Below are 57,671 nucleotides of genomic sequence, written 5' to 3'. Positions count from 1 at the left end.
ATCAGGCTTTTTCCATTTGCTGGTCTTCAGGGGCTGCCTCCGGCGCAACCTCTTCACTTTCCGCGTCCGCAGTCGCTTCGTCCCCCTTTTCGGCAGTCTCAACCGGAGCGGCCTCGGCCTGGAAGCGCCGACGGGTGGACGCAGAAATGTGGTTGAGTGCTTTTACCGATACCATTTCCAGGCTGTCGACAATTTCTCCTGTCAGAGAGTTGAGAAAGGCGTGCACAATCAGCAGAGGAATACCGGTCATCAATCCAAAGGCCGTGGTATTCATCGCCACCGAAATACTGGCCGACAACAAATCCGCCTTCTCGGCCGGATTGGCGTTGGCAACCGCGGTAAATGCTTCGATCAACCCCATGATGGTTCCCAGCAGGCCGAGCAGGGTGGCAATGTTGGAGAAGAGCGCTACATAGGGGGTGCGCTTTTCCAGCTGAGGAATAATTTCCATCATGCTCTCTTCCATCGCGATCTCGATATCTTCGCGACGACGCACCGTACCCTGGCGAGCCAGCCCCATGGCAAGTACCTTGCTCACACTGGAATCATCCTGCTTAACCAGATTGCGTGCGCGGTCGAAATCGCCGGAAGCCAGAACCGGTTGCAGCTTGTCCCACATGGCGCGATTGGTATGGCGCTCATAGACAAGACGGATATAGCGCTCTGTCGCCACCGCGACCCCCAGAGCCGCCACCACCAGGATGGGGTACATGAAAGTTCCCCCTGTCTGGAAAAAGGCGATTACGCTGTTAAAAAAGTCCATTACAAACCCTCTTTATAAAGACCGCAGTAGTTTTTGTTGATGACCAAGTAACCTTTAAGTTATCCACAGGGCGCATTCGCCAGTGAGACGACTTATCCAAAAGCGCTCGAGAACGCTCCTTTCACTGTGCGGGACTCCGCTCTGTATATGATGCTTTAGAAATGTTCAGCCCATTATCCGCGCTTCTTACCCGGTGCAGAGTTGCGTGTGCCTAAAACGGCAAAGTGAGCAAACGCTCACTGATTACCGACCCGGGTCAAGCGTCGGCTTCAGTCTTCCGTCAGGCTAAGCTCGTAGAATTCCAGCTCGCGCGTAAAGACTTCCTTGTCCAAAGGCTTGAGCTTGTCATCCATAAGACTGGACACCAACTCGCTCTCCACGCCCACCTCGGAATTTTTCCAGGGCACTATGTAGAGCGACTTCGGTGCTTCTTTGTTGCCAATAATTGAGATTCCGGATAGCTCCTTGACCTCTGTATCCACCTTTTTTTCTTCCGCGCAGAGAAAAGCAGGGAAGCACAAAAGCGCAATCAGCAGCCTTTTCACGGCCTTACCTCACAGTTTCCGGTCTCTGGCACGCGTTTATTTTTTCGCCCGCCGTTTTAAATCCGCCACCCAGATAGCCACTTCTTTGTCTTCCGGCGACAGACTCAGGTACTTTTCGAATTGTGCCAGAGCACACTGGATATCTTGCTGATAGAGATCACACAAAATGCCCAGATTTTTAATCAGAGGAAGATAATCCGGGTTTTCCGCCAGTGCGTCGGTATAAATTTTCCGCGCTTCGGTGAACCGGCCTTGCTTGCGATAGAGAACCGCAAGCTCATTTGCAGTCACAGGATGGGTCGAGTCCAGATCACGCGCCTGTAGCAAAGCCTCTTCTGCATGTTTTTCATCGCCATTTTTGTAGTAAGCAATAGCGAGATTAATGTAAGGGGCCGGCAGGCGCTTTTCGCGCTCGATTACAGACTGGAGCAGTTCAATCGCGGCCGCGTAGTTCTCCTCCCGCAGGTACTCTAAAGAGCGTTCAAAATCGCGGTTGACACTGCCCGAAACCCGCACTGTTGAATAATCAGACACCTTCCCGCCTGCCGTGGGCGTGCCGGCACAGGAAGCGAGTAAAAGCGTGATCATCAAGCTCGCCAGGGCCAGTAATGTTTTGTCACCTAGAAACATAAACGCTCTTTTCTCTACCGCGAATCTCCGCCGGATAGAGTATTTCCTTTTCATTTTGTCACCAGTTGAGGCGCATCGGGCAATTCATCTCCACGGACCAAGCGCAAGGGTCGGCAAAGCAATTCGCGCCCCCCTAACCTTCTCTTCCGGAATCCGCCATATCTGCACTGGCCTGTTCTTGCGCCGGAGGAAGAGGGACTATGCTTTCCATGTATTGCCCAGCTTCCTCCGCGCGCGCGTAGCGCGCCGGGACGAGAGAAGCGAGCTTGCCGATACTCTTATCAATCCAGCGGTTGTAGATACCAGCACCAAGCAACTCAACATTTTTCTCGTGCACCGAAATCGCTTTTTCCTCGAAGGGGAATATCTGTTCCTCCAGTGCCAGTTCGTACTCCTCCAGCTCCAGCGCACTCAGATTGGTCGGACGTTCGGATTCCTTGAGGGCCTGACTAAAGTGGAAATAGATCTCTGCCAAGTAGTAGGTCGCCGCAGCAGTTACATCCGCCACCCGGTAGTCAATCAGATCCGTATAGGCGCTAACCGCGGCTTTCATGCGCTGGCGTTTTTCCTTCATGTTGCGCTCCAAAGGAGATACCAGCTTAATTTGCGTAAAGGCTTCGAACTTCGGTTGTGCGAGCTGCAGAGCCGCGTTTCCTGCCAGAAAACGGGTGCGGTCGTTGCGTTCATCGCCACCGCGCAGCTCAATTCGCACAATTTCCCGCAGCTCATCCATATAACGCTTCTGGCTGTCAGTGGCTTTATAGATGTCCGCGATCTTTTGTCGCGTTTCCAGAGCCGGCTCCATGGGGCTTGGGAAGAGTTTGACGTAACGGCGCAGCACGGTGAGGGCTTTGTCATTTGCCTCGGCGGCGCTGTAGAGATCCGCCGCTTGCGTCAGCGCCTCGCGGCGAACATCATCGTCCTCGGACTCCCTTTCTATGCGCTCAAACTCCTCCGCTGCCAGCAGCAGCTCACCGCTTTCCTGGTACACCACGGCGAGCTTCTTGGTCACCTCCTTAGCGAGCTCATGTTCGGGGAAGTTGCGGCGGAAGCTGTTTAACACCGTCGCGGCCTGAGTCCAGTCTTGCAGCACGATAAGAGACGCTGCCGCATCGTATTCCGCTGTGGCCAGCAGGCTGGCAGTCGGCGCCGCCTCGCGGATACGCAAGAAGTGCTGTGCCGCCGCGGCGTGATCTTCCTGTTTCCTAGCCAAATCACCCTGCTGGTAAATTGAAGCGGCCAAATTGTCCACCAGACCAGCCCGATCATCGGCATCCTCCGCGGTTAGAGCCAGCGCTTGGCCATAGGCGTCTTCAGCCTCTACATAAGCTTCGGTATCAAAGCTCGCGTGGGCGACCATCATCCAGGCAGAACGCCGTATATCCTGCTCTGCAGTCGGGAATTTTTCCAATAACAGGCGACCATTTTCGATCGTCTTTGAAAAATCCTTTAAGCCATACAGTTCTTCCACGGCGCCTACCATAATCCTCGGTGCCTTTTCATGCTCCGGGAAGGTATCCGCGAATGTCAACGATGAACGGATAATTTCTCGCAACAGCGGCGCCCGCTGCTCATTTGGGGCATCCTTAAAGTTATTGGAAAGGTGTTCGCGGTAAGCGTAAACGGCCGCGTAGCCGGCTTCACTGGAATCCTTGTGTGCCGGATATTGGTAAGCGGTACGCTCATACTCCAGTGCGGCGGCGTGAAAATCGCGATTTTCCAGCATCAAACCGGCGAGCTGATAGTTGATCTCTGGTGCGCGCGGTTTATCACTGAAGGACTTCAGGTAACTGCGGTACCAGTGTATCGCCTCCTGATAATTCTCCCCTTTCTTGTCCTTCAATTTTTTATTTTGATAGGCAGCGTGATAATGGCTGGCTAGATCAATCAGGTTGCTTTGCAGGAATTCAACCACCGGGCCGTATTCATTAATATCAAATACAGTCCAGTACTGCGCGTCCAGTGCATAGGTTGTAGCGAACTCTTTCTTGGCTTCCAATACCAGCTTGGGAAAGCCGCCTTTCTTATAGATTTCGATTACGCGGATAGAGAAGTCCGCTGAGACTTTATGCAGCGGATTGCGCTCAACAAATACATTGTAAGATTTGGCAGCATCCTGGTAGCGCCGTTTGTCCAGATAATACTCACCCAGACCACTGTATATCAGCGGTTCATACTCCCGAGTCCCCTTGCGGGAGAAATAGTCCACTACCGAATCGGGGCCGCCCAGGTAGGAAAAACTCAGGCTGATAACGCGAAATGTGTCTTCGACATGTTTGCGCTCGACCTCGTTGGTCTGCTGCTCAAAATCGTAGCCCTGGGACACCTTATAGTCGAGCATGGCAATGTAGTCATTCAATGCCATCTCGTACATTTCCTGTTTAAACAATGCCCAACCGCGCTTGTACAGGGCCAGTTCGTAAAAACTGGAAGTCTCCCCTATACCGATGACTTTGCCGTAAGCATCCTCGGCGTCCAGGTATTTTTTTCGGGTGAAATAGTACTCTCCCAAGCGGAACCATGACTCATCGATATGGCGGGAATTCGGATACGTGGCTACGAGCTTGCGCAAGACTTCCACCGCAGCCTCAATCTGCCCAGTTTCCTCATAGGCACGAGATAACTGGTACATAACCTGGTCGTTGCGTTCATAAAAGGGGTACTTGACCAGCAGCTCACGGTAAATATCGATAGCCTCGCGGGCATTGGCGGAAAGCAAAGCATCGCTGCTTGAACCCGGCAAATCCGCAACACTGGAATGCGCAGCAATATTCACTCCGGCAGTGGCACGCGCTTCGAACTCCGCATCCGATTCCCGATCAACGCGCGTCGTATCGGATTCTGGGGCCGCGGCCACAGCCTCAACGGGTTTACCCGCTGCCGGCGCATCCAGTCGCACCTCAGAGGCCCGGGAGTCCGCACCAGAGGCCACTGCAGTATCACTGCCCGCAGCTCTGTCCACTAACGCATCTTCAGCGCGGTGCGCCTGTTTGATTTTCAGGTCGGCAATACGCCGCATCGCTTCTGGAGTCAGACTGGTTTCGGGCGTTTCCTGCAGATACCGCTGGTAGGCGGCCAGCGCCTTTTCCAGGCTACCGTCGATATATTCCTCTTTTATTTCGATATCGACATCGTGCAGGCTGCCGATGGTTTTGCCGCTGTTTACAGCACAGGCATTTAGCAGCAGTGCCGCGGAAGCTACTGTGGTCACCTGTACAAGACGGCGATAACCATAAAAACGTTTATGGAAAATCACTGATCGCCTCCTTCACTCGCAGGTGCCTGTAATTCCTGCGGTGTATCCTGGGGTATCAGCTCCGCTTGTTTTGCGCGGTATTGCTCAATCTTGCGCTGATCAGCACGCTGCTCCTGCAATTCATTGGCGCGGTCATAGCTATCCGCCAGCGCAAACCGGGCCTTGATCTGATAGCCCTCCAATTGTGAGCGACGGCGTTCCAATTCGTTGACTGCCAGTGATTCGAGCATTTTCCCCTGACGGGCCATCAGAGTTTCCAGCCGGCTCTGGGCGTTTAGAAGTTGTTCCCGCAAAGTGTGAATTTTGCCGTTATAACCGGTATAACTTTGAGTGGCGGCCTGCCGGCTGCGCACATAGGACTGGTACACCGTCTGCAGTTTCGCTATCTCCACATTCAGCTCCTGCAGGTGCTTGTAGGCGTCGGTCAGCCTGTCATCGTACTCTGTAGCGAGGCGCCAGTTGAGAACCCCCTCAAGCCGAGCAATACGCGCTTCAACTTCCTCACTATAGTGACGAGGGCCTGCGGCCAGCAATTCGCGCATACTCTGCAACCGCAAGCGCGCGTACTGCTCGTCGGCATTGGCTAAGTATTCCGGGCGGCGGGTAACCAACATCTGATCAATTCGGCGTTGGAACTTATCTCTCTGTTCCATGCGCAGGTGGATTCGCGCATCCAGCTCGCGAAACTTCCGATCAAGATCCGGCAAAAGCGGTTCGTAATAAGCACGGCGCAACTCGATAATATCTTCGTAGGCGCTGAGACTTTTTAGCCATTCCTTGTTGCGCTCAAACAGGTCATTCAGGTCCCGGTAGTTGCGCAGAAAATTCTGGTAGTCGTTGGAAGCCATCAGGTCGAGCAGATAGTGAGTCTCCGGCGCATCTGGCAGTTGCCGCAAAGCCACTACCCAATTCTTTACCTGCGTGGCCTCCTTGCGGCGCAAAGCCTCGAGAAATTTACCCGCGCGGACGCTGTCAATGGAGGCGCTCAGAGTATCGATTTCATTACCAAAGACCTCCAGAGCGCGGCCGTAGTTGATTGCCGCTGTACTGTGAACATCCAATTTGCCGTAGGCATAGGGCACAGCGAGCATAGCTTCCTGTACCGCTTCATCGGTGACTCTACGCTCCTGTAGCAATTTCCAAGGGACCAGTGCACGGTCATAGCGGCCGGCCCGCGCCTCCACCCAACCCGCACCGAGCAGGGCGCGGTTGGAGAATGGACCTTCCAGATTCACTCGATCAAAATAAGTTCTCGCTAGAGCGAGCTGATCGGCCTCCACCAGATACGTGCCGAGAAGTAAATTGGTTTTGTCGTAAAGCGCTTGTTTTTCCGGGTCCGAACTTCTATTTTTACCCAGCGCCGCCAACTCCAAAACGCCGCGCTCTTCCTCACCGGATTTAAGTAACGCAATTCCCAGGTTGTACTGCACAAATCCATCCAGCGATTTTTCGCCTTTCAGATCGCGCAACAGCTCCACCGCATCCTCAAAACGGCCGAGTTCCATATACACGCGCGCGCGCAAAAACTGCTCGTCGGCACGCACTCGCTCCGGCACTCGGCCATCGATCATCTCAAGGGCGTGCAACGCATTCAGCGGCTGCTGTTTGTGGTAGTGGATTTTTGCCAGCCGGTAGGCAGCTTCATTGCGTACGGGCTGCGGCACATCACCTTTCAACACGGCCTCGATGGCACGGCCCGCCTCGAGGTGCATGCGATAAGAAAGTTCGAGGTCGCCCACCGAAAACTCCGCCTGCCCCAAGTGCGCGGTAAAGGGGTCTAATTCTGGCTCGTCCAGCTGGCGGTACTGGTCGAGTTCCGTATCCAGGCCAACAATCGCATCAAAGTAATTCCCCTGATAGGCCTGAAACATGGCCGCACCGAAGAAGAGATCTTTGAGCTCCTCTCTCTCACTCTCCGCAGCAGCACTACCGCACAGCAGGACGGCCACAACCGCCCGCAGCGCCATCATGGCCCAGCATGGAAAAGATGCCTGTCGGGGAAACATGATTTACCAGTCCTTGAAGTTAATCGCGGACTCGTTGCCGGCAATCCTGATCTCGACAAATTTCGGCCCCACTTCCTTATCTACCTGATAACTGGCACTGGCCTTCACTTCCTTGCCCGACTGAACTTTGCCGATAAAAGTTACCTCCAACGGGTAACTACCTGTCTGCACATTGCCGGTGTAGATTTTCTGTACACCACCTTTTTGCAACGCTTCAATTTCGCGAAAAGTATAGAGATGATGGGCAACTATCTCGTTATTAAGCTTTAACTCAACAGCCTCTAAGTCAAAAGGCTGAAGGTCTGCCAGGGAAACAAAAAACGAGACCTGCGTATTGGATGGAAAGAGAAGCTTTTCTTCCAATTGTGTCAGTTCGGCAGTCAAATCTATTACATCTTTTTTGACGCCTTGAATCTGCTCATCAAGCCCGCGAATATCCTCGCGACTCACATCCTGTGCATTTGCTGCACACACAAGCAGCAATATTGTTAACTGTAGAATTCTAATCATATTGCCCACCTTTGATTCTACCTCTAACAATGAGCACCGGTGAGACCGCTAGCGGCCGCCTTTGGACACCTGAAATAGGGAGGTTTCAATGGGCAGGATTGTATTGCAACCAAGCACAGCCAGATGTGAGACAGGTCAAATCTCAGGCATCCAGACACAGCGGTTTCCAAATGGAGAGGATATATGCACAGGCAGCGCGTGATACACTACAGATCCTGGTCCCGTGTACACCTACCACCCCTTAAAAGCGATTGGGAGCACTGTGTCTTCGCAGCGAAGCCGAAACCTCTCTTCGCCCCAAAACGCGCCCTTTAACCAGGGTCACACTTCGATTGTGCACTGCACTAAAACCAGAAGCATCGCGAAATCAAATGTGCCTTTTTAACTCTTTTGCACACAGGAAGGCGCCAAATACTGTAGGCGAACTCGATACTTCCGGCAATGAAAGATCATGTATTTATCTTGGCAGGTCTAAAATATGAACAATATCATAAAGGTGCCCCAAAACCATGCAACCACCCTTTTTTCAGCGCGCCCCCAGCCTCTCTAGGGGCTGTGAGCCGCTCTGTCATCCTGAGTGTTGGAAATCTCTGTTAATTCGAATGAATACTGCAGTTGATTCCAGGGCGCCCTAGCTTTGCTTAAAGATCACGTAAAGGAGCCAGAATCTCTATTACTTTGTCTTCGTTAATTCGTTTGAATTTGATATTACTACCCAGAGTAATTTCTTTGATGCTGGCATAAAATTTAACCGGATCCAGCTTCGCTATCGCATCCTCCATACTCAGACCGACTCCCCCAAGGACAGCAACCCAGGGATCTTCATCTCCCCTCAGGGTCAACAAAATCTGCTGCCGATCAAAAGGATCCAGTGCCGGCGGCATATTTAAAAGATAATAATGTGCAGCACTGCCGGCCCCCACAGCCAGGTCCAGCTTCCCCTTACGATTAAAAATAACGCAGCACGGACTTTCCACTCTTCCGTTGTCGAGCGTAAATTTAAACTGATTCGCCGCAAACTGAATAGGCTCTTTGCCGAGGTGGTTATCCACAACTACCACTGCCCCCCCTCTAACACCAATTCCCACGATAAGATTTACGCCATCTTTGCTGTAAGCCCAATACTCTTTAGCAGCAGCACTCGCGGACACAAAGAAAAGCACCCCAATAAGGATCAAATTGCGCATAGTAACCTTTCCTTATAATCAGTAATTACGGTTTTATTTTCACCTGTCATTAGCCCCCCAAGACTAAAGATAAGCAGCTTTTTACCAGACTTACCCAGCCTCTTGGGAAAAGTAAATTGCCGAATATCCCTGGCAATCAATAGCCCCACTCTCAGTACACAGCCTCTTCTTCAGAAACAACGATACAATCCAGCCTACTACAAACACTCTGCCACAAAACAACGCCCCAAAATCACATTTGCTGCTTGTTGCACAAACACAATATCGCTTATACAGCCTACCTTCTGCATTGACAGAATATCTGCAAGTATCGCGGACATACATTAGAGCCCCTAAGATGATCGCATTGATATCCGCAACATTCTTAGCATTTCGAGACAAAAGGGAGCCAGGTCAGCAAGCATTGCTTCTCTGACAGCTGACTTCTAGAGAGCCTCTGATTAATTCATTTCCTGGTGGCAGAAGCTCTTCGGCGGCGGATGTGAAGCCCAGGCAATAGAAACCACCGGATACAAGGCGGTATCCGGCGGAGCTACAGGGAAGCTCTTGTGCGTTTTCGAAATATCCGTCCTGCTGCCTGAGCGCCTCGGAACCTACCATTGTGTTCACACGAATTAACCAGAGGCTCCCTAGGTTACCTCCAACTAACTCATATTAGCGCTACAGCTGTCTCCGTGGTGCCCGCCCCCTGGACCTGCAACAACCAGAAAACAATAGTCTAATGGGCAGAATGAAATAGCGAGCCCCAGATACGCGAAAGCCCCGCAAAGCGGGGCCTTCAGAGTGTTGCCGAAATTAACCGGCACTTTGTGATGGTGCCCAGGGCGGGACTTGAACCCGCACGACCATAGGCCACTACCCCCTCAAGATAGCGTGTCTACCAATTCCACCACCTGGGCAAAAACTGAAATTCTGTTACTGCTGTTCCTCACTCTCGGCCGGAACCTTCTCGGATTCCACTTCCGGCACTTCTGGAAGCTCATCGGCCTCCGGCTGCGCGTCCAGCTGCGGAATATCACTGGGGATATCACTCTCAAGCTCCGGCAACTCACCCGGCTGCTCAATAGCCTGAGGCACCTGAGGCAGGTCCGCGTCTATATTCGCTTCAGCACTCTGCTTGGCCAGTACCGCCAAGCCGAGGCTGGTGACAAAAAATATCGTAGCCATAATGGCGGTAAGACGGGAGAAGAAATTACCGCTACCCTGGCTGCCGAAAACCGTTGCCGAAGCGCCAGCACCGAAAGAAGCGCCGGCCTCCGCACCCTTGCCCTGCTGCAGCAGAATCAGGCCGATAATGCTGAGCGCGGTCAGGATGTGTACAACTAAAACCAATTTTTCCATTGTATGGAAACTCTCTGTCTGGGTTCCGCAAACCCGCCATTCAGTGTCTTAGGTTCCGCCGGCCAGGTCAATCCGCCGCGCGGCAAATTTTGGCAAATTCTTCCGCCTTCAACGAGGCTCCGCCCACCAGAGCTCCGTCGATGTCCACCTGGGTGAACAGTGACTCGGCATTATCCGCCTTCACACTGCCGCCATACAAAATTCGCACCGTGGCACCGGCATCGCCCAGGCGCCCGCGAATAAAACGGTGCACTTCCTGGGCCTGTTCCGGCGTGGCTGTCACGCCGGTACCTATGGCCCACACCGGCTCATAGGCGATGACCGAGCACTTCCAGCCGTCGCTACCGGCTACTTCCGCAACCGCCTGTAACTGCCTACCGATCACCTCCAGCGTGCGCCCTTCTTCCCGCTCTTGCCGGGATTCACCCACGCAGAGAATCGGTGTCAGGCCGGCAGTTTGTGCGGCAACAAACTTGCGTGCTACCTGTTCGCTGCTTTCACCATAGAGGCTGCGGCGTTCCGAGTGCCCCACTATCGCGTAGCGGACACCCCAGTCCAGTAACATGGAAGCCGATACTTCGCCGGTAAAAGCCCCGGAGACTTCTTCGCTGAGGTTCTGCGCCCCCAGCGCCACCATTTCCCCGGCTTTTTCCGCCACCAGGGGCAGATAGGGGAAGGGTGGGCAGACCACCACTTCGCAACTTGCGCCGTCGAGGTTGAGCGCCGAGAAAAACTGCTCGGCAAACTCGCGGCTGCCATTCATTTTCCAGTTAGCTGCTACCAGCGGTATGCGCATGTGTGCTCCTTCAAGGGGCGCAAATCTTAGCGATATTGCCGGGGAATGTAAATGCGAAATGATGGATATTGATAAATCCAACCGCACCTACTGTCAGCGAGGGTATGGCAGGCTTCGCCAGTCAAGGCCTAGCACCAGCCAACCGCGCCCTAAACACGTATCTTACGCGTTCCCCACTCGCTCCACCACAGTGGAAATTTTCTTTGCCAGCTGCTCTACCTGTGCGGCATCCTGCCCTTCAACCATCACCCGGATCAACGGCTCTGTGCCGGAGGGACGCAGCAACACGCGGCCAGTGTTCGCCAATTGGCGTTCCGCTTCGCCGACTGCAGCCCGTACGTCAGCGTGATCCAAAACGCCGTCTCGATGGGCCAGGCGCACGTTGATCATATGCTGGGGCAGCATTTTCATGCGCTGCTTGAGTTTTTGCAGCGGCTCGCCAAAGTCACTCACCGCGCGCAATACCTGCAACGCGGACACTATACCGTCACCCGTGGTAGTCGCGTCAGCGCAGATGATATGGCCGGAGGATTCGCCGCCCAGCGACCATCCGTTGGCTTGCATTTTCTCCAACACATAGCGGTCACCCACTTTGGCGCGCTCGAAGGGGATATTGCGTTCGCGCAGAGCCAGTTCAAAACCGTAGTTGCTCATCAAAGTACCGACCACACCGTTACAGCCACCGAGATATTGCTGCCGGTGCAGAGCAATAATAAACAGCAACTGATCGCCGTCGATCAGTTCGCCGTCGCGGTCGACGAACAGTACCCGATCGCCGTCGCCGTCGAAGGCGATACCCAGGTCTGCCCCCATTTCCAGTACGGCTTTTTGCAGCTGCCGAGGGTTGGTAGAGCCACATTCCAGATTAATGTTGAGTCCATCGGGGCTGACACCGATAGCCGACACCTCGGCGCCCAGTTCCCGGAACACCTTGGGCGCAATGTGGTAAGTGGCACCATTGGCGCAGTCCAGTACGATTTTCAATCCGTCTAGCGCAAACCCCCAAGGGGTGGACGCTTTACAGAATTCGATATAGCGGGCGGCAGCATCGTCAATACGCCAGGCTTTGCCAAGGTTGGGGGCAGTGATGATCGGCTGCTCCAGTGCAGCTTCTATATCCTGCTCCACCTGATCCGGTAACTTGCTACCGTCGGCGTTGAAAAACTTGATGCCGTTGTCCTGATAGGGATTGTGCGAGGCGCTGATTACAATACCCGCGCGCGCGTGAAAGGTACGCGTCAAATAGGCGATTGCCGGCGTGGGCATGGGCCCCAAGAGGCCGACGTCGACACCGGCGTTGATTAAACCGGCCTCCAGGGCCGCCTCGAACATATAGCCGGACACACGGGTGTCCTTGCCGATCAGGATGCTGGCGCGCCCAGAACGCTTGTCTCCGGCCATTTTCCCCAGCACCTTGCCAGCGGCATAGCCGAGGCGCAGCATAAAGTCCGGAGTGATGACTCCCTCACCTACACGGCCGCGTATGCCGTCGGTACCAAAATATTGTCTCGTCATTTATTTTCCTTAAAACCAGCCCCAAAAAGGTGGGGCGGTCTATACAAGTTCGGATTCAAAGCGCCCCCGGCCACCGCGGAAACTCTGCCGGGGGCACGAGATCACTGCAGCGGGCGCACCGCATTCAGGAAGAAAGTGCCCCACCTTCGACAATCGCCCACATCCGCAGAACGTCCACCGTTGCGGCGACATCATGCACGCGCAGTATCTTCGCTCCGCGCTCCGCGGCGAGCATGGCCAGGGCCAGGCTCCCGGGCAAGCGTTCGTGAAGCTCCCGGTTCAACAACCGGCCGATCATCGACTTGCGCGACACCCCCACCAACAGCGGGACATCCGGCGGCGCCAGGGCCGCGAGATTGCGCATCAGCGCCAAGTGATGATTGTCGTCTTTGCCAAAACCAAAGCCCGGGTCGAGAATCACGCGCTCGCGGGGAATACCCGCCGCCTCACAGGCCCGCATTCGCGCACTGAAGTAAGTACCCACCTCACGCACTACATCTTCGTAATGCGGCGCCAGTTGCATATCTCCCGGTTGTCCCTGCATATGCATCAGACATACAGGCAGACCGCTTGCGGCAGCAGCCTCGAGTGCACCGGGACGCTCTAGTGCGCGCACATCATTGATTAATCCGGCACCGGCGGCAGCCGCTGCCGTCATTACCGAGGGCGTGCTGGTGTCTACGGATATCACCACGTCAAATCTGTTGTTGATGGCCTCAACCACCGGCAACACCCGATCCAATTCTTCTTGCTCGCCGACAGGGAGCGCCCCCGGGCGGGTGGACTCACCGCCGACATCGATAATGGCCGCGCCTTCTCGCAACATTTGCTCCGCACGCCGCAGCGCAAGATCCAAGTCCAGTGAACCGGCGGAGTAGCAGTTACCACCATCGGAAAAAGAATCGGGCGTGGTATTGAGAATGCCCATGACGACCGGGTTGGTCAGATCCAGGGTATGTTTGCCACAGACTAATTGCATGGGGAGTTATTATCGGTGTGTATTGGGGAAATAACGACTCAGCCCCTCCACCGTCACCGGAAGAGGGGCTGTTACTCAAAACTCTGGAAGCCAGGGTGTAATCAGTGCCCGGACACCGGCCCGCCGATGGGTTTTTCTGCCTCATCGCTACCGGCTTCACCGCTGGGCTTGCCACCACCGGAGCCGAAATCGCTGTCGTGCCAATCGTGGGGCGGACGCACTTTGCGCCGTGCCATCAAGTCGTCCACTTGCTCCGCATCCAGCGTTTCGTATTCCATCAGAGCATCTTTCATCGCCTCAAGAATATCTCGGTTCTCCTCCAGGATTTTCTTGGCACGGCTGTAGCAGTCGTCGATGATACGGCGCACTTCCGCATCTATCTCGGCGGAGGTTTTGCCGGATACGGGATTGCCCTGCCCTGGCTGACCGCTCTCATCCTCGCCGTAGTGCAGCGGGCCCAGTTTTTCTGACAGCCCCCACTTGGTCACCATATTGCGTGCCAGCTGAGTGGCCCTCTCAATATCGTTGGAGGCACCAGTGGTAATCCCCTCGGCCCCAAGCGTCATTTCCTCGGCAATGCGGCCGCCAAACAGAGAACAGATCTGGCTGACAATGGCCCTCCGTGACAGGCTGTACTTATCCTCCTCCGGCAGGAACTGGGTTACGCCAAGGGCGCGGCCACGGGGGATAATGGTGACTTTGTGCACCGGATCGTGCTCCGGCATCAGCCGGCCAACAATTGCGTGCCCCGCCTCGTGATAGGCGGTATTCACCTTCTCCTTCTCGTTCATCACCATGGATTTGCGCTCGGCACCCATCATGATCTTGTCGCGGGCGCGCTCGAAATCATCCATGGTCACCACACGCTTGTTGGCGCGGGCGGCGAAGAGAGCCGCCTCATTGACCAGGTTGGCCAGGTCCGCACCGGAAAAACCCGGGGTGCCGCGTGCGATCGTCTGGGGATTTACCTTGTCATCCAGCGGCACTTTGCGCATATGCACCTTGAGAATCTGCTCGCGGCCGCGAATATCCGGCAGGCCGACGAACACCTGGCGGTCGAAGCGCCCCGGGCGCAGCAGCGCGTTGTCGAGCACATCCGGACGGTTGGTGGCGGCGATAACGATGACACCCTCATTGCCCTCAAAACCGTCCATTTCCACCAGCAATTGGTTCAAGGTTTGCTCGCGCTCGTCGTGTCCTCCGCCAACACCGGCTCCCCGGTGGCGACCCACAGCATCGATTTCGTCAATAAAGATGATGCAAGGAGCTTGCTTCTTGGCTTGCTCGAACATGTCGCGGACACGGGAAGCACCCACGCCGACAAACATTTCCACAAAATCGGAACCGGAAATGGAGAAGAAGGGCACTTTGGCCTCACCGGCAATCGCTTTGGCGAGCAATGTCTTACCGGTACCGGGCGGTCCACACATCAGCACACCGCGGGGAATATTGCCGCCCAGGCGCTGGAATTTGGATGGATCGCGCAGAAACTCCACCAGCTCCTGAACTTCTTCCTTGGCCTCATCCACACCCGCCACATCGGCAAAGGTGGTTTTGATCTGATCCTCGCCCAGTAGGCGCGCCTTGCTTTTACCGAAAGCCATAGGGCCGGAACGACCACCGGCACCGCCCTGCATCTGGCGCATGAAAAACATAAAGACCGCGATAATGATCAAAATCGGGAAGCTGGCCACCAGCAGCTGCTGCCAGATGCTGGGAGATTCCGGCTCCCGTCCGACAAACTGCACATTGCTGCGCACCAGCTCGTTGGTCAGTTCATCATCAATGATCTGCGGCTGTATGGTCTTGAAGCGGCTGCCATCGGCCTTTTCACCGGTAATGACCAGACCGTCCACAACCACGCTCTTCACCTGGCCCGACTGCACATCCTGGACAAAGTCGGAATAGCTGAGGGCCTCGTCCCGTGACTGCGGTTTAAAGTTCTGGAACACCATCAGCAGTACCGCCGCGATGATTAACCACAGTACAAGGTTTTTTGCCATGTCATTCAAAGGGATAGCCCTCTCGCTTTCGCTCTCAAAATCCGTTCACACCAGTCTAGCCTGGAATCCCCGCGACCCGGCACAGATGCCGCGGCGCGGATCATGCTTATACCATATCAGGGGCATTGGTCAGAAATGACCCGGATACCACACTGGCGTTTTTATCAGCCTTTGAAGCCCCGCGCCACCACATAGACCTCGCGCGAGCGGGGTCTGGACGCATCGGGCTTACGGGTGACAACACTGTTGTAGCTGCCGCGCAGGTCTCGGATCAGCTGATCAAACCCCTCGCCCTGGAACACCTTGGCAACGAATACGCCGCCGGGCTTCAGTACTTGGCGCGCCATATCCACCGCTAGTTCCACCAGATACATGGAGGCCGGCTGATCCACATCGCGCACTCCACTCATATTGGGGGCCATATCCGAAATCACAAGGTCTGCCTTGTCGTCGCCGAGGCAATCCAGCAGCTGGTTGAGTACCGACTCCTCGGTAAAATCCCCCTGCACGAACTCGACGCCCGGCAGCGCATCCATCGGCAGAATGTCAGAGGCCAGTACCCTGCCCTTGTGCCCCACCAGCTCCGCCGCCACCTGGGACCAGCCACCCGGTGCCGCTCCCAGGTCCACGACGGTCATACCGGGTTTGAACAGCCGGTCTTTTTTCTGCAGTTCCAGCAGCTTGTAGCTGGCGCGGGAGCGGTAACCCTCCTTCTGGGATTGTTTGACGTACTGGTCATTAAAATGTTCACGCAACCAGCGGTGGCTGCTTTTGGATCGGCCCATCGGGTAGAATACTTCCTAAGTTTTTTCATAGGGGCGGCCCGGGGCCGTGATCAGTACCGGTTACCGGTGAGATCACAGCTCCGGGCCGCTCCTACAATTGATATCGAATATCGGAGTATTGTATGCCTTTAACCCCCGACCGCAAAAAAGCCCTGCGCAGCCTGGGCCACAATCTCAAACCGGTGGTCACCGTCGCTGGCAAGGGACTCAGTGAGGGCGTCATGGAGGAGCTGAACCGGGCGCTGGAGGACCACGAACTGATCAAGGTCAAGCTGATGATCGCGGACAGGGAACTGCGCCACCAGGTTATCGGCCAGCTCTGCGAGCAGAGCGGCGCCGAGTTGGTGCAGGAAATCGGCAAAATAGCGCTGATCTACCGCCAGGCGGAAAAGCCCGATCCTCGCCTGTCCAACCTGCTGCGTTGACTGATTGCCTCCCCCGCCGCTTCCCAGCTCGCGCCTAGACTGACGCCACTGGGAGACGGCGAAGCCGGGCGACTTTCAGCCCGAGGCAGGCACACACTCCGCTTTCAGCAGTTCCCAACGCTGCCCATTCTTTGCCCGCTCAAGCCAACATCTGCCGCCGCTAAGCAATAGGCGGAATTTTTCCGGTGACTCCAGATTACGCCCCTGCAAAGGGCGTTGACGCAAGTCTTGCGGAGGATTGCGCTCGATAATGAGCGCACTCTCCCGCGTCAACACCTCTTTCGACAGGACCACATCGGCACCGCCCAATGCCTCACTGACCAGGCGCTGCAGCTCTTCGCGAGCCTCCGGCGTGGCGGCGGCCAGGAGCGCGGGCGTATCGTCACCCACCGCTGGGGGCGAGCTACAGGCGCCGAGCGATAACACCAGCGGCAAAATTGCCCAATTGGCTTTTTTCATAGACTCACCTACCAAGGGTCACAATACGGTTTTGCCGCCAAGCGGATTTGACCACCTTGCCGTCCGAGAACATCACGCCCAATTGCGGCTGGGCGACAAAGCCCGCAGCGGCGGAGGTTTCACACTGACCATCGGCAATATAGTTCAGCGCCACTGCTAGGCGGCCTTCGTTCTCGTCGCCCAGGGGATGTGAGAAGTCGTCGGCAACCTCACAGCCCTTCACCAGTGCATAGCCATCGTCATAACTACTCGGCGCGAAACCGTCGGAGTATTCACCGAAGCCCTTGTCGTTGACCCCCTTGAACTGGATAGTAAACCAAGTGGTGCCACAGTTATCGGTGGGATAAAAGCCATAGGGCTTGCCGCAGGTCTGAGAGCCGATTAACACCACTTTCACATTCACGCCGCGCAGACTGTTGATAATCGCCTCGCTGGCAGAACAGGTATTGGGGCCGGCGAGCACAAAAACCCGCTCCAGGTTCAGGCTCGGCAGCGACTGATTGCCCGGCAGTTCCCACTCGCCCAGAGTCACATCAATAAAGGGAATCGGCTCCAGCGGCTCACCGGTAACCGGGTCGTGGGTGGGATGCTGGTCGTTGAACTGCATCAGTTCAAAAGTTTTGCCCTCGGTGCGCTCGGGCCCCGCGATCATATAGGCGAGCTGACTGGCGATGGCCAGATATCCGCCACCGTTGTAACGCAGATCCAGTACCAACTCGTCTATGCTTTGTTGCCGCAATTGCGTGACCGCATCGCGCAGCGCTTTCTCCGCAGTGCCGATATGATCGTTGAACAGCAGATAGCCCACCCGCTCACCGCCGGAGCCTTCAAGCACATCTACCTTAGGCACTGGGTCTGACACTACATTGGCCGCTGTCAGTTCGACGGTATAAAGCGTCCCGTCCCCGCGTTCGAATTCAAATTCGTGAGTGTCCCCCGCGGCGGATGGCCAGAGGGCATTGTTGATAAAGTCGATATCCGCCTGGGAACTCACCTGCGACATATAGACATCGCCAATACGTACCACGCGCATACCCCGCGCCACCTCGGCGGGCCACTCTTCACTGTCGCTATAAGCGGCATACACCTGCTCGGGGTTGCTGTTGAACACCGCCCATTGAAAGCCGTACCCCACAGAGACGCCAGACTCGGATTGCTGGTTCCATTCGGCCGTAGGCATTGAGTAATGGAAATTGTCTTTTTTGCTGCCGGAAGGTGTATACCCCTCGGTTTTAAGCAGCGCAAAATACTCGGTGGGATCTGCATAGCCAGCCGGGTCCCGATCTTCTATCTCGTCGTACCAGAGATAAGTCTCGTGACTCCATGAACGCAGCCAATTGTTTTCCCACAGTGCCGAACTGCACTGGTTGGCGAACTCATCCGACGGCAAGAAAACACCTGGCTGCCAAGCGGAGGGCTGGTCATCATGCCCTGCGTCATCCCCACCGCCTCCGCCGCTACTACAGGCGGAGAGCTGGATCGCACTGAGGGTGAGGAAAACGCATATAAATAGATGTCGGCGGGTACCCCCCATACAACAAGCTCCTTGTTTTATATGTTATTGGAGCCAAAGAGGTTATCACCGCCAACGGTTTTGTTCGACAGAACACATGTGGCTTGGTGTGATCTGTGAACTACGCCTCAGCCGCAACCGGCTGTCCGGCCTTGCTCAGTTTTGCCAGCACGGCCTGCAGGCTCTCCTTGGCATCACCGAACAACATGCGCGCATTTTCCTTGTAAAACAGCGGGTTGGCGACGCCCGCGTAACCGGAAGCCATGGAGCGTTTCAGGATCACCACCTTGCCGGCCTTCCACACCTCCAATACCGGCATGCCGGCGATAGGAGATCCGGGCTTTTCCACTGCGTCCGGGTTAACGGTATCGTTGGCTCCGATTACCAGCACCAGATCGGTATCGGGGAAGTCATCGTTGATTTCTTCCATTTCCAGAACGATATCGTAGGGCACGTTGGCCTCCGCCAGCAGTACATTCATGTGCCCGGGCAGACGGCCCGCCACCGGGTGTATACCGAAACGCACTGTCTTGCCCTGCTTGCGCAGCCTGTCGGTCAGATCGCTGACCGCCTGCTGCGCGTGGGCCACGGCCATACCAAAACCGGGCACTATGATGACGCTCCGCGCGCTTTCCAGGTCCGCTGCCAGTTCGTCGTAACTGGTCGCCACTGCCTCGCCTTCTATCTCGCCCTCGGCCACTTCGCCACCATCGGAGCCAAAACCGCCCAAAATTACGCTGATAAAAGAGCGGTTCATGCCGCGACACATGATGTAACTGAGGATGGCACCGGAGGAGCCGACCAGAGCGCCAACCACAATCAACAGATCATTGCTGAGCATAAAGCCGGTGGCCGCGGCCGCCCATCCGGAGTAGCTGTTCAGCATCGAGATCACCACTGGCATATCGGCGCCGCCGATCGCCGCAATCAGGTGGATGCCGAGCAGCAGGGCAATGGAGGTCATGATCAACAGATTGATCACCGTGCCCGGATTGAGATCAGAGGGAATAAACAGTGCACCCAAGACCACACAGGCGAGAATCGCGGCCAGATTCAGCCAGTGGCGCGCGGGCAGCATCAACGGCTTGCCGGAAATCAATCCCTGCAATTTCCCGAAAGCCACCAGAGAACCGGTCAGTGTAATTGCCCCGATAAAGATTCCCAGATAGATCTCGGTGTTATGTACCAAGTGCGCGGCGCCAGTCAGGGATACCCGCGGATCCAGAAAGCCGCCCCAACCGATCAGCACCGCGGCCAGCCCGACAAAACTGTGCAGCAACGCCACCATCTGCGGCATCTGTGTCATGGCCACGCGCTTGGCCAGTGTGAGGCCAATTACCGCTCCCACCGCCATGGCGATGGCCACCAGCCAATAAGCGCCAGCGGCGATACCGGCCACAGTGGCCCCGATGGCCACAATCATCCCCACCATGCCGTATAGGTTGCCGCGCCGCGCGGTTTCGTGGCTGGAGAGGCCCCCGAGGCTGAGAATAAACATCACCGCGGAGAAGAGATAAGCCATGGAAATCATACCGTTCATCACTTTTCTCCTCCCTTAGCGCCGGAACATTTTCAGCATGCGATAGGTGACAAAAAAGCCACCAAAGATATTGATACTGGCCACCAGAACACCGACAAACGCCAGCAGTGTCACCAACCACGAACCCGTCGCGCCGACCTGTAACAGCGCGCCGACAATGACGATACCGGAGATCGCGTTGGTTACACTCATCAGCGGCGTGTGCAATGCGTGGGTCACATTCCAGATCACCTGCCAGCCGACGAAAATCGACAGTACAAAAACGGTGAAATGGGATACAAACTCCGCCGGCGCCACGCGGCCAAGCCACAGTAGCAGGGCACCGGCCACCGCCCAGAACGCCAGAATGGAAAGCGGCGATTTCTTCTTCGGTTTTTCCGCCTCCACTGCCACCTGCGGTTCAGGTTTCTTTTCTACCGGTTTTGGCTGCGCGGTAATTTTCGGCGGGGGCGGCGGCCAGGTGATCTCACCACTCTTGACCACAGTGGCACCGCGAATAACCTCGTCGTCAAAGTTGATATTGATCTCGCCGTTTTTTTCCGGGGTGAGATCGCTCAGCAAGTGCGCCAGGTTAGTAGCGTAGAGACTGGAGGATTGGGTGGCGGCACGGCTCGGCAAATTGGTGTAGCCGATAATGGTCACACCGTTTTTGACGACCTTCTCATCGGCCACGGTGTAATCGCAGTTGCCGCCCATCTCAGCAGCCAAATCCACCACCACTGAGCCCTCGGCCATACTGTCGACCATATCGGCGAGCCACAGTTTGGGCGCGGGCTTGCCGGGAATCAGCGCGGTGGTAATGACGATATCCACTTCCTTTGCCTGTTCGCGGAAAAGCGCCATTTCCGCTTCGATAAACTCCTTGGACATTTCCTTGGCGTAGCCGCCAGTACCCGAACCCTCTTCCTCGATATCCACAGTGAGGAACTCGGCACCCATGGATTCCACCTGCTCGCGCACCTCGGCGCGGGTGTCAAAAGCACGCACTACGGCGCCCATGCTCTTGGCAGTGCCGATCGCGGACAGGCCGGCAACACCGGCACCGATTACCAAGACCTTGGCCGGCGGTATCCTGCCAGCGGCGGTAATCTGCCCGGTAAAGAAGCGACCGAAGTTGTGTGCCGCCTCGATGACCGCGCGGTAGCCGGCAATATTGGCCATGGAGCTGAGCGCGTCCATCTTCTGCGCGCGGGAAATCCTCGGAATGGATTCCACAGCCAGAGCATTGATTTTTTTATCGGCCAGTTTCTGCAGCAGCTCCGCGTTCTGCGCCGGTTTAAGAAAAGCGACCAGGGTTGCGCCTTCTGGAATCAGCGCCAGTTCTTCGTCCGTAGGTGCCTGAACCTTAAGCACCAAACCGGCACCCTCCAGACACTGTTTGATATCCTCGCGAACTTCGGCGCCGGCCTCTATATAGGCCTCATCAGTAAAAGAGGCCCGTGTACCGGCGCCCTTTTCCACCACGACGGAAAAACCCAGTTCGCGCAAACGCTTTACACTTTGAGGCGTCGCCGCTACACGCGCCTCCCCTGGTGCGGTCTCTCTTGGAATGGCTATGATCACCGCTATGCTCCCTCACAATTGCTGTTATTTGGATAACTAATCTACCGCTATAGTTACCTCTGTTACTTTTGGTCTGACCAATTGGTAAGAAAGCCGAGTGTAAACCTGCTGACGCAAGATGAAAAGAGGCGGAGGGCGGTAGCAGCGATTAAGTTCTTCTATAACGTTCTTAGCCTGAAATAATCGATGTTTTTTACGGCAAGAACGTTGCAAAAGAAACCACTTGTCTAATTTTTTGCACAGACAAATAGGGTGTAGACAGCCCCTACGAAAATTAGGGAACCTCTGATTAAGTCACTTTCTGGTGGCAGAGGCGCTTCGGGGGCGGATGTGAAGCTCAGGTGATAGGACGGGCATTTCGAAACCGTCGGATACAGGGATGTATCCGTCGGAGCTGCAAGGAAGTACTCGTGCGTTTTCGAAATGTCCGCCCTATTGCCTGAGCGCCCCGGAAGCTACCATAGTGTCCACGCGAATTAATCAGAGGTTCCTTAGAGAAGCGCCAAGCAATTCGCTGCCGAGACACTCCAGTATTTCGCAGGCAAACATAAAGCTCAGGTGATAGGATGTGCCAATAAGCCGCCGAATACAGTGTAGCGCGCAACTTTGGAGGCGCATTTATCGGCGGCTCCTTATTCCAGAAATTTTCGATAAAAACGATGCTGAAAATTCAACAGATCGATCATATCGTGCTGCGTATAAAAGAACTGCAACCGATGCTGGATTTCTACACGAACATTCTCGGCTGTACTGTGGAGCGCGCGCAAAAAGAAATCGGCCTGTACCAATTGCGCGCGGGCAGCAGCCTGATCGACCTGATCCCCGTCGATCAGAAACTGGGGCGCGCCGGCGGTGCCGCACCTGGTGCAGAGGGGCGTAACCTGGACCATCTTTGCCTGCGTATAGATCCCTTTAACGCCGAGGAAATCACCACCTACCTACGCGACAATGGCGTGGACGCAGGCCCCGTGGAATCCCGTTACGGAGCCGAGGGGGAAGGCCCTTCGATTTATATCTCCGACCCGGAAAACAATGTGGTGGAATTGAAGGGGCCACCTTGGCCCCAAGGGAAACGCTGATTCATTCGCGCCGGGCCCACCGGCCGACATCCAAATACTGGGGACCACTGCCCTCCTCCGCCGCAACATCGCCCGGGTTGCGCAACGGGCAACTATCCATCGACAGGCAGCCGCAACCGATACACTCCTCCAGCCGGTTGCGCAGCAATGTCAGCTGCTCGATACGCCTGTCGAGATCCTCGCACCAGCGCGCCGACAGCCTCGCCCAGTCTTTCGCATTGGGCGTGCGGCCATTCGGCAGGGTATCCAGCGCCGCGCGTATCTCCGCAAGCGGAATACCGGTGCTCTGCGCCACCTTGATAATCCCCACCCGCCGCAAAACATCACGAGAGTAGCGCCGCTGATTACCGGCGGTGCGCCAGCTGCTAATCAGCCCCTTGCTTTCATAAAAATGCAGGGTGGAAACCGCCAACCCACTGCGCGCCGCGACTTCCCCCACGGACAATTCCCTGTGCAATCTATCACCACACTTACTCATAGCCAGCCGCAATTTCCACCATAGTGAATATTCATAAAGCCGCGCATCGGCGGCCATTGACCTCAAGTTAAGTTGAGCTTTTACACTGCGCGCCGTTCGATTGCAACCACGGGAAAAGTCACTATGAGCAATAATCTTCATCTGGCTGTTATCTATGGCAGTGACCGCGAAGGTCGCTTCTGCGACACGGTGGTCAACTGGTTGGCGGGCCAACTGGAGCGCAGCGGCTACAAGCGCGTGCGCTTTATCGACCCCGCGGACAAAGCCACCGATACCCACACAATCCTCGACGCAGCCGATGCCTTTATCGTCGTCACCCCGGAATACAACCACGGCTATCCCGCCCCCCTCAAGGCCATCATCGATTCCGCCAAGGCGGAGTGGCAAGCCAAACCCCTGGGGTTTGTCAGTTACGGGGGCGTTTCCGGCGGTGCCCGCGCGGTGGAGCAGCTGCGCCAGGTTTTTGCGGAACTGCACACAGTGACGTTGCGGGACAGCGTCAGTTTTATCAACGCCTGGGAGCAGTTCGATGACAGCGGCTGTCTGCGGGAACCGGCACGCGCGGAGAGATCCCTTGCGCGCATGCTGGCACACCTGCGCTGGTGGGCCCTGGCCCTGCGCAAAGCCCGCGAGGAAACCCCCTATGAGGAGATCCTTGCATGAGCTTTGTGCCCCCGCCCGCGGGTGAGGTGCCGCCGGTCTCCCCGCTGCGCCGCGCCACGCTCCTGTGCCTGGCGGCGCTGACAATTATGTCCGGAGCGACCATAGCGCCTTCCCTCCCGGCACTGCAGGCCCACTTTGCCAATCATGCGGACAGCCAGTTGCTGAGCCGGCTGGTGTTGACCCTGCCGGCACTGTTTATCGCTCTCTGCGCCCCGGTGGCGGGTGCGATTTGTGACCGTTTCGGGCGCATGGGAATTTTAATGGTATCCGTCCTGCTCTACGGGCTGGCCGGTCTTTCCGGCCTGGTGGCCGACAGTCTCTCCGCCATTCTCGCCGGTCGCGCGCTATTGGGGGTATCAGTTGCGGGGATCATGACTTCCATAACCGCACTGGTGGGGGATTACTTCAGCGGCCGCGAGCGGGAAAAATACATGAGTCAGCAGAGCGCTTTTGTCAGTTTCGGCGGCGTGCTGTTTCTGATCGGCGGAGGGTGGCTCGCAGACCTGCACTGGCGCGCCCCCTTCGCCATTTACGGAGTTGCCCTAATCCTGCTGCCGGCGGCGCTACTCTACCTTAAGGCGCCGACACACAAAGCCCGCGCTGTTGAGGTTTCACCTTCCTCGGACACTGTACCCTACCTGCTGCTGGGGACGATCTTTGCCACAGGGCTACTCAACAGCCTGACTTTTTATCTGATACCGACCCAGCTGCCCTTTTTGATACGGGAGATCGGCGTTGAACAACCGAGACTCACGGGTTTGGCCATTGCCGGCGGCAACCTGATGGGCGCACTGTCATCCCTCTTTCTCTATCACCGCATCCGTGCAAAACTGGGATTCGCTGGCGTATTCGCCTTTTGTTTCATCTTTATGGCAAGCGGCATGTTTTTGATCTCATCCGCGAATGCCTTGACCGCAATCCTGGCGGCAACCTGCGTGTTCGGCGTCGGAATGGGGTCGCTTATGCCACATCTTTTTTCCGGCGCCATTCAACTCGCGCCGCAGAAAATGCGCGGCCGCATATCCGGCGGACTCACCGCCAGCATATTTACCGGCCAGTTCCTGTCGCCGCTCGCAAGCCAACCGAGCAGCCACTACCTGGGACTTTCCGGCTGCTTTGCCGCCGCCGGACTGCTGCTCCTGCTTGCGGCTTCAGCTGCTCTCGCTGCCGCACTGCGGCCTCTTTTCAGCAGTCCATCCCGGCCAATTTTGAGGCAATAACCAGCATACGCCAGCGGGGAAGCGCGCATTGGCTTGCCCGCGCCTCCCACCCGGCCAAAGTATCCATGCGCACTGATGGATACAGGCCGGGACACTTTCGGGATATTTTGCTGGAGAAACCGACTACCCTGGAAAAATTCACGCTTAGTAAACTCACCGGCAAACAGGATACGGGACCGTCAGCAATTGCCGTGCGCCGCGACCATGCTGCGGGAAACACTTCAGCCGGGACCACCCGCCGTATGGGATACTATGACAGCATCAGAGACCGATGCGGAGTCCGGCATCGCCGGGAAAATTGTCACTTACGCCTGTCGATCGGAGCGCGGGCCAGCCGACCAAGGATTTTATTTTTCGGGAAGGAGAAACAGTGGAACCGATAATTTCCGTCAAAGGCCTCAACAAAACCTACGCCGGTGGTTTTACCGCCCTTAAGAATATCGACCTGGAGATTCAACGCGGGGAAATTTTCGCGTTGCTGGGACCGAACGGGGCCGGCAAGACCACACTGATCAGTATCATCTGCGGCATCGTCAACCCGAGCGGCGGCACTGTGCGGGCTGGGGGATTCGACATCCAGCGCGACTACCGGCGCGCGCGCGGCGAGATCGGCTTGGTGCCACAGGAGCTGGCCACGGACTCTTTCGAAAGTGTCTGGACCACGGTCAACTTCAGCCGCGGCCTGTTCGGCAAAGCCCCAAACCCGGCCTATATTGAAAAAATCTTGCGCCAGTTGTCCCTGTGGGAAAAGAAAGACAGCAGGATCATGGCTTTGTCCGGCGGCATGAAGCGCCGGGTGATGATCGCCAAAGCCCTATCCCACGAGCCCAGCATACTCTTCCTGGATGAGCCCACCGCTGGCGTGGATGTCGAACTGCGCCAGGACATGTGGAAAATGGTGCACAGCCTGCGCGAGTCAGGGGTCACTATTATCCTCACCACCCACTATATCGAAGAGGCGGAACAGATGGCCGACCGAATCGGCGTTATCAACCGCGGTGAGCTGGTTTTGGTCGAAGAAAAAAACACATTGATGCAAAAAATGGGAGAGAAGGAACTGAGCCTGCACCTGCCGGAACCCTTGCAGGCGGTGCCGGAATCCCTCGCCGATCTGCCTCTGACCCTGAGCGCCAACGGCAGTCAGCTGGTGTACCGCTTCGATATCAAAAGCAGCGATACGGGCATTGCCGAATTTCTCCGCCGCCTCAACGAGGCCAATATCGAGTTTCGCGATCTGCACACACGCGAGAGCTCCCTCGAGGAGATCTTCGTCGGTCTGGTGCGGGGCGCACGCAAAGAGAAAGAAGAACAGTTGACCAAGGAGGCCCAGGGATGAACTGGTACGGAATTCGAGCCATTTACCAATTTGAAATGGCGCGCACCTGGCGCACCCTGATGCAAAGTATCGCTTCCCCGGTACTCTCCACTTCCCTGTACTTTATTGTCTTCGGCGCCGCCATCGGCTCGCGCATGGGAGAGATAGACGGCGTCAGCTACGGGGCCTTTATCATCCCCGGATTGATTATGCTGTCACTGCTCTCGGAGAGTATTTCCAACGCCTCATTCGGAATTTTCTTTCCGAAATTTTCCGGCACTATCTACGAAGTATTGTCAGCTCCGGTATCGGCCTTCGAAATCGTCGCCGGCTATGTGGGCGCCGCGGCCAGCAAGTCGATCATACTCGGCGGTTTGATTCTGGTTACCGCGCGCTTTTTCGTCGACTATGAAATCGTCCACCCCTTTTGGCTACTCGCCTTCCTGATATTGACCTCAGTGACCTTTAGTCTGTTCGGCTTTATCATCGGTATCTGGGCGGACGACTTCCAGAAACTGCAAGTGATTCCGCTGATGGTGATCACCCCCCTGACCTTTCTCGGCGGCGCCTTCTACTCCATTGATATGCTGCCCGATCCCTGGCGCACAATCACGCTTTTCAACCCGGTGGTCTACCTGATCAGCGGTTTTCGCTGGGCCTTCTACGGCGTGGCGGATGTGAATGTCGCTGTCAGCCTGGGAATGACATTGATCTTTTTAGTGATTTGCCTGACTGCGGTCTGGTGGATTTTCCGTACTGGATACCGGATCAAAACCTGAAGAAGTGATCCTGTGGGGCGGGCGCGCTACCCGCCCCACATTCAATCAGGGGCCATAGGCGCGCAGAAAAACCTGCACCACCTCATCCACCCGCTCGCGGATTTCACACTCGCTAGGCGGTGCACAACTATCCACCAGCACCTGCATATGCCGACATCCCATCAACATACCGAAGAACTGATCCGCAGCCGCAGCCGGGTTCTCCACACGTAGCAACTTCAGCGCCACCGCCCTGCGGAGTAGAGACTCCATCTCACTCAGAGTGCGCCTGGGCCCTGCCTCCAAATACAGCTGCGCCATCTCCCGGCAGGATTCCGCACATAGAATGCGCATCAGGCTGATGGCGTCCTCCCCCTCAACCAGGGACAAGAAAGCGGTACCTATCCGCGTCAGTACCTGCTCAATCGAATCCCCATTCTCCAAAGCAAAGATCGGCAGCGGCATCTGATTTTCGCACTTGGCCTCAATGGCCGCGGTAAAGAGCGTCTCCTTATCGGAAAAGTGGCTGTAGACCGTGAGCTTGGACACCCCCGCAGCGGAGGCCACCGCATCCATACTGGTGCCGGCAAAGCCTTGGGTCAAAAACAGCCCCTTGGCCGCTTCGAGAATTGCCCGGCGTTTGGCCGGGTCCTTGGGGCGGCCCCGAGGCACAGGGGCAGAAATCGGTTCTGGCATGGATCTACTAATACTAGACTCGACAGTTTACTAAATTTACTATACTGGCCAGTATAGCATTGCCGGTCACTCCGGCGCCCGTTTTCACGCCTTTGCACTCGGGAAGGGTTCTGACTATGTTCCGATCGCTTGTGATCGCCGCGCTTCCGTTTTGCCTGGCACTGGCTGCTTGCACACCGCAAGATCCCAAGGAAGGAGAAGATAAACCGCGCCCGGCGGTGATGGTGCAACCGCAGACCGCCGGAGCGCAGCGGGATATCTACCCGGGCGAGATCCACGCTCGCTACGAGCCAGCACTCTCTTTCCGTATCGGCGGCAAAATCAGCCGGCGGCTTGTGGACGTGGGAGACAGAGTCAAAAAGGGCCAGCCGCTGGCGGAGCTGGACGCCAAAGACCTGCACCTGCAACTGGACAGCGCCCGCGCACAGCTCTCTTCCGCTGAAGCGGACCACCGTCTGGCCAAAAACGAGCTGACCCGCTACCAAAAGCTGCTAAGTAAGCAGCTAATCAGCCGTTCCCAATTCGACACAGTGGAAAGCCGCTTCGAGGCCAGTGCCGCCCGACTCGAGCAGGCACAGGCACAGCTGGATGTGGCGCGTAACCAGGCCAAATACGCGATATTAAAAGCCCCTCAAGATGGTGTTATCGCCCGGCGCCTGGCTGAATCAGGACAGGTGGTGGCCGCCGGACAGACGGTCTTCACACTGGCCGCGGATGGCGACCGCGAAGTACGCATCGATCTGCCAGAGCAGGATATCGGCCACTTCGAAGTGGGCCAGGTGCTGGCGGTGGAACTCTGGTCCCGGCCCGGAAATTTTTTCCCGGCGCGCATCCGCGAAATATCCCCGGCCGCCGATACCACATCCCGCACCTTCGAGGCGCGGGTGGCCTTCGACAACCGCGAAGTAGGCGCGGAACTGGGGCAAAGTGCCCGGGTATTCGTAGACAGCGATGCCGCCAGCGGCACCGTCTCTGTCCCCTTGTCCGCAGTCACCGCCGACAACGGCCAGCCCTACGTCTGGGTGTTGGACCCACTGCAGCAGACGCTGCACAAAAGACTGGTAACCCTCGGCCCCTACGGCGAGGAAACTGTGCCGATATTGAGCGGACTCGGCCCCGATGAGTGGGTGTTGGCCGCCGGCACTCACCTGGTGCGGGAGGGACAGCGGATTCGCCCGGTGGACCGGATGAACCGCCCCATCGATCTCGACCGCAAACTGGCACATCAGGAATAACCGATATTGTCCGACGTCCCGCCCAGGGCGGAGGCAACTGCGACGGGAACCACCGCCATGCGCTTCAATCTCTCTGAATGGGCACTGAGAAACCGACCACTGGTACTTTACGCCATGCTGATTCTCGGCCTGATGGGTGCCCTCTCCTACACACAGCTGGGCCAGAGCGAAGACCCGCCTTTCACCTTCAAGGTCATGGTGGTCAATACGCTGTGGCCGGGCGCCAGCGCTGTGGAAGTATCCCGCCAAGTCACCGAGCGCATCGAGAAAAAACTGATGGAGACCGGTGATTACGAGCGCATCACCTCCTTCTCCCGCCCGGGCCAATCCCAAGTTTTGTTCGTCGCCCGCGACGATATGCGCTCCAGTGAAATTCCCGATCTCTGGTATCAGGTACGGAAAAAAGTCGGCGATATCCGCCACACCCTGCCGCCGGATATCAGCGGCCCTTTTTTCAATGACGAGTTCGGCACCACTTTCGGCAATATCTACGCGCTGACCGGCTCCGACTTTGATTACGCACTGAAAAAAGACTACGCCGAACGCTTACAGCTGGCCCTGCAGCGAGTGAAAGACGTGGGAAAAGTGGAGTTGATCGGCCTGCAGGATGAAAAAATCTGGATAGAAATCTCCAACACTAAACTCGCCGCCCTCGGAATCCCTCTTTCCGCAGTACAAAATGCCCTACAAGCACAAAACACAGTGGCAGATGCGGGTTTTGTGGACACCAGCAGCGAACGGATTCGCATCCGTATCAGCGGCCAATTCAACTCGGTAGAGGAGATCCGCCGCTTTCCAATCAGCGCAGGTGGCCGCACCCAGATGCTCGGAGATATCGCGCAAGTGAGGCGCGGTTTCAGTGATCCACCGCAACCGCGCATGCGCTTTATGGGCGAGGATGCCATCGGCATCGCAGTATCCATGAAGACCGGCGGAGATATCCTCAAGCTGGGTGAAAATCTCGACGCCGCCTTCACCGAGCTGCAGCGGGATCTACCGCTAGGGCTGGAGCTGCACAAGGTCTCGGACCAGCCGGCGGCGGTCAAACGCAGCGTGGGTGAATTTGTTCGGGTGTTGCTGGAGGCACTGGCGATAGTGCTGCTGGTCAGTTTTTTCTCCCTCGGTACGCGCACGGGCTTAGTGGTGGCGCTCTCGATCCCCCTGGTGTTGGCAATGACATTCGCGCTGATGAATTATTTCGGCATAGGTCTGCACAAAATATCCCTGGGATCACTGGTTCTGGCACTGGGATTAATGGTGGACGACGCCATCATCGCGGTGGAAATGATGGCAATCAAAATGGAGCAAGGCCTTTCCAGACTAAAAGCCGCCGGCTTCGCCTGGACCAGCACCGCCTTCCCGATGCTGACCGGGACGCTGATCACCGCCGCCGGTTTTCTGCCGATTGCCACCGCACAATCAAGCACCGGTGAATACACCCGTTCCATTTTTCAGGTGGTTACTCTGTCTTTGTTGGCCTCCTGGGTGGCCGCAGTGGTCTTTGTGCCCTTCCTCGGCGATAAATTGCTCCCCAATCTCGTCAGGAGAGATAGCAGCGGGCAGGTACAAGATCCTTACGCGAAACCTTTTTATCTGCGCTTCCGCAAACTAGTGACCTGGTGCCTGCGCTACCGGAAAACCGTCATATTTTTAACCCTGGCAATTTTCGCCGCGTCAGTCGTGCTATTTCGCCTGGTACCACAGCAATTTTTCCCCGCCTCCGCTCGCCTCGAACTGATGGTGGATCTGAAGCTCGCCGAGGGCGCCTCGCTGCAGTCCACCGAATATCAGGCACGACGTCTGGAAAAAATGCTCGCGCAAAACGCTCTGATCGAAAATTACGTGGCCTATGTGGGGACAGGATCGCCGCGCTTCTACCTACCGCTAGACCAACAGCTGCCAGCGGCAAGTTTCGCGCAGTTTGTGGTGCTGACCCGCTCGATCGAAGAACGGGAAGCCGTGCGCAGCTGGCTGATCGATACCCTGCGCGAACAATTTCCCACCCTTCGCTCGCGGGTATCAAGATTGGAAAACGGTCCTCCAGTAGGTTATCCGGTACAGTTCCGCGTGTCTGGAGAGCATATTCCACGGGTGCGCGAAATCGCCCGTGCGGTAGCGGACAAGCTGCGGGAAAACCCAGCGGTAACCAATGTCCACCTGGACTGGGAAGAACCGAACAAGTCGATACAACTAAACATCGATCAGGCCCGCGCGCGTACTTTGGGCGTCAGCTCCGCCGCCCTGTCCCGCGCTCTGCAAAGCTCGCTTACTGGTATTCCCGTCAGCCAGTACCGGGAAGACAACGAACTGATCGATGTGCAGGTGCGCGGCGATGACCAAAACCGTCACGCTCTCGGTCAAATAGGCAATCTGGCGGTACAGACTGACAGCGGAAACTCAGTGCCCTTGAATCAACTTGCGGACCTGGAATACGGCTTTGAAGAGGGCATTATCTGGCACCGCAACCGGCTTCCAACAGTGACCGTGCGCGCAGATATCTACACTGATACACAGCCGGCGACAGTGGTTAAAGAGGTCTGGCCGCGCCTCGCGGATATCCGCGCACAGCTGCCGCCCGGTTATCTGCTGGAAATCGGCGGCAGCGTAGAGGAATCCGCACGGGGCCAGAAATCCGTCAACGCCGGTATGCCGCTGTTTCTACTGGTGGTATTTACCCTGTTGATGCTGCAACTGCGCAGCTTTTCCCTGTCCACCATGGTGTTCCTGACTGCGCCCCTGGGCATTATCGGCGTCACCCTGTTTCTACTGCTGTTCGGCCAGCCATTCGGCTTTGTCGCCATGCTCGGTACCATCGCCCTGGCGGGCATGATTATGCGCAACTCGGTAATACTGATCGACCAAATTCAGCAGGATATCGCACAGGGCCTGACGCCCTGGGATGCCATTATCGAATCCACCGTGCGCCGCTTCCGCCCGATCGTGCTGACTGCACTGACCGCGGTACTGGCGATGATCCCACTGTCGCGCAGCGACTTCTTCGGACCCATGGCGGTAGCGATTATGGGCGGTCTGATCGTGGCCACGGCGTTGACGCTACTGTTTCTTCCGGCACTCTACGCAGCCTGGTACCGAGTGCGGGAGGGAGAAACGGCCGCAGGGCGGCGCCGCTGCTCACTTCTTCCAGCGCTGAACCGCTGGATCAAAACGGAGGAAGACTTGTAGCGGGCGTGTGCGCCGGGGAAAACATTCCATTGTCTGAGTGCCCTGGAAGCAATGGACCTGCACAGGTGAATAAAAGAGACGCCTTAACCGGGCTTTCTTTTGAGGAGCGCCATCAGCTGATCCGGCCGATCCGTCACCAGACCATCCAGCCCCAGGTCAATATAACGCCGCATGTCCGCCTCTTCGTTCACCGTCCAGGCGGACATGTGCAATTTCAGCTTTCGCGCCGCGCGCATCAGCCGCGGGGAGAAAACCGGTATTCCCCAGTAGCGCATCGGCAATTGCATCGTCTGATAGGCGGGCCGCAGCAACGATTCAGCATGCAACAATTGGGCGACGAAGAAGCCCATGGCTTCCAGCCTCGTCGCCCCCGTCGCCACTTCCGGGCACAGGCGGCGGAAATGACGAATCACCCCCTGGTGGAAAGAAGAGACTATCACCTGGGAATCCTTGCCCGAACGGCGCAGACTCTCGCACATGGCTTCGGCCGCACGTCGGTCGTTGTTTTTCAGTTCGATGATCATCGGCGTATCGGGCAGTGCGGCGAAGGCCTCGTCGATAGTCGCAATGCGCAGGGGCTGATCTCGGTAGGGATAAACCTCACCATCCTGGCTCCAGTTGTAGCCCATATTCAGCTGGCGCAGCTCTTCCAGTGTGCTGGCGCCCACCGCTCCCCGTCCATCACTGGTGCGCTCCAGGCGGCTATCGTGGATCAAAACCAGATGACCGTCGGCGGTGAGATTCAAATCTATTTCCAGCGCATCCACACCCAGCGCCACCATTTTTTTCAGGTAAAAAAGCGTGTTGCCGGGATAAAGCCCCCGCCCCCTTTCATCGCCGTGGGCGATTACCAGCGGGCCCTTCTTTTTAGGCAGATCGAGCGCCGATGACGGCGCAGCGTGCGATCTGGCGTAGAGCCAAAGTATCAACAGGGCAATGCAAAAGAGTGACAACCAAAACATCAATCACCGGATAGGATTTAAAGGCTAAGGAACCTCTGATTAATTCACGTCCTGACGTAAAAACTCTTTGACGCCAGATGAGAAGCTCAGGTGATAGGCTGGCCAATTCGAAACCGTCGGATACAAGGAGGTATCCGTCGGAGCTACAGGGAAGTACTCGTGCGTTTTCGAAATGGCCATCCTATTGCCTGAGCGCCCCGGAACCTAAGTGTTCACGCGAATTAATCAGAAGCTCCCTAGCAAGTGCCTCAGGGTAAAATTTGTTCCAAATGTTCGAGATCATTGACCACCTGCCAGCTGCCGCCGCTCTCCTCAACACGGCGCTGCCATTCCTGCAGCCGCCCCAAATATTCATTGGGATCGATATTGTCGCTGCGCAGTTTGGTCACGTTCAGGGCTACCAGGCTGAAGCCGTCCAGAGTGAGCGGCAGATCGCGGTTATAGCCTTCCGGGATCTCCTCCTTTAAGTCGGAAAAGATCAGTATCACCTTGCGCCCGGGCTGCTTTTCATTGAGAAATTCCACAGCCTGCAGCAGACCGCCGGTAATATCGGTATAAGCAGCGGGCCGCGCCTCGTCGACGAAGCGCTGTATCGCCTGCTGGAAGACCCGTTTCTGTTTGTTGGCGACACTGGGTCTGTCGTCGAAGGTAACCTTGGCCTTGATATTCTTTTCGCTGAAACTGCCGCTGTTGATACTGGCCACCGCGAAAGTATCGCCGGGGCGCATCTTTGCCAGGGTGTAATTAATCACCTGCTGCGCCTTGCCCAACTCCTCGGTATAAGTGCCCGAGGTATCGATCAGCATATAGACACCCTGGTTGTGCACCATCGGTTCCCCGCACCCAGTCAGAAGCAGAAGGGTCGCAGCGACGATCAGGTACTTCATCAGGCTTCCTCCGCGCTTGCCGCGGCGGCCGAGCTGGCTCGCCGGTTCAGGTACAGGCTCTCCAGCCACAGCGGTAGAAAAATCACAATATCGTAAAGATGCACCAGCAGAGAACCAGAACGCAGCGCCGCGATACCACCGAGGCGCAGCAGTACCGAGAGCGCTCGCAGGAAGAAGACCGCCAGCAATCCGATAACCGTGCGGGCAGAGGCAATAAAATTTTCCAGAGGTATGGCGACAAAGGTCAGCGCAAACGGCAAGATAAAGCCCATACCCATCTGTGCCGCGGTGGTAATCCAATAGATGCCACCGCTGACTGTCTCCACCTCGGCGCCGCGCAACTGCGCGCTGACAGCCAGATCCTCCTGCATCAGAATCTCGCGCATAAAGGCCAAGCCCGCTTCCACGCAGGCGAGGAAAAACAAGAGTCCAAAGGCCGCCCACAACATCCGTGTGCGCAACTTGTCACTCAGGGCGCCAATGACCGGGAACAATCGCGTGATACGCAGGCACTCCATCAAAAAGAGACCCAAGGTAATCTCCACCAGAATAATCACTAATGCGGAAATATCCGCCACCTTGAAATTGCCGATATAACTGGTGCCTCCGACCATTTCCATCATCGGCCGCGCGATCAGATGAAAGTTGATCAAAGCACCGCCGACGGCAATCGCCAATACAAAAGCCGAGATGAAAAATTGACTCAAGGAAGAGGAGGACAACATGCGCAACGCGCGGTCGCTGCCCTGCTGTATTTCCTCGTAGCGCGCCATATGGCCGTCGATCGCCTTTGCGCGGCGAATTACGGAGTCGACACTTTTGTTGACCTGTCCCAGGGTGGAAAGCATAGAGCGCCAACTGGGCATCATGCGCTTGAGCAGCTGATGGCGCTCGCGGGCGGACTCCCGGTAGGCCTCCAGGGCCTTGGATTCCGCCTTGCGCATGGAGTGGTGAATCGTCTCCAGCACATCGCCCACCACCGGGTCACTCTTGGCGGGGATCTCCGCCACCGCCTTGATCGCCTTAGCCCAGTTGGTGGGCTCTGGCGGCACTTCGGCGCTGCGCACATAATCTTCGTCGATGGCCGTCAGCTGCTCACAGAGCTTGCGGTGCAGAACTGGATACTGCGCCAGCTCCTTTTTCATCGTCGCCTCTATGCGGTCGAACTCCCGCTCCACATGGCGCTCCGCCGCCTCGCGGCCAGCGGCCAGCAGCACCTCCCGGTTGCGCTTCTGCAAGCGCTGCCCGCTATTGGCCACGGCCCGGGCCCCCAGGCGCAGGGATTGGTGAAAAAAGCGCGCCAGTGCGAAGATACCCTGGTGCACAGGTTTGCGAGCAACAAACAGTGCCGAAAGCGCCAGTACAAACCATAGCCAGAGCGGCAGGCTTTCCAGAAGTTCAGTCATGATTTTGCCTCCTCAAGAAGGTCTAGTCGGACTCCATCCTAGCAGCAGATGGCAACACAAGCGCTCAGAAATTCCTATTTCACATAGGAGGGCTTAGCACAAAGGTCCTGATCGAACACAAATCAATCAATATACCGGTAAAAACGAACTATTATCCGAGCCACCAAGATAAAGATGGCCGAAGAAAACGCAATAAAACTGACGTTTTTTCCTCAGAAAAGTTTAAAAAAGACCGTAACCGGCGGAATAGTCCCATTTCAGGTAAATTCAAGAGGGCTCTAATTATTCTGCAACACCCATTAATGGCTAGTGGCCATAAGTACCCGCCTAAAGGCTAATTTGCCCCATGATGACAATCAAAGCGATCACACCCTGCAAGCGGCTTCTCGAAAAAACAAACCGACCTGCCTTGATTGTGATCGCCCTGTCCCCCAGCGGCATTACTGAGGTAGATTCTCCTTTACTAGAGAAGATGTCTCAATCGATTATTTGCGCAACACCGTTGGTAGTAACAGTTCCTCCCCTTCGACGGTTACTCTGACACTGTCTTTGGCCGTAATGCCGTCGTTGTCCTCCACTTCAAGCTCAAATATCAGCAATGCTTTCGTACCAGCCGAAATTGAGGGTGCAACAAAGCTGGCAGTGCCATCCGATAGGTTTGTTAGCTTCACTGAAATACCTGAAATTTGAGTCCAGCGGTACTTGGCAATATGGCCACCAATAATCCAGGAGCGGCTGCCATCGAGTTTTACCTGAGTACCGGCTTGTACAATTTGGTCTTCGCCTGCATTCACGATGGGTATATTCGGTCCTTCAACTATCACATACATACGATCGGTAGACCGCGCGCCATTGTTGTCCATTACCTCTAGTTCAAATTCCAGAAGCTCTTTTACCGGACCTTTAAACATGGGAGCAGTAAAGGTAGCGTAACCATCCTGAGAATATTCTAGATTGACCGCCATCCCTGACGACACCTGACTCCAGCGATAACTGACGATACTGCCATCCCAATCGAAAGACTGACTGCCATCCAGTGTCACCACAGCCCCGGAATCTACCGTCTGATTAGCGCCGGCATCGGCAACAGGCGCTAGATTTTGATTGAGGGTAACAGTCACTGTATCGGTACTCTTAAGGCCTCCATCATCCTCAACTTCCAGTTCGAAGACCAGTTGCTGGTTTTCACCGTAAACCAAGGCCGGAGCCACGAAGGTTGCATTACCATTACCAGAGTTATGCAGGTTGACAGGAGTCCCGGAAATTTGAGCCCAACGATACGCAACAATATTTCCATCACTATCTGAAGACTGGCTGCCATCTAACAGCACCAGTGCCCTGCTATTAACAACTTGGTCGCTGCCGGCATCAGCGATCGGCGCCACATTGGTATCCATCATCACGCCGTGCAACACTACCAGCCCCTGGGTAGAGTCCGCCACGACTACATCGGGCACACCATCGCTGTTGATATCCCCCGCATCCATACCCTGGGGATTGTAGTGCGAGGCAGAAGGCACACTGAACAATACTTCATTTCCCAGTCTCCCGCCTTCAAGCTGTTCATAAACCCCTAAAGCAGGCCTGTCGCCATGCAAAACCAATAGCTCGTCCCTGAAATCCTTATTCAGGTCGGCAGCCAAAAGGATCTTTGACTTGCCAGAGTTCGGAAGAATTTGCACATCCTGTAACAAGCCATTACTCCCTTGATGGAAGATTGCGATAGAAGTATCGGTCTGACTGCTGCCGAAGGTCACAATCACATCATTCAAACCGTCGCCATTCATATCGCCTACAGTTACAGCCCGGGCCAACTCATCACGACCGAGATCGTAAAATGCACCCAGGTTCCATCCTCCTTTTCCATCTGTAGTAACCACGGCGAGGCTATATCCCCCATAAGATTGTCCATTCATCACGACAATATCATTGGCACCATCACCATTAACATCACCCACCACCATATCGTCATAGCTATCGAGAGGCACATAGAGAGATTCAGGATCATGACTGATGTAGCCGTACCGCTCTTCCAGATAGCTTCGTTCTTCCTGATAGAAGATACCGACACTTCTCCCGTCCTTAGCAGCGCCCACAATATCGTCCAGTCCATCCCCGTTCAGGTCTGCCACAACGATACGAGTGGACAGTGGCGTATCAATGGTATCCGCACTGAATAGAAGACCATCAGCATGCTGCAGAAAAATTTCAATATGACTTCTATCGTAGCCAACCGCCACATCCATTTTTCCATCGCCGTTTAAGTCCCCCACATAAATTGACTGTGGGAGCTTTGTGCGATCGCCACTCAGTGGATAAACTTGCGACTCCTGTAACTGACCATACTCACTCTGCAGAAACAGCTTGAGTTTGAAGTCATTCTCAGGATCTGAATAAGTCGATGTATTCAAAACCACATCATTGCGGCCATCGCCATTAAAATCCGCAATAGCAACTGCCTCAGCCAGAGAACCTGTCACATGGGTGTAATAGGTCTGCAGCTCCACTTCTCCAGCGGCAGTAGCCGCTAGCAGATAAGAGGTTAATGGAAAGACAAAGAACCGGGAAAGAACATTGAGCTTTACAACATCTCCTTGTTTTTAAACCAAATTATGAAAGCGCTGACAACCCTAACATATTGATTTAAAAACAATCTGAGCAATCACATATCAATAATGGAAAATTTAGGGAACCTCTGATTAAGTCACTTTCTGGTGGCAGAGGCGCTTCGGGGGTGGATGTGAAGCTCAGGTGATAGGACGGGCATTTCGAAACCGTCGGATACAGGGAGGTATCCGTCGGAGCTACAGGGAAGTACTCGTGCGTTTTCGAAATGTCCGTCCTATTGCCTGAGCGCCCCGGGAGCTACCATAGTGTTCACGCGAATTAATCAGAGGATACTTAACTTTTTATATTTGAAATAATATTTTCCAATAAAGCAGATCAAAGACCACCTAATCCAAGCTTTTCCTAAAGCGTGATACCGCCAACACCATCATCAACACAATAAACACCAGCAGTGCCACCCAGTCCTGCCACAACTCCACGAGTTCAGCACCGCGCAGCATAATGCCGCGTATCAGGCGAATAAAGTGAGTCAGTGGCAGCAATTCGGCTATCCATTGGGCAGGTTCGGGCATACCCTCAAAGGGAAACACAAAACCGGATAGCAGTATCGACGGCACAAAGACAAAAAAAGTCATCTGTATGGCCTGAAACTGGGACTGAGTAGCAGTGGAAATCAGCAATCCCAGACTGAGATTGGCAAAGATCAGCAGCAACGCCGACAGGTAAACATCCAGCAGACTGCCGCGAATCGGGACCTGAAACAACAATACACCCGACAGCAGTATCAGACTTGTCTGGATTAGGCCGATAGCGCCGTAGGGCAGTAACTTACCCAGCATCAACTCGCCCTTACTGACCGGTGTGGCGATCAGCAGTTCCATGTTGCCCCGCTCCCGTTCGCGCACTATGGCAACGGCCGTAAACATCATCATGGTCATAGTCAGAATGATGCCAATCAACCCCGGCACAATAGTGATTGCCGAAACCCGCTGCGGGTTGTAAAAGGCCACGACACTGATCGGCAGCTCGGGCAGTGGTATCGAAGAATCCCTCGGGCTTCCCGGCGTATAAGTGAGCGGCATCTGCGCCAGCTGCAAGGCCGCGTTCTGCACCACAGTGTCACTACCGTCCACCAGGACCTGAACCGAAGATTCTCCCAGGGCCCGGCGGCGTTCGAAATCCCAGGGAATCACCACGCCAACGCTGATCTCACCCCGGCGCAGCATACTCATCAGTTGCTGTGGGCTCTCGGCATCCTTGACAGGTTCAATAACACCAGTGGCCAGCATATCCATAACCACCTGGCGCGATCCGCTGGTGAGTGCCTGATCAGCAATGGCGGCGGGCAGATGGCGCGGATTCAGATTGATCGCGTAGCCGAACAGCACCAGCTGCAGTATGGGCATGCCGACAATCATCAGCAGTGTGATATGGTCCCGACGCAACTGACGCAGTTCTTTGATGACAACTGCCCAGAGCCTGCGCCAGTTCACACGGATTCCCCGCGCAGCTCAACGGCTTTGTGTTCGTTGGTGGCGGCAACGAAAACATCTTCCAGACTCGGTGTGGTGGCACTCACCTCGGCACTCATCCCGGCTGCGGCAAAGGCCCGCTCAATGCGACCCGCACAGTCTCCCACTTCGTCACAAAGCACCCGCAGGCTGTTGCCAATCTGTGCCGCGCTGATTACGCCCGACACCTGCATCAACAATTGTTTGGCTTGGCGCGGGCGCTCGGCGCTCACTTCCAGCGTGCGCCCTCTGAGCGCGCCGGTCAGGTCCGCTGGCGTCCCATCCGCCACCAAGTGACCTCGATCGAGAATCGCCAGTCTGTGGCAGCGCTCAGCCTCATCCATATAGTGGGAAGAAACCAGTATCGTTGTGCCCGCATCCGCCAGCTCGAACAGTTTCTCCCAAAAATCCCGGCGGGATTCCGGGTCCACCGCGCTGGTAGGTTCATCGAGAAATAGCAGGTCCGGTTTGTGAACGATGCTGCCCGCAAGTGCCAGGCGCTGTTTCTGACCGCCGCTCAAGGTGCCCGCCAGCTGGGAAGCGCGCCCGGCGAAACCGTATTCCTGCAGCAGTTCTTTCACCCGGAGAGAAGCCTGCCGGCGCGACAAGTTTTGCACCGCGGCAAGAAATTGCAGGTTTTCCCACAAAGTCAGGTCGGTAAACAGTGAGAAGTGCTGTGTCATGTAGCCGATATGCTGGCGCAGTTTCTCCGCTTGTTCCGGTATGCGCAGACCGAGTACTTGTATATCGCCGTCACTGGGCGTCAGAAGTCCGCACAGCATGCGAATGGTTGTGGACTTGCCCGAACCATTGGGCCCCAGAAAACCGTATACTTGGCCGCGGGCGACAGTGAGATCCACATCCGCCACAGCGCGCAAGCGGCCAAAAGTTTTGCTCAAATTACGCGCCCGGATGGCAATCTCCACGTCATTTGTCATCCGCACCCTCCTCGTACTGGGTGAACACCGCCCATAGAGGGAGACCAGCGGAAAAATCCGCGGCGTCCTCGCCCAGTTGAATTTCCGCCAGGTAACTCAACCGCGCCACATCGTCGCCAGTCAGCGCATAATAAGGAGTGAAACTCGGCTCGCTGCGTATCATACGCACGCGGCCGGCAAAACGTTGCTCCACGCCATCGATATAAACCCAGGCAGGATCACCGACCTGGATACCGGGCCGCAGGGGCTGTGGAATATAAACGCGGGCATAGGGCGCTTCTCCCACCAGCATAATCGCCAGAGGACCGCCCACTGGCGCTTCGTCACCGAGTTTGAACGGCAGATTATCGATAAGCCCGTTTCTGGGGGCTTGTACCGTCAGTTTGCGCAGCAGCACGGCTTGCGCCTCGGCCTCGGCGCGGGCCCGTGCCAGCGCGGCCTCTGCCTGTGCGATTTCCTCGCTGCGCGTACCACGCTGCAACTGGAGCAGGGCCGCGCGGGCAGAGTCAACACTGGCGCTGGCACTGTCAGCGGCGGCCTCGGCGCGGTCGATATCCGACTGCGAAATATAATCCCGCACCCCCAGCTTTTTCAGGCGCCGATAGTTCTGCCTCGCCTCCTTCTCCTCCGCAAGGGCCGCCGCAAGACTCGCTTCGGCGCGCTGAATTTCCTCTATGCGTGGCCCTGTTTGTAACTCCTCAAGCAGCGCCTCATAGCGCACTACTTCCGCGCGCGCTGCCGCCAGCTGCTCTCTTGTTCGTCTATCGTCAAGACGCAGCAATACCTGTCCGGCGCTGACACGCTCACCTTGCTGAACTTCGATTGCTATAATTTTCTCCGCCGCTGGCGCCGGAAGCGCTATGCGGTTCCACTCCAGTGTCCCCAGTGCGCGGTCCGGTCTCGCATCGCAGCCGTTCAATAGCAAACACAGCGCCATAACGCGGAATAAACATTTATAGCAGCCGCTTGAAGGCATGATTGGCAAGGAAAATATTGGCGCGACCCACGGACAGTTTCTCCGCACTTCAGCCCCCGGCATTCTTATCGACAGGAATTACCGCCCGGTGAATACAGTGCTTTTCCGAGGCAATGGACATATAGCATAGCGACAAGTTTTATCCTGACTGGCAAACCTCTCTGCCAAACGTTCCGAGCGGCGACAAGCACAGACGCGAGCCGCCCTTCCCCGACAAACAAACTCGGCACTTTCCGATCCCATCGAATGGACGCTGCCTGCAACGGGATAAGCAGATAAAAAAGTACTTTCCTGTGTAAATCTGACACTTTTTTTTCTAGTAAATATCCCTCAGCGTCTACACTCCAAACTAACTTCTCATGGATAAGATGGGTTTTATCAACCCTACCCATGGATACTGATCCATGTTCCAAGGAAAGCCGCCGGGACATGGAGAGTTTCACGACACAAAGTCGTGAAATAGGTCTGGATTCCGAATTTTGGCATTGATCCAACCAATGTGAGGTAAGAGGTATATGCCGGTTCTTTTTGTTAGCAATTCCGGCCTGCATGGTGAGTTGCTGTTTTCACTGATATCCACATCAATTCCCTACGAGTGGGAGAAAGCCGAGATAGGTCAACAACGTCATTGCCTTCAACACTACCAGGCGATTGTCATTGATTGCTGGCAAATGGCCACGAATCCGGATTTAGAGCAGTCTTTCTCCGGCTTAAAAAAAATTTACCACCCCAAAATTCTGCTAATCAATTTCCCAGCGGGTATTTCCAAGCACTTGGCAAACAAGCTGCGACGGCGAAATTTTCACCTGTTATGCGACGCAAACACCAATCAGGAAAACCTAGTCAGAAAACTTTGTGCAGCCCTCCGTAATCCGGACGACACCGCCAGCGAGGATCAAAGTCACTGTCAGTTGCTTACCCGCCGCGAACAGGAAATTCTGACCCAGTTAACCAGCGGAGATTCCAACAGTGTCATCGCCGACCGTCTTCACCTGAGCGAGCACACAGTAAAAAACCATATGTACAACATCTTCCGAAAAATCGGCGTAAAGAACCGGCTACAGGCCAGCAACTGGGCCAAGCTACACCTACAGGCTGAGCGGATATGAGAGCGTTTGGATTTCTTTTACTTTTCTCAGCCGCGGCAGTCGCGCAGTACGCCAGCGAAGAAAATGATGTAAACGGTGGCAAACTCGAGGAAAACGGCGGTCATATCGAAGATGAAATCAGCGGCTTTAACATCGACCGCACCATCACGCGGACAGGTCATGATTTTGTCCGCTACATGAGTGAATATCGCAACCTGCACTATCCGGACAGTGAATACAACCTGACCATTCACGAACGCCCGTCGGCCAGATGGGGCAATCTGATCTGGATCACCTATAACAACAAAACCGTTTTCCGCCGTTTTATCAGCCCGAGCACCAACGATATCCGGCGCTTGGCGGAAGAGGCATCGAAACATATTCACGAAATTGTGCTGCAGGAAAAAATACGCAGCGCCCTGACGGACCACTTTGACCTAGGAAAGGACGAGTTCTGATGAATACCCTAAAACCCGCCGGACTGATTCTGGCTCCCCTGCTTTCCCTGACAATTGCGCCGACATCCGCCACAGAGCTGATTTATGAACCAGTAAACCCTAATTTCGGCGGAAACCCACTCAACGGCAGCTATCTACTCAACAACGCCCAGGCGCAAGACCGCCACAAGGATCCGGACCAGCTGGACAGTCTCTATGAACAGCCGAGCGCCCTGGACAGGTTTACGGACTCACTGGAAACCCGCCTGCTCAATCAACTCCTCACAGATGTCGGTAACGGCAACAGTGGCGAACTAATCACGGACGACTTTATCGTTCAGATTGTCGACAACGATGGCGTATTGACCGTTCTGGTTACAGACCGGAGTACCGGAGACAAAAGTGAAATCATCGTAAGCGGATTGAATCCCACCAATTAGAAAATGCCGACTTGCGCAGAAATATTATCAGGAGGTTGGCAATGCGTATTTCTATAAGAAGTTTTGCCTTGCCCGTATTTGCAATGATCGCCGCGCTGGGTGGGTGTACCACGGTCAAGAGCACCGGTGACGCCCTGTTCGGCCCGGGACTGGCAGAGGCACAGCTGACACCCAGAAACAGCACTTATAGAGATCTTCTCAATCTGCCGACGCCCAAAGGGAAGATACTGGCTGCGGTATACAGCTTCCGAGACCAAACCGGACAGTACAAGCCCTCACCGAACAGCAGTTTCTCGACCGCTGTCACCCAAGGCGGCGCCTCTATGCTGATGGATGTTCTGAACGAATCCGGTTGGTTCATCCCTCTGGAGCGGGAGGGGCTGCAAAACCTGCTGACGGAACGCAAAATTATTCGCGCCGCGCTGGCGAAACCGGACACCCCGGCCAACAACAATATTCCACTGCCATCTCTGGTGGCTGCCAATATTCTCTTGGAAGGTGGTGTCGTCGCTTATGACACCAACATCCGCACTGGTGGCGCAGGAGCCCGCTACTTCGGTATTGGACTCGATGATCAGTACCGGGTCGATCAAGTCACTGTCAATCTCAGAGCCGTGGATATCCGCTCCGGACGGGTGCTGCACTCTGTATTGACCTCAAAGACAGTCTATTCAAAAGCCATTAGTGCCGACGTCTATCGCTTTGTCAGTTTCCGCCGCTTACTCGAGATGGAAGCCGGAACCACCACTAACGAACCCGCACAACTGGCAATGCTATCGGCGATGGAATCGGCGGTGATCCACCTGATCGCGGAAGGTATCGTCAATAATTCCTGGGCACTGGCCAATCCGGAAGATATCAACAACCCTGTATTACAGTACTACCTGAATGAAAGCACACATATTATGTAAACCGATGAAAGCAATCATTTTTTTAGGTGGACTGGCCCTGCTCGGGGCAACCGGCACCCGGGGATCAGACCTGGATTCCGGTTCGGAGCTGGCCGCCGCGAGCGAGCTGGATTTTTACAATACCACATCCACAGCCAACCTCGGTGTCATCTACCAGGAGGGCGATCTCAATGCAGTGAATATCAAACAGCTGGGACTTTTGAATTACCTGTCAGCCATGCAGGATGGCTATAGAAATACACTGGCAGCATCCCAGTCCGGCACTGAAAATGTAATTATTGTGCGTCAAAAGGGAGAGGATAATATCGCTGCCCTACTCCAGGCCGGATACGAGAATCTCATCCGGCTGAATCAGATAGGTTTCGCCCACCACGCGAATGTGGCCCAATTCGGAATACAAAATTCAGCGGAGGTCAACCAGATAGGCGCCTACCACAACGTGGATATCTACCAGAGTGGCAATGGCCTGCACACTTCAGTGACCCAGAAGGGTACGGCAATCACCACCATCGTCAACCAGTATGATTAAGCCCTTCAATATATGCACTTGACGCCAAAAACCCTCCGGGCGGGATAGATATTACGCAAAGGTACACCTGGGGAATCTCTGATTAATTCGCTCCTTGACGACAAAATACACCGAGGTTGCCTGATCGCCCCAGAAGCAACTACAGCGCTCACGCAAATTAATCAGAGATTCTTTAGATTTCTTATCGCAATTTTCCCTATACCTGCGCCTCAAACAACAAGTGATTAAAAATCGAACTTTATTCTTAGTGTTTCCGCACTTCTCTCCTATAGCGACCTCGCAATTAAACGACAAGAATCAACTCAGCAATGGATCACTTATCAAACAAATTGCTGCTTGCACAAGCGAAGGCGGAAACCGCCAGAAAAATCCATGTCATTGCAGAGGCAGAATGTCGATTTTCGCGGCGCAGCCAATTTCCCGGAGCCAATCAGCCCGCACTGCGCCGCAACCCAGCATGGCGTTGGGAGCAGCGCCAGCGCAAATCAGTATGACGAGTACTGATATTTCAACGTCGGACGTAAGTCAAAGGAGCATCTGATGAAGACGTTTACCCCCATCGCCGCAGCTGTACTTTTTGCCGCCAGTGGCAGTGTACTCGCGGCCAACAACACCGCCGTGCAAACCCAAACCGGTGTCGGCAACTTCCAGAGCGCCACTCAGCTGGGCCTGGGCGTGGATAACAACACTATCGTGCAAACCCAGACCGGCTTCTTCAACACAGAAGTGGGCGTACAAACAGCGGGAGAGGATAACAGCACCATTGTCCAAACCCAGGTTGGTTCTGTGAACACCGCAGTCTCTACCCAGGCCGCGGGCGCACTCAACACCGCCACTGTCACACAGGTGGGCGCAGCCAACGTCGGTGTCACCACCCAGACAGCCTCCCTGCTGAGCAGCGCCAATATAGTGCAAACTGGCTTTCTCAACCTCGGCGTGATCACCCAGAGCCTGAGTTTGCTGGATTCCGCTAATATAACCCAGTTTGGCGTCGGCAACTCCGGTAACATCCTACAAACTGTCAGTGCCTTTAACGATGCTGACATAATCCAAGGTGGCTTTGGAAACAACGCCAATATCAACCAAATCCTCGCCCTCGGTAACGACGCGGATATCATCCAGCTCGGCATCGCCAACTCCGGTACTATCAACCAGATTGGCGCCGCGGGCAGCGCTGCGCTGAAATTCCAACTGGGTGTAGCCAACATTGGTGATATCAACCAAGTGGGTGTGGGCCATGTTGCCGCTGAGTTCCAGTTTGGCTTTGGCAACTACAGTGAAACCGACCAGATCGGGTTCTTCCACAACTCCACTACAACCCAGGTGGGCGCTTTTAACTTCCACGACACAGACCAATTCGGTTTCAACGAAACCGCTGTGGCCACTCAGGTTGGTTTTGGCAATGTCGGCGTTATTCTTCAGTAAGAACGCATAGATCCAGGTCCCGGGGCGGCCACTACGGCCGCCCGTTTTTACAGTAAACCGACAGCCCACCAACCGGCTCACAAAGCTGAGTGGTAGGCGAGCACCCCAGAGAACCTGCGGGTGAAGTAGGAAAGGGAACCACTTGTGAAAGCCATAACCCCCATCGCCACGGCACTTTTACTCACCCTAAGCGGTAGTGGGCTGGCGGCAACCAACACCGCCGAGCTCAACCAGAACGGTACCGGCAACACAGCGACGGCCGATCAAACGGATCCCGGCGCCACCGACAATTTCATTTCCCAACAACAGACCGGCAATTTCCACGACGCCAGTGCCCGACAGCAGGCCGAGGTGGGTTCCAGTATTTATCAGGTTCAGGGCGGCAACCTGAACACCGCCTACACACTGCAGCAGGACGGCGCCTACAACAGTGTGCATATCTATCAGGAAGGCGCCATCAACGATGCGACCGTCTATCAGCTGGGTAGCCAGGACAACGAGGCCTGGATACTCCAGTCCGGTTTCAGCAATCAGGCGGAAATCGCACAGATACTAGGTGCAGGCAATGTGGCGCGGATAGAACAACACGGTCAGTTACACAGCGCCTATATCGGTCAGAATTCCAGCTTCGATTCCGACGCCTTTATTTATCAGGAGGGCACCGGCAACGAAGCACTCATAGCCCAGAGCGGCAGCGGCCACATCTCGGCCATCGAGCAAATGGGCTCCTTCAATCACGCCACTATAGAGCAGAGCGGTATGTACCAAGAGGCCGATATACTGCAGAGCGGTCTGGGTAACGAGGCTTATGTGGTGCAAGTGGACTGGAGCAGCAGCGCCAGCATCACCCAGGATGGGTTCAGCAACAGCGCCACCGTGATGCAGTCCGGCACATTTGGCATGGGCGGTGGCCACCTAGCCATTGTCAACCAGTCCGGCAGCCTCAACGATGCCACGGTAATCCAAAGTGGCTTTTCCGAAACCGCTATCGTGAACCAGGTGGGGAACGGCAATACTGCTATTATCGTTCAGTAGGCAAAAAAATATTTCAGCCCACGGATTATGCAGAATCCAATTCTCACAGTCCGTCGGCTGAAACGTTTTCTGATAACACCTTACTTTTCCGGACAAAGACCACCCTATTCCAAACTTTTTTCTCAGGATTTCGATACTTCTCTCCTATGGCGATGTGCCTTCGGAGGATTAAGAATCAGGCGTACCCAGCTTAACTTCTGCATCCCTGTCTTTAACTTAATCCATCGGTTTATTGCCACAGGTAGAACTGGCTGGCGACTGTCTATGACACGGCAGCAGGAAAACACCGTGCATCAGTCAGTATCTTTTATTGATCTTCAGCGTCGAAATATGCAAGGAGCAACTTATGAAGACGTTTACCCCTATCGCCACAGCAATATTCCTGGCCGCCAGCGGCAGTGTATTCGCAGCCAATAACACAGCGATACAAAACCAAATTGGTGTTGGCAATTTCCAGAGCGCCACTCAGGTTGGTATCGGAGTGGACGGCAATACCATCCTTCAGGACCAATTCGGTTTCTTTAACGTTGAGGTCGCACTGCAAACCGCTGGTGAGGAAGGCAGCACCATCCACCAAAACCAGATTGGTAGTAACAACTTGGCCACTTCCACTCAGTCCGCGGGAGCGCTTAACAACGCTAGTATCACGCAAGTGGGTGATGGCAACGACGGCACAACCATCCAAACCAACGCATTGCTTAGTTCAGCCAGCATAGGGCAGGAAGGTTTTGTCAACGTGGCCACGATCACTCAGACTCTGAGCTTCCTGGACCAGGCGGCGATCAACCAAGTCGGAACGAGTAACAACGGAAACATTTTGCAACTATTCAGCGCCTTCAACGATGCCAATATCAATCAGGTGGGAATCGCAAACGATGCCGATATCTTCCAGACTCTCGTTGGCAACGATGCGGATATTTTTCAGAATGGATTTATGAACGAAGGCAATATTATCCAGGTTGGATTTTTCAATACTGCGCTAAAAGTGCAAAACGGCAATTTCAACCTGGGGGATATCTCACAATTCGGCACAGGCCATATCGCTTTAGGATTCCAGACTGGCGATCTCAATGAAGCCTACACAACACAGGTTGGGCTGGGTCACTATTCTTTCACCAACCAGTTTGGCGACTCTAACTTCCACCAGACTGTCCAACTGGGGGTTGGGGAAACGGCAATAGCCAATCAAACCGGCTCGTTGAATCAGGGATATATCTCTCAGTAGGGCGATTACTTGTAAACAGAAAAAGGGCGGCTACAAGGGTCGCCCTTTTTTTGTAGAGAGCTTGCACAACCTCTGACAAAATCATCCGCACGCGGCGGAGATTTCAGACTCTTCAGCGCCGGGTAAAACACGCGAACTGCGCCCGGCAACCGGGTCAGAGCGCTTTTAAAGATGTTCGACGGCGTCTATTTCGTATTCCACCGCGCCGGAAGGCGTGTTCACCACCACAACATCTCCAACCTCTTTGCCAATTAAAGCGCGGGCAATGGGTGAATTGACGGAGATCTTGTGATTCTTAACGTCCGCTTCGTCGTCGCCCACAATCTTGTAGGTAACTTCCTGGTCGCTCTCCACGTTGATGATGGTTACCGTGGTGCCGAAAATCACTTTATCGCTGGGCTCTATGGCCTTCACATCGATGATCTGGGCGTGAGACAGTTTGCTCTCTATCTCCTGGATACGCCCTTCGATAAAGCCCTGTTTTTCCCGCGCGGCGTGATACTCCGCGTTTTCCTTCAAATCGCCGTGTTCGCGTGCCTCAGCGATAGCCTGAACCACAGCGGGGCGCTCCACTTTTTTCAGTCTTTCCAGTTCGGCGCGCAGGGCTTCCGCGCCCTCAACCGTCATTGGTACCCGGTTCAATTGGGACCTCCAAATTTTTCCACAAGAAAGCCAGGCTTCGCCAACGGGCGAAACCTGGCCGCGATTTCAATCAGATTTTTGTAGGAGCGGCCACTGGCCGCATTCAATCCAAGGGCCGGTTATTCCGGCAGTTTGACCACGCGCTGGTGCAATTCCTGCAGGCGGCGAACCTTGAGAACTTCGTCCTGCTGCATGGCGAGCGCCATGGCCTTGGCTGCGGCCAGCGTAGTGGTGTAGCACACTTGGTGATTCTCCGCGCTGCGGCGGATATCGGCAGAATCGCGAATGGCTTGACGCCCCTCGGTGGTGTTGACCACCAAGGCGATCTCATCGTTTTTGATCATATCGACGATATGGGGGCGGCCCTCGCTCATCTTATTGACGGTTGTAACTGGAATACCGGCTTCTTGCAAGACCTTGGCGGTCCCGCGGGTAGCCACCAGCTCAAAGCCGAGCGCTTCCAGGTCGCGCGCCACATTCACCACCGCCGGCTTGTCGAAGTCTCGCACGGAGATGAATACCCTGCCAGATTCCGGCAGCTTGTCGCCGGCGGCCAGCAGGCCCTTGTCGAACGCCTCGGCAAAAGTCTCGCCCACGCCCATGACCTCGCCAGTGGACTTCATCTCCGGGCCGAGGATGGGGTCCACTTTGGGGAATTTGTTGAACGGGAATACCGACTCCTTCACGGAGAAGTAATCCGGCACTATCTCCTCGGTGAAACCCTGATCCGCCAGGCTGATACCAGCCTGACAGCGGGCAGCCACCTTGGCCAGGGACGTGCCAATGCACTTGGACACAAAGGGCACGGTACGTGAGGCGCGCGGGTTCACTTCGATCACATAGATCTCGCCATCCTGATAGGCCAGCTGCGTGTTCATCAGCCCCACAACACCCAGTTCCCGGGCCATGGCCTTGACCTGTTCGCGCATTCTGTCCTGCACTTCCGCCGGCAAGCTGTAGGGCGGCAGGGAGCAGGCAGAGTCTCCGGAGTGCACACCGCACTGCTCGATGTGCTGCATAATGCCGCCAATCACCACATCTTTCCCATCGGAAACCGCATCGATATCCACTTCGATTGCGGCATTGAGGAAGTGGTCCAGCAGCACCGGCGCCTCGTCAGATACCTGTACCGCCTCTTTCATGTAGTTGAGCAGTTCGTCTTCCTTGTAGACGATCTCCATGGCGCGCCCCCCCAGCACGTAGGAAGGGCGCACCACCAGCGGATAACCTACGTCCTTGGCCGCCTGCACGGCTTCGGACACGGAGCGTACAATGGCATTCTTGGGCTGTTTCAGGCCCAGGCGCATGATCATCTGCTGGAAGCGCTCGCGGTCCTCCGCGCGGTCGATCTGCTCCGGGGTGGTGCCGATAATGGGCACGCCCTCTGCGGCTAAGTAGCGGGCCAGATTCAGCGGTGTCTGGCCGCCGAACTGTACGATCACGCCGGTCGGTTTTTCCTTCTGCACGATTTCCAGTACATCTTCCAGGGTCACCGGCTCAAAATAGAGGCGGTCGGAAGTGTCGTAGTCGGTGGAAACCGTCTCCGGGTTACAGTTGACCATAATGGTCTCGTAACCGTCCTCACGCATCGCCAGTGCCGCGTGCACACAGCAGTAATCAAACTCGATGCCCTGGCCGATGCGGTTGGGGCCACCGCCGAGCACCATGATCTTTTTCTTGTCCGACGGATTGGCCTCGCACTCTTCATCGTAAGTGGAGTACATATAGGCAGTGCTGGTGGCAAATTCCGCCGCGCAGGTGTCCACTCGCTTGTAGGCAGGGAAGACACCCAGTTTGTGGCGGAGTTCGCGCACTGTTTTCTGACTGACACCCAGCAAGTCGGCCAGGCGCTTGTCGGAAAAACCCTTGCGCTTCAGGAAGCGCATGCTGCGGGCGTCCAGAGCCGATGTGGGCAGGGTCTTGAGCGGCTCTTCTATTTTGATCAGTTCCTCGATCTGCACCAGGAACCAGGGGTCGATCTTCGACAGCTCGTACACCTGTTCCACACTCATGCCCATGCGGAAGGCGTCGCCGAGATACCAGATACGCTCAGCACCGGGCACAGACAGCTCGCGGCGCAACCGTTCTTTTGCACCTTCGTCGTTCGGATCTATTTTGCTCTCCAGGCCGAAGCTGCCCACTTCCAGCCCGCGCAGGGCCTTCTGCAAGGATTCCTGGAAGGTGCGGCCGATCGCCATCACCTCGCCGACGGACTTCATCTGGGTGGTCAGGCGCGCGTCCGCCTCGCCGAACTTCTCAAAGGTAAAGCGCGGTATCTTGGTGACCACGTAATCGATGGAAGGCTCAAAGGACGCCGGGGTGGCGCCGCCGGTGATGTCGTTCTGCAGCTCGTCCAGGGTGTAACCCACGGCCAGCTTGGCGGCCACCTTGGCGATGGGGAAGCCAGTGGCTTTGGATGCCAGGGCGGAGGAACGGGACACCCTCGGGTTCATCTCGATCACCACCATGCGCCCGGTTTTCGGGCAGACGCCGAACTGTACGTTGGAGCCACCGGTCTCCACGCCGATCTCGCGCAACACCGCAATAGAGGCGTTGCGCATCAGCTGGTATTCCTTGTCGGTCAGCGTCTGCGCCGGCGCCACGGTGATGGAGTCACCGGTGTGTACGCCCATGGGGTCGAAGTTCTCGATGGAGCAGACGATGATGCAGTTGTCGTTCTTATCGCGAACCACCTCCATCTCGTACTCTTTCCAGCCGAGCAGGGATTCGTCGATCAGCAGTTCGTTGGTGGGGGAAAGGTCGAGGCCGCGCTTGCAGATCTCCTCGAACTCCGGCCAGTTGTAGGCCACGCCACCGCCGGAACCACCCATGGTAAAAGACGGGCGGATAATGACCGGGAAGCCGAACTCTTCCGGCACTTTCATCGCCTCTTCCATAGAGTGCACAATGCGCGCCCGCGGCGTTTCCAGGCCAATAGCCCGCATGGCCTTGTCGAACAGGTCCCGGTCTTCGGCTTTTTCGATGGCTTTCTTGTCGGCGCCGATCAGCTCTACACCAAACTTTTCCAGCACACCATGCCGATCCAGGTCCAGGGCGCAGTTGAGCGCCGTCTGGCCACCCATGGTGGGAAGAATCGCATCCGGGCGCTCCCGCTCGATAATCCCGGCCACGGTGCGCCATTCCACCGGTTCAATATAAGTGGCGTCGGCCATGGCGGGGTCGGTCATGATGGTGGCGGGGTTGGAGTTCACCAGGATCACACGGTAACCCTCTTCCCGCAGTGCCTTACAGGCCTGGGCACCGGAGTAGTCGAACTCGCAAGCCTGGCCGATCACGATGGGTCCGGCCCCGATTATCAGAATGCTTTTGATGTCTGTGCGTTTTGGCATCTTTCTTCCGTTTCACTCCGGCCTGTTACCGGTAGATCTCACAATTGAATTTCGATTCTGGGGCCGCCGGTCACTTGCGGCGCTGTTCCATGGACTGAACAAACTCATCGAACAGGGGCGCCATATCATGTGGGCCGGGGCTGGCTTCCGGGTGGCCCTGGAAGCTGAAGGCCGGTTTATCTTTGAGGCGTATGCCCTGCAGGCTGCGGTCGAACAGAGAAATGTGGGTGACCTCCACATTCTCGGGCAGGCTGTCCGCATCCACCGCGAAACCGTGGTTCTGCGCGGTGATTTTCACTTGGCCGTTGCGCAGATCCTGCACCGGGTGGTTGCCACCGTGATGGCCGAACTTCATCTTCAGTGAACGGCCGCCCACGGCCAGACTCAGCAGCTGGTGACCAAGGCAGATGCCGTAGATAGGCAGGCCCGCATCGAGGATCGCGCGGATCGCGGCGATGGCGTAATCGCAGGGCTCGGGGTCGCCGGGGCCGTTGGACAGGAAGACACCATCCGGGTTCATCGCCAGCACTTCGGACGCCGGTGTCTGCGCCGGGACCACGGTCACATCGCAACCGCGATCCACCAGCATGCGCAGAATATTGCGCTTCACACCGAAATCGTAGGCCACCACCTTAAAGGGTTGCTCCGCCGGCGCCGGCTTGTGGCCGTTACCCAGAGCCCAGGTACCTTCGTTAAAGGTGTAGCGCTCCTCGGTGGAAACCACTTTGGCCAGATCCATACCTTTCAGACCGGCGAACTCGCGCGCTTTGGCCAGCGCTTCCTCCCTGCCCTCTGCGGTATTCACCGAGTCGCCGGCGACAATGCAACCGTTCTGCGCCCCTTTATCCCGCAGCAGGCGGGTCAGGCGGCGGGTATCGATATCGGCAATGCCGATAATGTTGCGCGCTTTGAGATAGTCCTGCAGGGATTCTTCTTTGCGAAAACTGCTGGCCAGCAGCGGCAGATCGCGGATCACCAGCCCGGCGGCCCATATCCGATCACATTCACCATCCTCTCCGTTGGTGCCGGTGTTGCCGATATGCGGGTAGGTCAGTGTGACAATCTGACGGGCATAGGAGGGGTCGGTCAGAATTTCCTGGTAACCGGTCATGGAGGTGTTGAACACCACCTCGCCCACTGCACTACCGCAGGCACCGATCGAACGCCCTTCAAATATGCTGCCATCCGCCAGCACCAGCAGGGCGGGGGTTGAGCTCTCACCAAAAGTACTCTGCATGAAGTCGTGGGGCATGGAGGCCTCCGGCGTAGGGACAGCTTTAGTCAACTTGATCTCCAGTATTCAGAACTGTTTCCGGGCGGGGGGTATGCGAATATGGGGCACCGCTGCGCCAAGCAGGTGCGCGCCTATAAAAAAGCGAGATGAAACTCCGCGGCTTCATCTCGCTTTTTGAATCTGTTTCACGCACGGCTCTCACACTGTGGCCAGCACTTGTCGCCGGCATTCACGGGGCGGCGCAACACCTGCCCAAACCGGGCGCAGATTCTACGCTAAATCACCTGTCGGCGCCAGTACTTATCGATACCAAACCTGCGGTGACAGCGGTTATCCGGCGGCGGACAAAGTGACAAATTCACGCGTTCCAGTCACAGTGCGCAGGCCGGGACAAGATTGCAAGTCTCACCTGGCTCGCGCCCCTTTCAATTCACTTCCACGCTTAGCCGAAACAGGCTGTCCCCCATTTTCAGCTCGGCCCGGTCGAGCATGGTCTTGTTGAATTGCAGAGTGAGATTCTCGCCGTTGCTCGCAAATTCGATCATACCGCCAATCATCGCAAAGCGCTCCACATCACTGACGGTCAGTACCGGAAAAAACTCCAGCGCGCGAATAACCTTCAACAGATCCTCGCGCGCCATCTCGCCGAGCACCACAATCTGGCAAGCGCGCGCGCGCCGCAGCGCATCCGGCTCCACGGCCTCCACCAACACTCGGCGACCATTGATGCTTTGGTGTTTCAGGCGCGCCACCAGAGGATCGCGCAGCGCGTTTGCTTCCATTACGCAAACCCGGAAGGGGGCCCCGGCTCCGGAAAAGACTTCGATGGGCCACTGCAGGTGGTGGGCGAAGTGGGTGATATAGTCCACCATCACCTTGCGCCCGGTTTCGGAGCGGGACAATGGCGACGACGCCTGGACACCGACCGCCATAGCCGCGATCAGCAGCACCAGGCTGCGCAACAGATTAGTGTGCGGGCGATTGCTCATACCGCTTCCTGCGCGAAGGGCCCTCTGATTCGTTCGCGGGCGTACCGAACAGGGTGCCGGGGCGCTCTGACCTCGAAGCATCTTTACCGCCAGAAAGCGAATGAATCAGAGGTGCCCCAAGGTGATATCCAATCGGTCGCCAGCGGCGAAGGCGCCGCCATGCGACCCGGACCTAAAAAAACACCGGGGAGCCAATCCCACGGCAGCTGGCCGGGGCTCACGGCAAGGTTAGCTTCGGCGGAAGGGCTTCGCCAAAGGGCGCCGGGGCAATAGCCGCCTTTCAGCCGCCCAGGGAAGCGCTGCAGGTGGTTTTGGAGCATTCAGTCGATGAGACGGCACCTGCAATCCCGCGCAGCGTCATCCGCCCGCGGCGACGCTGGATTCGGGAATCGATGGACGCCACTTGAGCGCCTTTTCAATAGCCACGATCATCGCCCCGGCCACATCCTTGCGGGTGGCGCTCTCTATGCCCTCAAGCCCCGGGGAAGAGTTCACCTCCAGCAGCAGAGGGCCCTTCTTGGAGCGGATGATATCCACACCGGCCACCTTTAACCCCAGAACTTTGGCAGCCCTCATCGCCAGGCGTTTTTCCTCGGTGCTCACCTTGACAACCGAAGCCGTGCCACCCTGGTGAATATTGGCGCGGAACTCTCCTGGCGCCGCTTCGCGCTGGATGGCGGCGACCACCTTGCCGTCGATGACAAACAGGCGCAGGTCCTTGCCCTGGGCCTCGCGTATAAATTCCTGCACCAGCAGGTTGGCCTTCAGGGACTTAAAGGCATTGATCACCGACTCCCCGGCCTTGCGGGTCTCCGCCAGCACCACGCCCCTGCCCTGGGTCCCCTCCAGCAGCTTCACAATCAGCGGCGCACCGCCCACCATCTCGATAAGCTCATTGGTATCCACCGGCGAATTGGCGAAGCCGGAAGTCGGGATATTCAGCCCGCTCTGCTGCAACAGTTGCAGGGAGAACAGTTTATCCCTGGACTGGCTGATGGCCGCCGACCCGTTCAGGGCAAAGACGCCAATGCTCTCGAAGTGGCGGGTGAGCGCACAACCGTAAAAAGTCTGGCTTGGTCGGATACGGGGAATAACCGCGTCCAGATTATTGAGGATGCGCCCGTCACGGTAGTGCACCTCCGGCTCGTTCGGGTCCAGTTTCATATAGCACTGGCGGATATCGAGGAAGGTCATGCGGTGGCCGCGCTCGGCACCGGCCTCCATAATGCGCTGATTGCTGTAGAGGTCCGGGTTGGAGGCAAGCAGGCCGATGCGCAGGCCGGTGCCAGCCATATGGTGCTCGTCCCGGTAGTACTCCTCCAATTGGCTGGGGGGCAGGTCGCCCAGGCAGAAGCTCTCCGATGGGTCCACCATCATGCGCCCGAGCATGGCCTCGCGACCGAGTAGCATGCGGTAGCCCATGCTATCTCGATTGGTCAGGGTTAACTCGATATCCCAGACGCTACCGCCGATAGAGAGGGGCGTGCGGATCACGGGACGCTTTTCACTGTCACCGGAAGAGCTGCGCACGGTACGCTTGTCCACCAAGCGCGCCTCACAACGCACCGACGGCCGCCGCAGATGTTGCAGTGGATGAGCCTCGAAACTCACCCAGGGTTCGCCATCGCGTTTGAATGTCTGAATGTTATACGCGTGCAGACACGAGGTTTTGGCCCCCGAGTCCACCCGCGCCTTAACCGCGGGGATCCCCAAAGAGGGGAAGCTGCACCATTCTTCACAGCCGACGATGATTTTGTTTTCCAACGCTGTTCTTCCCGTTTGCAATGGCACTTACCCGGCGGTAATCGGCGAATACACCGCCCCCGGGACAAGCTGCCAGGACTTACATCACTATCATTTCAGACCCAGTACATCCCGCATGTCGTAGTGACCGGGCTGCCGTCCTGCCAGCCAAGCTGCCGCACGCACGGCGCCGCGGGCAAAAGACAAGCGGCTGCTGGCGCGGTGGCTAATCTCCACCCGCTCTCCGTCGGCGAGAAACATCACGGTGTGATCGCCAACCACATCGCCGCCGCGCACGGTGGCAAAACCGATCGTATCGCGGCTCCGGGCACCGGTCTGACCCTCGCGGCCGTACACCGCAACTTGCGCCAGATCGCGCCCGAGGGTATCGGCCACCACTTCGCCCATGCTGAGCGCCGTGCCGGAAGGGGCATCCACCTTGTGGCGGTGGTGCGCTTCGACGATTTCAATATCCGCGTCCTCTCCCAGCACCCGGGCCGCCGTTTCCAGCAGCTTGAAACAGAGGTTAACCCCCGTGGAGAAATTACTCGCCAGGCACAGGGGTATCTGCCGCGCCGCCGCCAGCAGTTCCTCTTTTTGCGCCGCATCGAAACCGGTGGTGCCGATCACCATCGGCCGCCGCCGGTCGGCGCAAAATTTTGCGTTGGCCAGGGTTGCGGCTGGGGCGGTAAAGTCGATCAGCACATCAAAATCGGCCCGCTCCAGACTGTCCACTATCTCCAAGCCATTGCCGCCGAGCCCCGCAACCTCGCCCGCATCCGCCCCCACAAGGCTGGACCCGGGGCGCACCACGGCCGCGGACAGTGCCGCCGCCTCAGATTGCGCAAGCGCCTGCGCCAGGGCGCGCCCCATGCGCCCGCCAAAGCCGGTTACCGCTACCTTTACCGCCGCCATAATCACTCCTCTTTTTT

General features: G+C 56.2%; 49 protein-coding genes, 1 tRNA gene and 1 pseudogene (1 of these 51 cut by a window edge). 16 read left to right on the top strand and 35 right to left on the bottom strand.

The features are described 5' to 3' along the window. The 15 genes from A3224_RS03865 to rlmE all read right to left on the bottom strand — a co-directional run. Positions 1 to 2: a 2-nt sliver of an ExbD/TolR family protein gene (locus tag A3224_RS03865; RefSeq protein ID WP_067151744.1), read on the bottom strand. The gene continues 589 nt to the left of window position 1, outside the view; a 2-nt sliver of its 591-nt coding sequence is all that appears in the window; the start codon is cut by the window's left edge — 2 of its three bases fall inside, at positions 1 to 2; its stop codon lies off the left edge, out of view. After that, the gene (locus A3224_RS03860; RefSeq protein ID WP_067151742.1) at positions 2 to 763 is read right to left on the bottom strand and encodes a MotA/TolQ/ExbB proton channel family protein; all 762 of its coding nucleotides are present in this window, start codon (positions 761 to 763) and stop codon (positions 2 to 4) included. The genes A3224_RS03865 and A3224_RS03860 overlap by 1 nt, the downstream gene beginning before the upstream one ends. A gap of 269 nt (positions 764 to 1,032) precedes the next feature. Continuing rightward, positions 1,033 to 1,308 (bottom strand): hypothetical protein, encoded by a 276-nt coding sequence (locus A3224_RS03855; protein WP_067151740.1) that lies wholly within the window; start codon positions 1,306 to 1,308, stop codon positions 1,033 to 1,035. Between the two features lie 36 nt (positions 1,309 to 1,344). Beyond that, positions 1,345 to 1,938 (bottom strand): tetratricopeptide repeat protein, encoded by a 594-nt coding sequence (locus A3224_RS03850; protein ID WP_067151737.1) that lies wholly within the window; start codon positions 1,936 to 1,938, stop codon positions 1,345 to 1,347. A 133-nt stretch (positions 1,939 to 2,071) separates the two neighbouring features. After that, entirely contained in the window at positions 2,072 to 5,194 is a 3,123-nt protein-coding gene (locus A3224_RS03845) for a tetratricopeptide repeat protein (protein ID WP_067151734.1), read from the bottom strand. Further along, on the bottom strand, positions 5,191 to 7,200 hold the full coding sequence (locus A3224_RS03840; protein ID WP_074903576.1) for a tetratricopeptide repeat protein: 2,010 nt from the start codon (positions 7,198 to 7,200) through the stop codon (positions 5,191 to 5,193). Before A3224_RS03840 ends, A3224_RS03845 begins: the two co-directional genes overlap by 4 nt. Before the next feature lie 3 nt (positions 7,201 to 7,203). Beyond that, positions 7,204 to 7,710: a hypothetical protein gene (locus A3224_RS03835; RefSeq protein ID WP_067157393.1), complete on the bottom strand. Its 507-nt coding sequence runs from the start codon at positions 7,708 to 7,710 to the stop codon at positions 7,204 to 7,206. A 641-nt stretch (positions 7,711 to 8,351) separates the two neighbouring features. Then, positions 8,352 to 8,897 (bottom strand): hypothetical protein, encoded by a 546-nt coding sequence (locus A3224_RS03830; RefSeq protein WP_067151732.1) that lies wholly within the window; start codon positions 8,895 to 8,897, stop codon positions 8,352 to 8,354. Positions 8,898 to 9,710: 813 nt separating this feature from the next. Further along, a tRNA-Leu gene (locus A3224_RS03825) sits at positions 9,711 to 9,796 on the bottom strand. 16 nt (positions 9,797 to 9,812) lie between these two features. Next, positions 9,813 to 10,238 carry a preprotein translocase subunit SecG gene (gene secG, locus A3224_RS03820; protein WP_067151729.1) on the bottom strand — a complete coding sequence of 142 codons (426 nt, stop codon included), beginning with the start codon at positions 10,236 to 10,238 and terminating at the stop codon, positions 9,813 to 9,815. Between the two features lie 67 nt (positions 10,239 to 10,305). Then, the gene (tpiA, locus tag A3224_RS03815) at positions 10,306 to 11,034 is read right to left on the bottom strand and encodes a triose-phosphate isomerase (RefSeq protein ID WP_067151726.1); all 729 of its coding nucleotides are present in this window, start codon (positions 11,032 to 11,034) and stop codon (positions 10,306 to 10,308) included. 162 nt (positions 11,035 to 11,196) lie between these two features. Continuing rightward, positions 11,197 to 12,549, bottom strand: coding sequence for a phosphoglucosamine mutase (gene glmM, locus A3224_RS03810; RefSeq protein ID WP_067151724.1), 1,353 nt, complete (start codon positions 12,547 to 12,549; stop codon positions 11,197 to 11,199). 124 nt (positions 12,550 to 12,673) lie between these two features. Further along, positions 12,674 to 13,528, bottom strand: a complete 855-nt coding sequence (folP, locus tag A3224_RS03805) for a dihydropteroate synthase (protein WP_067151721.1) — start codon at positions 13,526 to 13,528, stop codon at positions 12,674 to 12,676. A 101-nt stretch (positions 13,529 to 13,629) separates the two neighbouring features. Then, positions 13,630 to 15,531: an ATP-dependent zinc metalloprotease FtsH gene (ftsH, locus tag A3224_RS03800; protein ID WP_067151718.1), complete on the bottom strand. Its 1,902-nt coding sequence runs from the start codon at positions 15,529 to 15,531 to the stop codon at positions 13,630 to 13,632. 164 nt (positions 15,532 to 15,695) lie between these two features. Beyond that, positions 15,696 to 16,316 carry a 23S rRNA (uridine(2552)-2'-O)-methyltransferase RlmE gene (rlmE, locus tag A3224_RS03795; RefSeq protein ID WP_067151715.1) on the bottom strand — a complete coding sequence of 207 codons (621 nt, stop codon included), beginning with the start codon at positions 16,314 to 16,316 and terminating at the stop codon, positions 15,696 to 15,698. Positions 16,317 to 16,438: 122 nt separating this feature from the next. On the opposite strand from rlmE, the gene yhbY reads away from it, so the two are divergent. After that, a complete protein-coding gene (gene yhbY, locus A3224_RS03790; protein ID WP_067151712.1) occupies positions 16,439 to 16,741 on the top strand; it encodes a ribosome assembly RNA-binding protein YhbY in 303 nt (100 codons plus the stop codon). 75 nt (positions 16,742 to 16,816) lie between these two features. Here yhbY and A3224_RS03785 read toward each other — a convergent pair whose 3' ends face one another. From A3224_RS03785 to A3224_RS03770, 4 genes are all read right to left on the bottom strand, one after another. Beyond that, complete coding sequence (locus tag A3224_RS03785; protein ID WP_067151709.1) at positions 16,817 to 17,200, bottom strand: hypothetical protein; 384 nt, start codon at positions 17,198 to 17,200, stop codon at positions 16,817 to 16,819. A gap of 4 nt (positions 17,201 to 17,204) precedes the next feature. Next, positions 17,205 to 18,734 (bottom strand): S41 family peptidase, encoded by a 1,530-nt coding sequence (locus tag A3224_RS03780; RefSeq protein WP_067151706.1) that lies wholly within the window; start codon positions 18,732 to 18,734, stop codon positions 17,205 to 17,207. 100 nt (positions 18,735 to 18,834) lie between these two features. Continuing rightward, positions 18,835 to 20,253 carry a Re/Si-specific NAD(P)(+) transhydrogenase subunit beta gene (pntB, locus tag A3224_RS03775; RefSeq protein WP_067151703.1) on the bottom strand — a complete coding sequence of 473 codons (1,419 nt, stop codon included), beginning with the start codon at positions 20,251 to 20,253 and terminating at the stop codon, positions 18,835 to 18,837. Between the two features lie 15 nt (positions 20,254 to 20,268). Next, positions 20,269 to 21,816 carry a Re/Si-specific NAD(P)(+) transhydrogenase subunit alpha gene (locus tag A3224_RS03770; protein WP_197463042.1) on the bottom strand — a complete coding sequence of 516 codons (1,548 nt, stop codon included), beginning with the start codon at positions 21,814 to 21,816 and terminating at the stop codon, positions 20,269 to 20,271. Between the two features lie 659 nt (positions 21,817 to 22,475). Here A3224_RS03770 and A3224_RS03765 point away from each other — a divergent pair. Further along, positions 22,476 to 22,895, top strand: coding sequence for a VOC family protein (locus A3224_RS03765; RefSeq protein WP_067151688.1), 420 nt, complete (start codon positions 22,476 to 22,478; stop codon positions 22,893 to 22,895). A gap of 1 nt (position 22,896) precedes the next feature. On the opposite strand, the gene soxR is transcribed toward A3224_RS03765, so the two are convergent. Continuing rightward, positions 22,897 to 23,334: a redox-sensitive transcriptional activator SoxR gene (soxR, locus tag A3224_RS03760; protein ID WP_269454581.1), complete on the bottom strand. Its 438-nt coding sequence runs from the start codon at positions 23,332 to 23,334 to the stop codon at positions 22,897 to 22,899. A gap of 162 nt (positions 23,335 to 23,496) precedes the next feature. Here soxR and A3224_RS03755 point away from each other — a divergent pair, with 162 nt between their 5' ends. The 4 genes from A3224_RS03755 to A3224_RS03740 all read left to right on the top strand — a co-directional run bounded on the left by A3224_RS03755 (position 23,497) and on the right by A3224_RS03740 (position 27,350). After that, positions 23,497 to 24,036 carry an NADPH-dependent FMN reductase gene (locus A3224_RS03755; RefSeq protein ID WP_067151685.1) on the top strand — a complete coding sequence of 180 codons (540 nt, stop codon included), beginning with the start codon at positions 23,497 to 23,499 and terminating at the stop codon, positions 24,034 to 24,036. Beyond that, entirely contained in the window at positions 24,033 to 25,256 is a 1,224-nt protein-coding gene (locus A3224_RS03750; RefSeq protein ID WP_067151682.1) for an MFS transporter, read from the top strand. The genes A3224_RS03755 and A3224_RS03750 overlap by 4 nt, the downstream gene beginning before the upstream one ends. A gap of 370 nt (positions 25,257 to 25,626) precedes the next feature. Next, positions 25,627 to 26,592, top strand: coding sequence for an ABC transporter ATP-binding protein (locus A3224_RS03745; protein WP_067157387.1), 966 nt, complete (start codon positions 25,627 to 25,629; stop codon positions 26,590 to 26,592). Continuing rightward, the gene (locus A3224_RS03740) at positions 26,589 to 27,350 is read left to right on the top strand and encodes an ABC transporter permease (protein ID WP_067151680.1); all 762 of its coding nucleotides are present in this window, start codon (positions 26,589 to 26,591) and stop codon (positions 27,348 to 27,350) included. Before A3224_RS03745 ends, A3224_RS03740 begins: the two co-directional genes overlap by 4 nt. Positions 27,351 to 27,395: 45 nt before the next feature. Here the strand turns inward: A3224_RS03740 and A3224_RS03735 are convergent, their stop codons facing one another. Next, on the bottom strand, positions 27,396 to 28,025 hold the full coding sequence (locus tag A3224_RS03735; RefSeq protein ID WP_067151677.1) for a TetR/AcrR family transcriptional regulator: 630 nt from the start codon (positions 28,023 to 28,025) through the stop codon (positions 27,396 to 27,398). Between the two features lie 116 nt (positions 28,026 to 28,141). Between A3224_RS03735 and A3224_RS03730 the strand changes: the two genes are divergently transcribed. Together A3224_RS03730 and A3224_RS03725 are read left to right on the top strand one after the other, a co-directional pair. Next, positions 28,142 to 29,260, top strand: coding sequence for an efflux RND transporter periplasmic adaptor subunit (locus tag A3224_RS03730; RefSeq protein ID WP_067151674.1), 1,119 nt, complete (start codon positions 28,142 to 28,144; stop codon positions 29,258 to 29,260). A gap of 6 nt (positions 29,261 to 29,266) precedes the next feature. After that, complete coding sequence (locus tag A3224_RS03725; RefSeq protein WP_269454580.1) at positions 29,267 to 32,443, top strand: efflux RND transporter permease subunit; 3,177 nt, start codon at positions 29,267 to 29,269, stop codon at positions 32,441 to 32,443. A gap of 83 nt (positions 32,444 to 32,526) precedes the next feature. Here the strand turns inward: A3224_RS03725 and A3224_RS03720 are convergent, their stop codons facing one another. The 7 genes from A3224_RS03720 to A3224_RS03690 form a co-directional block, all read right to left on the bottom strand. Further along, on the bottom strand, positions 32,527 to 33,405 hold the full coding sequence (locus A3224_RS03720; protein WP_067151670.1) for a glycerophosphodiester phosphodiesterase: 879 nt from the start codon (positions 33,403 to 33,405) through the stop codon (positions 32,527 to 32,529). A gap of 248 nt (positions 33,406 to 33,653) precedes the next feature. After that, positions 33,654 to 34,292, bottom strand: coding sequence for a vWA domain-containing protein (locus A3224_RS03715; RefSeq protein ID WP_067151667.1), 639 nt, complete (start codon positions 34,290 to 34,292; stop codon positions 33,654 to 33,656). Further along, complete coding sequence (locus A3224_RS03710; protein WP_067151664.1) at positions 34,292 to 35,698, bottom strand: hypothetical protein; 1,407 nt, start codon at positions 35,696 to 35,698, stop codon at positions 34,292 to 34,294. Before A3224_RS03710 ends, A3224_RS03715 begins: the two co-directional genes overlap by 1 nt. A gap of 485 nt (positions 35,699 to 36,183) precedes the next feature. Beyond that, a complete protein-coding gene (locus A3224_RS03705) occupies positions 36,184 to 38,205 on the bottom strand; it encodes an FG-GAP repeat domain-containing protein (protein WP_067151661.1) in 2,022 nt (673 codons plus the stop codon). 447 nt (positions 38,206 to 38,652) lie between these two features. Beyond that, complete coding sequence (locus A3224_RS03700; protein WP_067151658.1) at positions 38,653 to 39,759, bottom strand: ABC transporter permease; 1,107 nt, start codon at positions 39,757 to 39,759, stop codon at positions 38,653 to 38,655. Further along, positions 39,756 to 40,715, bottom strand: coding sequence for an ABC transporter ATP-binding protein (locus tag A3224_RS03695; RefSeq protein WP_197463040.1), 960 nt, complete (start codon positions 40,713 to 40,715; stop codon positions 39,756 to 39,758). The genes A3224_RS03700 and A3224_RS03695 overlap by 4 nt, the downstream gene beginning before the upstream one ends. Then, positions 40,705 to 41,652, bottom strand: coding sequence for an HlyD family secretion protein (locus A3224_RS03690; protein WP_231902451.1), 948 nt, complete (start codon positions 41,650 to 41,652; stop codon positions 40,705 to 40,707). Before A3224_RS03690 ends, A3224_RS03695 begins: the two co-directional genes overlap by 11 nt. Positions 41,653 to 42,206: 554 nt before the next feature. Here A3224_RS03690 and A3224_RS03685 point away from each other — a divergent pair. The 8 genes from A3224_RS03685 to A3224_RS03645 all read left to right on the top strand — a co-directional run bounded on the left by A3224_RS03685 (position 42,207) and on the right by A3224_RS03645 (position 48,781). After that, entirely contained in the window at positions 42,207 to 42,800 is a 594-nt protein-coding gene (locus tag A3224_RS03685; protein ID WP_067151652.1) for a LuxR C-terminal-related transcriptional regulator, read from the top strand. Next, positions 42,797 to 43,237: a curli production assembly/transport protein CsgE gene (locus tag A3224_RS03680; RefSeq protein WP_067151650.1), complete on the top strand. Its 441-nt coding sequence runs from the start codon at positions 42,797 to 42,799 to the stop codon at positions 43,235 to 43,237. The genes A3224_RS03685 and A3224_RS03680 overlap by 4 nt, the downstream gene beginning before the upstream one ends. Beyond that, positions 43,237 to 43,656 carry a curli assembly protein CsgF gene (locus A3224_RS03675; RefSeq protein WP_067151647.1) on the top strand — a complete coding sequence of 140 codons (420 nt, stop codon included), beginning with the start codon at positions 43,237 to 43,239 and terminating at the stop codon, positions 43,654 to 43,656. The genes A3224_RS03680 and A3224_RS03675 overlap by 1 nt, the downstream gene beginning before the upstream one ends. 41 nt (positions 43,657 to 43,697) lie before the next feature. Further along, positions 43,698 to 44,567 (top strand): CsgG/HfaB family protein, encoded by an 870-nt coding sequence (locus A3224_RS03670; RefSeq protein ID WP_067151643.1) that lies wholly within the window; start codon positions 43,698 to 43,700, stop codon positions 44,565 to 44,567. 4 nt (positions 44,568 to 44,571) lie between these two features. After that, the gene (locus A3224_RS03665) at positions 44,572 to 45,096 is read left to right on the top strand and encodes a hypothetical protein (RefSeq protein WP_067151640.1); all 525 of its coding nucleotides are present in this window, start codon (positions 44,572 to 44,574) and stop codon (positions 45,094 to 45,096) included. Positions 45,097 to 45,636: 540 nt separating this feature from the next. Beyond that, positions 45,637 to 46,521 carry a hypothetical protein gene (locus A3224_RS03655; RefSeq protein WP_067151634.1) on the top strand — a complete coding sequence of 295 codons (885 nt, stop codon included), beginning with the start codon at positions 45,637 to 45,639 and terminating at the stop codon, positions 46,519 to 46,521. 144 nt (positions 46,522 to 46,665) lie between these two features. Beyond that, positions 46,666 to 47,556: a hypothetical protein gene (locus A3224_RS03650; protein ID WP_067151631.1), complete on the top strand. Its 891-nt coding sequence runs from the start codon at positions 46,666 to 46,668 to the stop codon at positions 47,554 to 47,556. 346 nt (positions 47,557 to 47,902) lie between these two features. Beyond that, the gene (locus A3224_RS03645; RefSeq protein ID WP_067151628.1) at positions 47,903 to 48,781 is read left to right on the top strand and encodes a hypothetical protein; all 879 of its coding nucleotides are present in this window, start codon (positions 47,903 to 47,905) and stop codon (positions 48,779 to 48,781) included. Between the two features lie 165 nt (positions 48,782 to 48,946). On the opposite strand, the gene greA is transcribed toward A3224_RS03645, so the two are convergent. The 7 genes and pseudogenes from greA to dapB form a co-directional block, all read right to left on the bottom strand. Then, positions 48,947 to 49,423: a transcription elongation factor GreA gene (gene greA, locus A3224_RS03640; protein WP_067151625.1), complete on the bottom strand. Its 477-nt coding sequence runs from the start codon at positions 49,421 to 49,423 to the stop codon at positions 48,947 to 48,949. A gap of 119 nt (positions 49,424 to 49,542) precedes the next feature. Continuing rightward, positions 49,543 to 52,773 (bottom strand): carbamoyl-phosphate synthase large subunit, encoded by a 3,231-nt coding sequence (carB, locus tag A3224_RS03635; RefSeq protein WP_067151622.1) that lies wholly within the window; start codon positions 52,771 to 52,773, stop codon positions 49,543 to 49,545. Between the two features lie 70 nt (positions 52,774 to 52,843). Beyond that, a complete protein-coding gene (carA, locus tag A3224_RS03630) occupies positions 52,844 to 54,025 on the bottom strand; it encodes a glutamine-hydrolyzing carbamoyl-phosphate synthase small subunit (RefSeq protein WP_067151619.1) in 1,182 nt (393 codons plus the stop codon). 407 nt (positions 54,026 to 54,432) lie between these two features. After that, positions 54,433 to 54,996 (bottom strand): YfiR family protein, encoded by a 564-nt coding sequence (locus tag A3224_RS03625; RefSeq protein WP_231902450.1) that lies wholly within the window; start codon positions 54,994 to 54,996, stop codon positions 54,433 to 54,435. 357 nt (positions 54,997 to 55,353) lie between these two features. Next, complete coding sequence (gene rimK / locus A3224_RS03620; protein ID WP_231902512.1) at positions 55,354 to 56,274, bottom strand: 30S ribosomal protein S6--L-glutamate ligase; 921 nt, start codon at positions 56,272 to 56,274, stop codon at positions 55,354 to 55,356. A gap of 132 nt (positions 56,275 to 56,406) precedes the next feature. Further along, positions 56,407 to 56,787 (bottom strand): annotated as a pseudogene (locus A3224_RS17205) (ATP-dependent zinc protease family protein); the annotation flags it as partial. Between the two features lie 63 nt (positions 56,788 to 56,850). Beyond that, the gene (gene dapB / locus A3224_RS03615) at positions 56,851 to 57,654 is read right to left on the bottom strand and encodes a 4-hydroxy-tetrahydrodipicolinate reductase (RefSeq protein WP_067151613.1); all 804 of its coding nucleotides are present in this window, start codon (positions 57,652 to 57,654) and stop codon (positions 56,851 to 56,853) included. Positions 57,655 to 57,671: the final 17 nt, after the last annotated feature.

It is taken from the genome of Microbulbifer thermotolerans, assembly GCF_001617625.1.
GTDB lineage: Bacteria > Pseudomonadota > Gammaproteobacteria > Pseudomonadales > Cellvibrionaceae > Microbulbifer > Microbulbifer thermotolerans.
The sequence above is the reverse complement of the archived record's forward strand: the minus strand, read 5'-3'. Positions and strand labels throughout refer to the sequence as shown.

Excerpts from the sequence above, each read along its gene's own strand:
- A3224_RS03690 (WP_231902451.1), bottom strand. The coding sequence starts at position 41,652 with ATGGCGCTGTGTTTGCTATTGAACGGCTGCGATGCGAGACCGGACCGC.
- A3224_RS03715 (WP_067151667.1), bottom strand. The coding sequence starts at position 34,292 with ATGAAGTACCTGATCGTCGCTGCGACCCTTCTGCTTCTGACTGGGTGC.
- glmM (WP_067151724.1), bottom strand. The coding sequence starts at position 12,549 with ATGACGAGACAATATTTTGGTACCGACGGCATACGCGGCCGTGTAGGT.
- yhbY (WP_067151712.1), top strand. The coding sequence starts at position 16,439 with ATGCCTTTAACCCCCGACCGCAAAAAAGCCCTGCGCAGCCTGGGCCAC.
- A3224_RS03740 (WP_067151680.1), top strand. The coding sequence starts at position 26,589 with ATGAACTGGTACGGAATTCGAGCCATTTACCAATTTGAAATGGCGCGC.
- A3224_RS03655 (WP_067151634.1), top strand. The coding sequence starts at position 45,637 with ATGAAGACGTTTACCCCCATCGCCGCAGCTGTACTTTTTGCCGCCAGT.
- A3224_RS03625 (WP_231902450.1), bottom strand. The coding sequence starts at position 54,996 with ATGAGCAATCGCCCGCACACTAATCTGTTGCGCAGCCTGGTGCTGCTG.
- A3224_RS03710 (WP_067151664.1), bottom strand. The coding sequence starts at position 35,698 with ATGACTGAACTTCTGGAAAGCCTGCCGCTCTGGCTATGGTTTGTACTG.
- A3224_RS03670 (WP_067151643.1), top strand. The coding sequence starts at position 43,698 with ATGCGTATTTCTATAAGAAGTTTTGCCTTGCCCGTATTTGCAATGATC.
- A3224_RS03850 (WP_067151737.1), bottom strand. The coding sequence starts at position 1,938 with ATGTTTCTAGGTGACAAAACATTACTGGCCCTGGCGAGCTTGATGATC.
- A3224_RS03780 (WP_067151706.1), bottom strand. The coding sequence starts at position 18,734 with ATGGGGGGTACCCGCCGACATCTATTTATATGCGTTTTCCTCACCCTC.
- A3224_RS03730 (WP_067151674.1), top strand. The coding sequence starts at position 28,142 with ATGTTCCGATCGCTTGTGATCGCCGCGCTTCCGTTTTGCCTGGCACTG.
- A3224_RS03785 (WP_067151709.1), bottom strand. The coding sequence starts at position 17,200 with ATGAAAAAAGCCAATTGGGCAATTTTGCCGCTGGTGTTATCGCTCGGC.
- dapB (WP_067151613.1), bottom strand. The coding sequence starts at position 57,654 with ATGGCGGCGGTAAAGGTAGCGGTAACCGGCTTTGGCGGGCGCATGGGG.
- carA (WP_067151619.1), bottom strand. The coding sequence starts at position 54,025 with ATGCCCCACGACTTCATGCAGAGTACTTTTGGTGAGAGCTCAACCCCC.
- A3224_RS03750 (WP_067151682.1), top strand. The coding sequence starts at position 24,033 with ATGAGCTTTGTGCCCCCGCCCGCGGGTGAGGTGCCGCCGGTCTCCCCG.
- secG (WP_067151729.1), bottom strand. The coding sequence starts at position 10,238 with ATGGAAAAATTGGTTTTAGTTGTACACATCCTGACCGCGCTCAGCATT.
- A3224_RS03685 (WP_067151652.1), top strand. The coding sequence starts at position 42,207 with ATGCCGGTTCTTTTTGTTAGCAATTCCGGCCTGCATGGTGAGTTGCTG.
- A3224_RS03830 (WP_067151732.1), bottom strand. The coding sequence starts at position 8,897 with ATGCGCAATTTGATCCTTATTGGGGTGCTTTTCTTTGTGTCCGCGAGT.
- pntB (WP_067151703.1), bottom strand. The coding sequence starts at position 20,253 with ATGAACGGTATGATTTCCATGGCTTATCTCTTCTCCGCGGTGATGTTT.
- A3224_RS03720 (WP_067151670.1), bottom strand. The coding sequence starts at position 33,405 with ATGTTTTGGTTGTCACTCTTTTGCATTGCCCTGTTGATACTTTGGCTC.
- A3224_RS03735 (WP_067151677.1), bottom strand. The coding sequence starts at position 28,025 with ATGCCAGAACCGATTTCTGCCCCTGTGCCTCGGGGCCGCCCCAAGGAC.
- A3224_RS03835 (WP_067157393.1), bottom strand. The coding sequence starts at position 7,710 with ATGATTAGAATTCTACAGTTAACAATATTGCTGCTTGTGTGTGCAGCA.
- A3224_RS03755 (WP_067151685.1), top strand. The coding sequence starts at position 23,497 with ATGAGCAATAATCTTCATCTGGCTGTTATCTATGGCAGTGACCGCGAA.
- tpiA (WP_067151726.1), bottom strand. The coding sequence starts at position 11,034 with ATGCGCATACCGCTGGTAGCAGCTAACTGGAAAATGAATGGCAGCCGC.
- A3224_RS03645 (WP_067151628.1), top strand. The coding sequence starts at position 47,903 with ATGAAGACGTTTACCCCTATCGCCACAGCAATATTCCTGGCCGCCAGC.
- A3224_RS03860 (WP_067151742.1), bottom strand. The coding sequence starts at position 763 with ATGGACTTTTTTAACAGCGTAATCGCCTTTTTCCAGACAGGGGGAACT.
- A3224_RS03765 (WP_067151688.1), top strand. The coding sequence starts at position 22,476 with ATGCTGAAAATTCAACAGATCGATCATATCGTGCTGCGTATAAAAGAA.
- A3224_RS03840 (WP_074903576.1), bottom strand. The coding sequence starts at position 7,200 with ATGTTTCCCCGACAGGCATCTTTTCCATGCTGGGCCATGATGGCGCTG.
- rlmE (WP_067151715.1), bottom strand. The coding sequence starts at position 16,316 with ATGGGCCGATCCAAAAGCAGCCACCGCTGGTTGCGTGAACATTTTAAT.
- carB (WP_067151622.1), bottom strand. The coding sequence starts at position 52,773 with ATGCCAAAACGCACAGACATCAAAAGCATTCTGATAATCGGGGCCGGA.
- A3224_RS03695 (WP_197463040.1), bottom strand. The coding sequence starts at position 40,715 with ATGACAAATGACGTGGAGATTGCCATCCGGGCGCGTAATTTGAGCAAA.
- A3224_RS03665 (WP_067151640.1), top strand. The coding sequence starts at position 44,572 with ATGAAAGCAATCATTTTTTTAGGTGGACTGGCCCTGCTCGGGGCAACC.
- folP (WP_067151721.1), bottom strand. The coding sequence starts at position 13,528 with ATGCAATTAGTCTGTGGCAAACATACCCTGGATCTGACCAACCCGGTC.
- ftsH (WP_067151718.1), bottom strand. The coding sequence starts at position 15,531 with ATGGCAAAAAACCTTGTACTGTGGTTAATCATCGCGGCGGTACTGCTG.
- A3224_RS03675 (WP_067151647.1), top strand. The coding sequence starts at position 43,237 with ATGAATACCCTAAAACCCGCCGGACTGATTCTGGCTCCCCTGCTTTCC.
- A3224_RS03680 (WP_067151650.1), top strand. The coding sequence starts at position 42,797 with ATGAGAGCGTTTGGATTTCTTTTACTTTTCTCAGCCGCGGCAGTCGCG.